45 protein-coding genes (2 of these 45 running past the window's edge) are annotated in these 57,671 nt (G+C 69.7%); 32 read left to right on the top strand and 13 right to left on the bottom strand.

The features are described from left to right. From OVA30_RS19115 to OVA30_RS19075, 9 genes are all read left to right on the top strand, one after another. Positions 1–586: the 3' portion of a glycosyltransferase family 4 protein gene (locus tag OVA30_RS19115; protein ID WP_268176402.1), read on the top strand. The gene continues 785 nt to the left of window position 1, outside the view; the window shows 586 of its 1,371 coding nt (coding positions 786–1,371); the start codon falls outside the window, past its left edge; the stop codon is at positions 584–586. Positions 587–634: 48 nt separating this feature from the next. Beyond that, positions 635–958, top strand: coding sequence for a rhodanese-like domain-containing protein (locus OVA30_RS19110; RefSeq protein ID WP_268176401.1), 324 nt, complete (start codon positions 635–637; stop codon positions 956–958). Positions 959–1,077: 119 nt separating this feature from the next. Continuing rightward, a complete protein-coding gene (locus tag OVA30_RS19105) occupies positions 1,078–2,223 on the top strand; it encodes an efflux RND transporter periplasmic adaptor subunit (protein WP_012255586.1) in 1,146 nt (381 codons plus the stop codon). A gap of 162 nt (positions 2,224–2,385) precedes the next feature. Continuing rightward, positions 2,386–5,595 carry an efflux RND transporter permease subunit gene (locus OVA30_RS19100; protein WP_056154981.1) on the top strand — a complete coding sequence of 1,070 codons (3,210 nt, stop codon included), beginning with the start codon at positions 2,386–2,388 and terminating at the stop codon, positions 5,593–5,595. A 166-nt stretch (positions 5,596–5,761) separates the two neighbouring features. Continuing rightward, the gene (locus OVA30_RS19095; protein WP_268176400.1) at positions 5,762–6,796 is read left to right on the top strand and encodes an SDR family oxidoreductase; all 1,035 of its coding nucleotides are present in this window, start codon (positions 5,762–5,764) and stop codon (positions 6,794–6,796) included. Positions 6,797–6,979: 183 nt separating this feature from the next. Beyond that, on the top strand, positions 6,980–7,852 hold the full coding sequence (locus OVA30_RS19090) for an MBL fold metallo-hydrolase (protein ID WP_268176399.1): 873 nt from the start codon (positions 6,980–6,982) through the stop codon (positions 7,850–7,852). Positions 7,853–8,285: 433 nt separating this feature from the next. Beyond that, on the top strand, positions 8,286–9,746 hold the full coding sequence (locus OVA30_RS19085; protein ID WP_268176398.1) for a methyl-accepting chemotaxis protein: 1,461 nt from the start codon (positions 8,286–8,288) through the stop codon (positions 9,744–9,746). Between the two features lie 131 nt (positions 9,747–9,877). Further along, positions 9,878–10,084 (top strand): hypothetical protein, encoded by a 207-nt coding sequence (locus OVA30_RS19080; RefSeq protein WP_041929122.1) that lies wholly within the window; start codon positions 9,878–9,880, stop codon positions 10,082–10,084. A 94-nt stretch (positions 10,085–10,178) separates the two neighbouring features. Beyond that, positions 10,179–10,823, top strand: a complete 645-nt coding sequence (locus tag OVA30_RS19075; protein WP_003600157.1) for a DedA family protein — start codon at positions 10,179–10,181, stop codon at positions 10,821–10,823. 300 nt (positions 10,824–11,123) lie between these two features. On the opposite strand, the gene OVA30_RS19070 is transcribed toward OVA30_RS19075, so the two are convergent. From OVA30_RS19070 to OVA30_RS19055, 4 genes are all read right to left on the bottom strand, one after another. Next, positions 11,124–13,949 (bottom strand): bifunctional transaldolase/phosoglucose isomerase, encoded by a 2,826-nt coding sequence (locus tag OVA30_RS19070; RefSeq protein WP_268176397.1) that lies wholly within the window; start codon positions 13,947–13,949, stop codon positions 11,124–11,126. Positions 13,950–14,148: 199 nt separating this feature from the next. Continuing rightward, complete coding sequence (gene tkt / locus OVA30_RS19065; protein ID WP_012255580.1) at positions 14,149–16,224, bottom strand: transketolase; 2,076 nt, start codon at positions 16,222–16,224, stop codon at positions 14,149–14,151. Between the two features lie 50 nt (positions 16,225–16,274). After that, a complete protein-coding gene (locus OVA30_RS19060) occupies positions 16,275–18,134 on the bottom strand; it encodes a glycoside hydrolase family 15 protein (protein WP_268176395.1) in 1,860 nt (619 codons plus the stop codon). A gap of 221 nt (positions 18,135–18,355) precedes the next feature. Beyond that, complete coding sequence (locus OVA30_RS19055; protein ID WP_268176393.1) at positions 18,356–18,976, bottom strand: hypothetical protein; 621 nt, start codon at positions 18,974–18,976, stop codon at positions 18,356–18,358. A gap of 252 nt (positions 18,977–19,228) precedes the next feature. Here OVA30_RS19055 and OVA30_RS19050 point away from each other — a divergent pair, with 252 nt between their 5' ends. From OVA30_RS19050 to OVA30_RS19015, 8 genes are all read left to right on the top strand, one after another. Further along, positions 19,229–19,816, top strand: coding sequence for an ANTAR domain-containing response regulator (locus OVA30_RS19050; RefSeq protein WP_003603356.1), 588 nt, complete (start codon positions 19,229–19,231; stop codon positions 19,814–19,816). Further along, positions 19,813–20,829, top strand: a complete 1,017-nt coding sequence (locus OVA30_RS19045; protein WP_268176391.1) for a CmpA/NrtA family ABC transporter substrate-binding protein — start codon at positions 19,813–19,815, stop codon at positions 20,827–20,829. Before OVA30_RS19050 ends, OVA30_RS19045 begins: the two co-directional genes overlap by 4 nt. Positions 20,830–21,160: 331 nt before the next feature. Then, complete coding sequence (locus tag OVA30_RS19040) at positions 21,161–22,453, top strand: CmpA/NrtA family ABC transporter substrate-binding protein (RefSeq protein ID WP_056155010.1); 1,293 nt, start codon at positions 21,161–21,163, stop codon at positions 22,451–22,453. Continuing rightward, complete coding sequence (ntrB, locus tag OVA30_RS19035) at positions 22,453–23,310, top strand: nitrate ABC transporter permease (RefSeq protein ID WP_003603353.1); 858 nt, start codon at positions 22,453–22,455, stop codon at positions 23,308–23,310. The genes OVA30_RS19040 and ntrB overlap by 1 nt, the downstream gene beginning before the upstream one ends. Before the next feature lie 12 nt (positions 23,311–23,322). Beyond that, a complete protein-coding gene (locus OVA30_RS19030; protein ID WP_003603352.1) occupies positions 23,323–24,117 on the top strand; it encodes an ABC transporter ATP-binding protein in 795 nt (264 codons plus the stop codon). A 25-nt stretch (positions 24,118–24,142) separates the two neighbouring features. Beyond that, positions 24,143–25,363 (top strand): NAD(P)/FAD-dependent oxidoreductase, encoded by a 1,221-nt coding sequence (locus tag OVA30_RS19025; protein WP_268176389.1) that lies wholly within the window; start codon positions 24,143–24,145, stop codon positions 25,361–25,363. 11 nt (positions 25,364–25,374) lie between these two features. Next, entirely contained in the window at positions 25,375–27,165 is a 1,791-nt protein-coding gene (locus OVA30_RS19020; RefSeq protein ID WP_003603348.1) for a NirA family protein, read from the top strand. Next, positions 27,162–28,766 (top strand): sulfite reductase subunit alpha, encoded by a 1,605-nt coding sequence (locus OVA30_RS19015; RefSeq protein WP_015824566.1) that lies wholly within the window; start codon positions 27,162–27,164, stop codon positions 28,764–28,766. Before OVA30_RS19020 ends, OVA30_RS19015 begins: the two co-directional genes overlap by 4 nt. Positions 28,767–28,796: 30 nt before the next feature. Here OVA30_RS19015 and OVA30_RS19010 read toward each other — a convergent pair whose 3' ends face one another. Then, entirely contained in the window at positions 28,797–29,702 is a 906-nt protein-coding gene (locus OVA30_RS19010; protein ID WP_268176388.1) for a LysR family transcriptional regulator, read from the bottom strand. A 144-nt stretch (positions 29,703–29,846) separates the two neighbouring features. Between OVA30_RS19010 and OVA30_RS19005 the strand changes: the two genes are divergently transcribed. Further along, complete coding sequence (locus OVA30_RS19005) at positions 29,847–30,473, top strand: glutathione S-transferase family protein (RefSeq protein ID WP_268176387.1); 627 nt, start codon at positions 29,847–29,849, stop codon at positions 30,471–30,473. Continuing rightward, entirely contained in the window at positions 30,470–31,390 is a 921-nt protein-coding gene (locus OVA30_RS19000) for a pyridoxamine 5'-phosphate oxidase family protein (RefSeq protein ID WP_268176386.1), read from the top strand. Before OVA30_RS19005 ends, OVA30_RS19000 begins: the two co-directional genes overlap by 4 nt. Positions 31,391–31,397: 7 nt before the next feature. On the opposite strand, the gene OVA30_RS18995 is transcribed toward OVA30_RS19000, so the two are convergent. Further along, on the bottom strand, positions 31,398–32,111 hold the full coding sequence (locus OVA30_RS18995; protein WP_268176385.1) for a hypothetical protein: 714 nt from the start codon (positions 32,109–32,111) through the stop codon (positions 31,398–31,400). Between the two features lie 234 nt (positions 32,112–32,345). On the opposite strand from OVA30_RS18995, the gene OVA30_RS18990 reads away from it, so the two are divergent. From OVA30_RS18990 to OVA30_RS18975, 4 genes are all read left to right on the top strand, one after another. After that, a complete protein-coding gene (locus tag OVA30_RS18990; protein ID WP_268176384.1) occupies positions 32,346–32,678 on the top strand; it encodes a hypothetical protein in 333 nt (110 codons plus the stop codon). 273 nt (positions 32,679–32,951) lie between these two features. Further along, on the top strand, positions 32,952–35,066 hold the full coding sequence (locus tag OVA30_RS18985) for an ABC transporter ATP-binding protein/permease (RefSeq protein WP_268176382.1): 2,115 nt from the start codon (positions 32,952–32,954) through the stop codon (positions 35,064–35,066). 83 nt (positions 35,067–35,149) lie between these two features. Beyond that, positions 35,150–35,401, top strand: coding sequence for a DUF4926 domain-containing protein (locus OVA30_RS18980; RefSeq protein ID WP_012255565.1), 252 nt, complete (start codon positions 35,150–35,152; stop codon positions 35,399–35,401). Then, complete coding sequence (locus tag OVA30_RS18975) at positions 35,398–35,748, top strand: DUF6883 domain-containing protein (protein ID WP_268176380.1); 351 nt, start codon at positions 35,398–35,400, stop codon at positions 35,746–35,748. The genes OVA30_RS18980 and OVA30_RS18975 overlap by 4 nt, the downstream gene beginning before the upstream one ends. Positions 35,749–35,818: 70 nt before the next feature. Here the strand turns inward: OVA30_RS18975 and OVA30_RS18970 are convergent, their stop codons facing one another. The 4 genes from OVA30_RS18970 to OVA30_RS18955 form a co-directional block, all read right to left on the bottom strand. After that, complete coding sequence (locus OVA30_RS18970; RefSeq protein ID WP_268176379.1) at positions 35,819–36,625, bottom strand: fructosamine kinase family protein; 807 nt, start codon at positions 36,623–36,625, stop codon at positions 35,819–35,821. After that, the gene (locus OVA30_RS18965; protein ID WP_268176377.1) at positions 36,622–37,101 is read right to left on the bottom strand and encodes a low molecular weight protein-tyrosine-phosphatase; all 480 of its coding nucleotides are present in this window, start codon (positions 37,099–37,101) and stop codon (positions 36,622–36,624) included. The genes OVA30_RS18970 and OVA30_RS18965 overlap by 4 nt, the downstream gene beginning before the upstream one ends. Further along, positions 37,098–38,936 carry an aminopeptidase P family protein gene (locus tag OVA30_RS18960; protein ID WP_268176376.1) on the bottom strand — a complete coding sequence of 613 codons (1,839 nt, stop codon included), beginning with the start codon at positions 38,934–38,936 and terminating at the stop codon, positions 37,098–37,100. Before OVA30_RS18960 ends, OVA30_RS18965 begins: the two co-directional genes overlap by 4 nt. Positions 38,937–39,138: 202 nt before the next feature. Continuing rightward, positions 39,139–40,056 (bottom strand): 50S ribosomal protein L11 methyltransferase, encoded by a 918-nt coding sequence (locus OVA30_RS18955; protein WP_003601829.1) that lies wholly within the window; start codon positions 40,054–40,056, stop codon positions 39,139–39,141. A 324-nt stretch (positions 40,057–40,380) separates the two neighbouring features. Between OVA30_RS18955 and OVA30_RS18950 the strand changes: the two genes are divergently transcribed. From OVA30_RS18950 to modA, 3 genes are all read left to right on the top strand, one after another. Beyond that, on the top strand, positions 40,381–40,581 hold the full coding sequence (locus OVA30_RS18950) for a hypothetical protein (protein WP_003601830.1): 201 nt from the start codon (positions 40,381–40,383) through the stop codon (positions 40,579–40,581). Between the two features lie 92 nt (positions 40,582–40,673). Next, positions 40,674–40,844: a hypothetical protein gene (locus tag OVA30_RS18945; protein ID WP_012255559.1), complete on the top strand. Its 171-nt coding sequence runs from the start codon at positions 40,674–40,676 to the stop codon at positions 40,842–40,844. 169 nt (positions 40,845–41,013) lie between these two features. Continuing rightward, the gene (gene modA / locus OVA30_RS18940; protein WP_056155049.1) at positions 41,014–41,823 is read left to right on the top strand and encodes a molybdate ABC transporter substrate-binding protein; all 810 of its coding nucleotides are present in this window, start codon (positions 41,014–41,016) and stop codon (positions 41,821–41,823) included. A 52-nt stretch (positions 41,824–41,875) separates the two neighbouring features. Here the strand turns inward: modA and OVA30_RS18935 are convergent, their stop codons facing one another. Beyond that, positions 41,876–42,415, bottom strand: a complete 540-nt coding sequence (locus OVA30_RS18935; protein ID WP_268176374.1) for a hypothetical protein — start codon at positions 42,413–42,415, stop codon at positions 41,876–41,878. Between the two features lie 254 nt (positions 42,416–42,669). On the opposite strand from OVA30_RS18935, the gene argC reads away from it, so the two are divergent. The 3 genes from argC to OVA30_RS18920 all read left to right on the top strand — a co-directional run bounded on the left by argC (position 42,670) and on the right by OVA30_RS18920 (position 45,672). Next, entirely contained in the window at positions 42,670–43,614 is a 945-nt protein-coding gene (gene argC, locus OVA30_RS18930; protein ID WP_253398445.1) for an N-acetyl-gamma-glutamyl-phosphate reductase, read from the top strand. Between the two features lie 935 nt (positions 43,615–44,549). Further along, entirely contained in the window at positions 44,550–45,080 is a 531-nt protein-coding gene (locus OVA30_RS18925) for a MucR family transcriptional regulator (RefSeq protein WP_268176373.1), read from the top strand. Between the two features lie 316 nt (positions 45,081–45,396). After that, on the top strand, positions 45,397–45,672 hold the full coding sequence (locus tag OVA30_RS18920) for a hypothetical protein (RefSeq protein WP_015824552.1): 276 nt from the start codon (positions 45,397–45,399) through the stop codon (positions 45,670–45,672). A 65-nt stretch (positions 45,673–45,737) separates the two neighbouring features. Here the strand turns inward: OVA30_RS18920 and OVA30_RS18915 are convergent, their stop codons facing one another. Then, complete coding sequence (locus OVA30_RS18915) at positions 45,738–46,844, bottom strand: NUDIX hydrolase (protein WP_003601845.1); 1,107 nt, start codon at positions 46,842–46,844, stop codon at positions 45,738–45,740. Positions 46,845–46,969: 125 nt separating this feature from the next. Between OVA30_RS18915 and thiE the strand changes: the two genes are divergently transcribed. The 3 genes from thiE to OVA30_RS18900 all read left to right on the top strand — a co-directional run bounded on the left by thiE (position 46,970) and on the right by OVA30_RS18900 (position 49,354). Further along, positions 46,970–47,695 carry a thiamine phosphate synthase gene (gene thiE, locus OVA30_RS18910; protein WP_268176372.1) on the top strand — a complete coding sequence of 242 codons (726 nt, stop codon included), beginning with the start codon at positions 46,970–46,972 and terminating at the stop codon, positions 47,693–47,695. A 46-nt stretch (positions 47,696–47,741) separates the two neighbouring features. Next, positions 47,742–48,548 carry a bifunctional hydroxymethylpyrimidine kinase/phosphomethylpyrimidine kinase gene (gene thiD, locus OVA30_RS18905; protein ID WP_268176371.1) on the top strand — a complete coding sequence of 269 codons (807 nt, stop codon included), beginning with the start codon at positions 47,742–47,744 and terminating at the stop codon, positions 48,546–48,548. 176 nt (positions 48,549–48,724) lie between these two features. Beyond that, positions 48,725–49,354 (top strand): helix-turn-helix domain-containing protein, encoded by a 630-nt coding sequence (locus OVA30_RS18900; RefSeq protein WP_003601851.1) that lies wholly within the window; start codon positions 48,725–48,727, stop codon positions 49,352–49,354. Positions 49,355–49,508: 154 nt separating this feature from the next. Here OVA30_RS18900 and OVA30_RS18895 read toward each other — a convergent pair whose 3' ends face one another. Further along, positions 49,509–57,671 carry the 3' portion of a hypothetical protein gene (locus OVA30_RS18895; RefSeq protein WP_268176370.1) on the bottom strand. 243 nt of this gene lie beyond the right edge of the window, so only the last 8,163 of its 8,406 coding nucleotides appear in the window; its start codon lies off the right edge, out of view — the gene reads right to left on this strand; the stop codon is at positions 49,509–49,511.

Genomic DNA, 57,671 nt, shown 5'->3' with positions numbered 1-57,671 from the left:
CGGCACCATCGAGCCGCGCAAGAACCACCTGCTGCTGCTCAACCTCTGGCGCGATCTCGCCGAGCGCAGCGGCGCCGAGACCGGTGCGGCGATCCCGCGGCTCGTCCTGATCGGCCGGCGCGGCTGGGAGATCGAGAACGTCGCCGACATGCTCGACCGCTGCGAGGCCATCCGCCCGCATGTGAGCGAGGTGGTCGGCCTGTCCACCCACGGCCTCGCGCGGTTGATGCGGGGCGCCACCGCCCTGCTGATGCCCTCCTTCATCGAAGGCTACGGCCTGCCGGTGGTCGAGGCCGCCGCCAGCGGCCTTCCGGTCGTCGCCTCCGACATCCCCGTCCACCGGGAGATTGGCGGCGGTTTCGCCCATTTCCTCGATCCGCTCGACGGACCGGGCTGGACGGCGGCGGTGCGGGCCTTGAGCGAACCGGGCTCCCGGTTGCGGACGGAGCTGGCGGGGCGGCTCGCGGCCTACGAACCGCCGAGCTGGACCGCGCATTTCGAGCGGGTCGATGCCGCACTCGCCGGCCTGCCCGCCGCTGTTGCGCCGCACGGGCGAGAAGACTTAAGAAATCCCCGCTCGATGTGACCCGCCCCCTTCCGCGGCGGCTCCCTCCCCTTGGAAAGATCGGTTGCGATGAAGGTGGTCGACCTCGACCGCGAGACGGTCAAGCAGGGCTTGGCGGACGGCTCGCTGCTGCTCATCGATGTGCGCGAGGATCATGAATTCGTCCGCGGGCGCATTCCCGGCTCCGTCTCGCATCCGCTCTCGAGCTTCGACCCTGAAGCCTTGAAGGCGCTGATCGCGGCGGACGGGCGCCGGCCGGTCTTCTCCTGCGCCTCGGGCGTGCGCTCAGTCCATGCAATCGCCGCGGCGCAGCAATCCGGCCTCGATGTGAGCGAGCATTACGCGGGGGCCTTCAAGGATTGGTACGCCGCCGGAGAACCGGTTGAATCCTAGATTCGGCACGCCTGCGTTGCAAAGCGTCGAACCGTTCCTTGCGTGACGGACCGTCATGTGCGGGAGCGCACGCCCCACTCGAGGTTGCGGGGACTAGGCCGCGCCATGCAGGGAACCGAATGATGCGTAGCCTCAGGCCTCTTCTTCTCGCCACACCGCTGATCGCCTCCGCGCTGCTGGGTGCCGGGCCGGCCGGCGCGCAGATGCCGGGCGCGCCGCCGCCCGGCGTGACCGTCGCCAAGCCGGTGGTGCGGGAGATCGTCGAGCAGGACCAGTATACCGGCCGGTTCGACCCGATCGAATTCGTCGAGGTGCGCGCCCGCGTGACCGGCTACCTCGACAAGATCATGTTCCAGGACGGCGCGAACGTGAAGAAGGGCGAAGTGCTCTTCATCATCGACCGCCGCCCCTACAAGGCGGCTCTGGAGCAGGCCCAGGCCGCGCTCACCTCGGCCAAGGCGCGGCTCTCCTTCACCCAGACGGATCTGGAGCGTGCCCAGGTGCTGTCGCGCGGCGGCAACATCTCCGAGCAGGTCACCGACCAGCGCCGCCAGGCCTCGCAGACCGCCCAGGCCGACGTGGACAGCGCGGAAGCGGCGCTTCGCAACGCGCAGCTCAACTACGACTTCACGGAAGTGAAATCGCCGATCAACGGGCGGATCAGCCAGCGTCTCGTCACCGAGGGCAACATCGTCAGCACCGACCAGACGATCCTGGCTCGGATCGTCTCGCTCGATCCGGTCTATTTCGGCTTCACCGTCGATGAGCGTTCGTTCCTGAAATACCAGGGCTCGCTCGGCATCGGCATGGGCCAGATGCAGCGCGGCAAGGGCGCCCCGGTGCAGATCGCCCTGTCCGGCGAGGAGAAGCCGACCCGCAAGGGCACGCTCGACTTCGTCGACAACCGTGTCGACAACCAGACCGGCACGATGCTCCTGCGCGCCACCGTCGAGAACCCGGACAACTTCATCAAGCCGGGCCTGTTCGGCATCGTCGCGATGCCCGCGACCAAGCCGTTCCAGGGCATCCTGATCCCCGACGAGGCGGTCTCCGCCAACCAGGACAAGCGCATCGTCTACGTGCTCGGCGATGGCGACAAGGTCTCGGCCAGGACCGTGAAGCTCGGGCCGATCGTCGACGGCTACCGCGTGGTCCGCGACGGCCTGAAGGGCGACGAACTCGTGGTGGTCAACGGCGTCGCCAAGGTCCGCCCGGGCGCGCAGGTGAAGCCCGAGACGGTCGAGCTGCCGCCGTCGAAGAAGTGACGTCGCGGTGATGCGGCACCGTCGCGGGGGCGAGGCGGGACGCGGACAGTAAAGATTTTCGAGCGCCGACGCTCCCGGACCGACCGGGGATGCCGGCCTGGACGCAGACGGCAAGCCGCACGGGTCGCGCCAGCGCGCACCGGCCGGCGAGAGGTTTGAACGATGCGTTTCGCCCATTTCTTCGTCGACCGGCCGATCTTCGCCTCGGTCACGTCGATCATCTTCCTGATCGTCGGCTTCGTCGCCTACGAGAAGCTGCCGGTCTCGCAATATCCCGAGATCGTGCCGCCGACCGTGACCGTGCGCGCGAGCTTCCCCGGCGCCAACGCCGAGACGGTGGCCGCCACGATCGCGACGCCGCTGGAGCAGGAGATCAACGGCGTCGACAACATGCTCTACATGACGTCGTTGTCGACCAACGACGGCGCGATGCTGCTGACCGTGACCTTCAAGGTCGGCACCAACCTCGATATCGCCAACGTGCTCGTCCAGAACCGGCTCTCGGTGGCGCAGCCGCGCCTGCCGCCGGACGTGCGCAACCTCGGCGTCACCGTGCGCAAGGCCTCGCCCGACCTGATGCTGGTCGTGCACCTGCTCTCGCCCAAGCGCACCTACGACCAGAACTATCTGGCCAACTACATCTACCTCAACATCCGCGACGAGCTGCTGCGCCTCGACGGCGTCGGCGACATCTCGATCTTCGGCGGCAACGAGTATGCCGAGCGGGTCTGGATCGATCCGCAGAAGATGGCCGCCTACGGCCTGACCACCACCGACGTGACGAGCGCGCTGCAGGAGCAGAACGTGCAGGTCGCGGCCGGCCAGCTCAACGGCCCGCCCGCCGCGCCGGGCGCCGCCTTCCAGCTCGTGGTGCAGTCGCAAGGGCGCTTCCAGTCGCCGGAGCAGTTCGCCGACGTCATCGTCAAGGCGAATGACGGGCGCCTCGTGCGCGTGCGCGACATCGCCCGCGTCGAGATGGGCCAGAAGGACTACACGACGAACTCCTTCCTCAACGACACCCCCGCGGTCGGCATCGGCGCCTTCCAGCGGCCGGGCACCAACGCGCTCGAGGCCGCGGAATCGGTCAAGGCGACGATGGAGCAGTTGAAGAAGAACTTCCCGCCGGACGTCGAGTACCGCATCGCCTACAACCCGACGGAGTTCATCGAGGAATCGATCCACGAGGTCTACAAGACCCTGTTCGAGGCGGTCCTCCTCGTCGTCATCGTCGTGCTCGTCTTCCTCCAGAGCTGGCGCACGGCGCTGATCCCGGTGATCGCGATTCCGGTGTCGCTGGTCGGCACCTTCGCGGTGATGTCGGCGCTGGGCTTCTCGCTCAACAACCTCACCCTGTTCGGTCTCGTGCTCGCCATCGGCATCGTGGTCGACGACGCGATCGTCGTGGTGGAGAACGTCGAGCGCAACATGGCCGAGGGGCTCTCGGCCGGCGAGGCGGCCCACAAGACCATGGACGAGGTGGGCGGGGCGGTCATCGCCATCGCCCTCGTGCTCGCGGCGGTGTTCATCCCGACCGCCTTCATCCCCGGCATCTCGGGCCAGTTCTACAAGCAGTTCGCGCTCACCATCGCGGCCTCGACCATCATCTCGGCCTTCAACTCGCTCACCCTGTCGCCGGCGCTCTGCAAGCTGCTGCTGAAGCCGCACCACGAGCACAAGCCGCCGAAATTCTTCCTCACCCGCTTCCTCAACTGGCTGGCGCACCTGTTCAACCGCGGCTTCGACGCACTGTCGAACGGCTACGCCCACTCGATCCGCTTCCTGACGGGGACGGGCATCGGCGTGATCGCCATGCTGATCCTCTATGCCGGCGTGATCGCGGGCACGCTGCACCTCGCCCGGACGACGCCCACGGGCTTCATCCCGGACCAGGATCAGGGCTACCTCATCGGCGTCGTGCAGTTGCCCGCGGGCTCCTCGCTCGACCGCACCACCGATGCGGTGAACCGGGCCGCCAAGATCGCCCGCGGCGTCGACGGCATCACCAACACCGTCATCATCGCGGGCTTCGACGGCGCGACCTTCACCAACACCACCAACGCGGCGGTGATGTTCCTCACCCTCAAGGGTGCCAAGGAACGGGCCGCGCAGGGCCGGAGCGCGGCCGTCATCACCGGTGACGTGCTGAAGGCGACGGCGGGCATCCAGGAAGCGCGCATCATCGTCATCCCGCCGCCGCCGGTGCGCGGCCTCGGCCAGGGCGGCGGCTTCAAGATGCAGATCGAGAGCCGCCAATCCTCCGAGATCGGCCCGCTGCTCGCGGCCGCCGGCGAGGTGATCGGGCAGGCCAACCAGAGCAAGGATGTGACGCGGGTCTTCACGACCTTCGGCAACGACACGCCGCAGCTCTACCTCGACATCGACCGCACCATCGCGCGCATGCTCAACGTGCCGCTCGCCAACGTCTTCTCGACCGTGCAGACGGCTTTGGGCGGCGCTTACGTCAACGACTTCAACACCTTGGGCCGCATCTATCAGGTGCGCGTGCAGGGTGACGCGGTCTACCGCATGTCGCGCCGCGACATCGAGCAGCTCAAGGTGCGCTCCTCGACCGGTGCGCTGGTGCCGATGGGCACGCTCGCCTCCATCCGCGACATCGCCGGCCCGCAGATCGTGCAGCGGTTCAACCTGTACTACTCGGTGCCGCTGCAGGGCGTGGCGCAGCCCGGCGTCTCGACCGGCCAGGCGCTCGACACCATGGAGGAGATCGCCAAGCGGGCCCTGCCCGAGGGCTATTCCTACGACTGGACCGAGATCGCCTTCCAGCAGAAGGCGGCGGGCGACACGGCGATCTACGTCTTCGCGCTGGGCGTGCTCCTGGTCTTCCTCGTGCTCGCGGCGCAGTACGAATCCTGGGCGCTGCCGCTGGCGATCCTGCTGGTGGTGCCGACAGGCGTGCTCGCCGCCCTGTTCGGGGTGCAGTTGCGAGGGCAGGACAACAATATTCTGACCCAGATCGGACTGATCGTGCTCATCGGTCTGGCCGCCAAGAACGCGATCCTGATCGTGGAATTCGCCCACGACATCGAGAACAGCGAGAACAAGGGCCCGGTGGATGCCGCAGTCCAGGCCTGCCGCCTGCGCCTGCGCCCGATCCTGATGACGGCCTTCGCCTTCATCCTCGGCGTGCTTCCGCTGGTGATCGCCACGGGCCCCGGCGCCGAGATGCGCCAGGCGCTCGGCACGGCGGTGTTCTTCGGGATGATCGGCGCGACCTTCTTCGGCCTGTTCCTCACCCCGGTCTTCTACGTGGTGATCCGCAAGGCGGTGATCTGGATCGGAAGGAAGCGCGGCAAGGACACGCATGGCGGCGACGGGCATGGCGCGCCGCACGGAGCCCCGGCCCACGGCTGAGCCTCCCCGCGCAAGCGCCGAACATCGTGAAGGCCCGCCCATCTCCGGATCGGCGGGCCTTCTCGTATCTAAAGGTCCAGGCTCGCATCGTCGCAGCGTCGCCTGCGCCGCAACTCCGCCCGCACAGCGCGCATTGACGGGCAGGATGAGCGCAGGAGGATGCGGTTTGGCAGGGCAGGGACGAACAGGTGCTGCGCGGGTTGCCGTGGTGACGGGCGGAAGCGCCGGGATCGGCCTCGCCACGGCCCAGCTTTTCGCGCAACGCGGCTGGTCGGTGGCGATCCTGGCACGCGGTGCCGAGCGTCTCGCCGAGGCCGAGGCGCTGCTCGCCCGCGAGGGTGGGCGCGTGCTGGCGATCCCGGCCGATGTGGCCGACGCCGCGGCTGTCGAGGCGGCGGCCGACCGGATCGAGCAGGAGCTCGGGCCGATCCGGGCCTGGATCAACAACGCCATGACGACGATCGTCAGCCCGGCCGACCAGGTCACGCCGGAGGAGTACCGCACCGTCACCGGGGCGACCTATCTCGGCACCGTCCACGGCACGCTGTCGGCCCTACGTCGCATGAAGCCGCGCGACCGCGGCGTGATCGTGCAGGTCTCCTCCGGGCTGGCGATCCGTGCGGCTCCGCTCCAGGCACCCTATTGCGCGGCGAAGTTCGCGATCAGCGGCTTCACCGATTCGCTGCGCGCCGAACTGATCCACGAGAACAGCAAGATTGCGCTCAGCGTGGTCTATCTGCCGGCGGTCAACACACCGCAATTCGGCTGGACCCGCACCCGGACCGGCCACGGGCAGCGCGCGCCCGATCCCGTCTTCGATCCGCGCTTGTGCGCCGAGGCGATCCACCACGCGGCCGAGCGACCGACCCGCGAGGTCTGGGTCGGACGGACCTCGGTGCTGATGGCGGCGGCCCAGGCCCTCCTGCCGTCCTACGCCGACCGCAAGGCGGCGCAGAGTTGGGACGACATGGTGGAAGACGAGGCGGTCCCGGATCGGCGCGGCAACCTCGACGCACCGGCGCCGGGCGCGGCGCGCATCGACGGCGCCATGAGCGAGCGGGCCAAGACGACCCGCTCCGAGTTCTGGACCAGCCGGGAGCGCGATGCCCTCGTGCTCGGTGCCATGGGCGCCGCCCTGCTCGGAACCGCCCTGGCGGCGCGCGCTCTGCGCCGGCCGCTGCGTCTGCTCGGGCGGCTCTGAGCGAAAGCGCATCCGACGAAGGGGTCACCGGTTCGTCGAGAGAATGCACGTCAAAACAAAGGCCTAGGGCGCCGGCCTGATGCAGTCAGGTCGGATACGGCCCTAGCCCTTTCTTCACCCGCAGCGGACGGATAGGACCGTCCGATCTCCGGCCCGCCCGCGGGCACCCATGAGGACTTGCCCGTGCCCGGTTACCTGCCCTTCGCCGGCGCCCTGAAGCTGCCCGCCTATACCTGCGACAATTGCGGGTTCTGGCAGCGCCACTTCGAGGCGCCGCCGCATTGCCCGATGTGTCTCGACGCCCGCCACGTCGTGCCGCAGGACGGCTGGCGCTTCCGCACCACGCGCGAGGCGCAAGACGCCTTTCCCTGCCACTGGGAAGAGCTGGAGCCCGGAATCTGGCGCTTCTGGAACGACCCGGTTTCCGGCATCGGCCCGAGCGCCTACCTGATCCGGACCGAGAACGGGAATATGGGCTTCGAGGCCTGCCCCGTCTTCAGCGAGGCGGCGCTCGACCAGATCGAGCGGCTCGGCGGGATGCAGGTGCTCTCGGCCTCGCACCCGCATTCCTACGGGGCGCTGGTGCAGCTTCAGGACCGCTTCGACCCGGAACTGTGTCTGCCGGCGGCCGACTTCACCTGGAGCGCCGCACTTCAGGTCTCCTGGCCCTACGACGACTTCCTCGAACCCCTTCCCGGATTGGAACTGCACCGCACCGCCGGCCATTTCGACGGCCACGCCGTGCTGTTCGACCGCAAGCGCAAGATCTGTTTCTGCGGCGACGCGCTCAAGTTCGAGCTCGACCCGAACGACTTCCGCAAGGCGCTGACGATCTCGGCCCACAAGGCCTTCGTGCGCGGCGTGCCGCTCACGGTGAACGAGCTGCGCCGCTACCGCGACGTGTTCGAACGCCTCGATTTCATCCAGACCTGGACCCCGTTCGAGCCCGCCGCCAATGTCGGCCGGGCCGAGGTCGTGGCGCTGATCGATGCGATGCTCGGCAGCCGGCCCCACGCCGCACCGGTGCCCCTGGACCATCTCCGCCGCAGCACCTGAGCGCCGCTCACGACACCACTCGCAGGCCGGGCCGGACGGAAGACACGCGTCCCATCCGGTTCGCAGGGGAGGGCGAGCGGTCTGAAGGCCGCTCCCTTCCGGCTATCTGCGAAGAGGCAGCGAAGCCGACCGATCGTCGAACCCAGGCGGACGGGCGAGGAGACACTGCCAGCGCAATGGCAAGTTTATATCATATGTTACTAGCATAGTTGCGGTCTGTGCGACGCATGTCGAAACAAGATTGCAGCCTACAGACGATTGCAACGCTCTACACCAGAGATTTTAATCCATAATTTACCCAGAAAATGAACATTCGTCATAAGGGGCGGATGAAAGACATCGAGCGAAATCGCCGAGATCCGCCCTCGATCAATGACGACATCGCTCTGGCGACGTGGCTGCCGGAGAAAGATTGCGTCACGGGGGTTCTGTGATGTTCCGTAAGCCCAAGCAAAGTGACGCCCAAGCGAAGCTCGATGCACTCGATCGATCGCTCGCGACCATTGAGTTCGCGATGGATGGGACGGTTCTCGACGCGAACCGGAACTTTCTCGACGCGATCGGGTACGAGCTCGAGGAGATCAAGGGCCGGCATCACCGCATCTTCGTCGAGGCCGCCTATGCCGAGAGCGCCGATTATCGCGCCTTCTGGGAGACGCTGCGCGGCGGCAAGTACGCCTCGGGCGAGTTCCCCCGTCTCGGCAAGTCCGGACGCAAGATCTGGCTGGAAGCCACCTACAACCCGGTGCTCGGGGCGGACGGTAAGCCGGAGCGGGTGATGAAGTTCGCGACCGACATCACCGCCAAGAAGAACGAGACGAGCCGGCTGCTGACGATGATCGACGGCATGCCCGTCGCCGTCATGACGGTGGACCCGAAGGACCAGTTCAAGATCAACTATCTGAACAAGACCTCGGTGACGACGCTCTCCACCATCGAGGAGCATCTGCCGATCAAGGTCTCGGAGATGATGGGTCGCTCCTTCGACGTCTTCCACAAGCACCCGCAGCATCAGCGGACGATGCTGGCCGACAGCAGCCGCCTGCCGCACCGGGCCAAGATCCGGGTCGGCCCCGAGACCCTCGATCTGCGCGTCTCGGCGATCCACGGGCCTGAGGGCGAGTATGTCGGCCCGATGGTGACGTGGTCGGTGATCACAGCCCAGGTTCAGATGTCGGCGGACGTCTCGCGGGTGGTCGAGGCGGTGCGGTCGGCGGTGGAGCGGATGGGGTCCTCGGCGGAGGAACTGTCGCGCTCGGCCGAGGATGCCCGGCAGCGCGCGGCCTCGGTGGCGGCGGGCTCGGCGCAGATGACGGCCTCGATCCAGGAGATTTCGGGGCAGGTCGGCAGCGTGTCCGAGCGCGCCCAGCGGATCGCGGCTCAGGCCGAGACGACCGATCTGACGGTGCGCCAGCTCGCCGAGAACGCGCGCAAGGTCGACGCGGTGGTGGCGATGATCCGCTCGATCGCCGATCAGACCAACCTGCTCGCCCTCAACGCCACCATCGAAGCGGCCCGCGCAGGCGCGGCCGGCCGCGGCTTCGCCGTGGTCGCCGCCGAAGTGAAGGCGCTGGCCGAGCAGACGGCGAAGGCGACCGGCGAGATTTCCGGACAGATCGCCGCGATCCAGAGCGCCACCGGCGAGGCGGTCGAAGCCATCGGTACGATCACCGCGGCGGTGACGGACCTGTCGGGGCTCACCCTCGCCATGGCAAGCGCGGTCGAGGAGCAGGCGGCCTCGACGCACGAGATGTCCGGCAACATCGTCGGCGTGTCCTCGGCGGCGGACGCCACCGGCAGCCATGTCGACTCGGTCCGCACCATCGCCGAGGATCTCGCGACGCATTCCGCCGGTCTGGGCGCCAGCGTCGAGAAGTTCCTCAAGGCAAGCTGAGGCTCGGCCGCGGACGGGAAGAACCACGCGAGGCCGATGTGCCGCATGTCACGACAATCGGTCGTGCCATGCAACCGGCCGCCGCCGAAGGGCTTATCACCACTTCCGCCCTTCGGCGGTCCGAGCCCGTCATGATCGACAGCACACGCCTCCTCCCGCCCGGCTTCGGCCTTTCGACGGATCCCGTCCTGTTCGGCGTGTCGGAGGGGCTCGCACGGCTGCTGCCGTTGCCGGACGACGACTTCGCCGCCCTTTGCCAGACCGGCACGGGCGGGGAGGGCGCCGTCCTCACGCTCGCCTCGGTCGAGCCCTCGGCGGAGGCGGACCCGGCGGGCTGAAGCGGAGGGGCAAGGGGGGAGAAGGACCGCCCTGCTGCGGCCACGTTCCTGGCCAGACTGCGCCGCGCAACGATCCGCGGAGACGCCCTCTTTCATGTCCTTCCTTCAGGGACTTCCGATCGCCGACCTCATCGCCCATTACGGCTACCTCGCCGTCTTCGTCGTCGTCGCGCTGGAGAGCGCGGGCGTGCCGATGCCGGGCGAGACCATCCTGATCTCGTCCGCCGTCTATGCCGGCAGCACCGGCAGCCTCAACGTCGTCCTCATCGTCGCCGCGGCGGCCGCGGCCGCGATCCTCGGCGACAATGTCGGCTACTGGGTCGGGCGCCGCTGGGGCATGCCGCTGCTGCTGCGCTACGGCCACCTCATCGCCCTCGACCACGGCCGGCTGAAGCTCGGGCAGTACCTGTTCCGGGAGCATGGCGGGAAGATCGTGTTTTTCGGCCGCTTCACCGCGATGCTGCGCGCCTACGCGGCGGTGCTGGCCGGTGTGAACCGGCTCGATGCGCGCCGCTTCATGCTGTTCAACGGCCTCGGCGGCGTCGCCTGGGCCGGGATCATGGGCTTCGGCGCCTATGCCTGCGGCCGCTCGATCGAGCACATCGTCGGCCCCGTCGGCCTCGCGCTGCTGGCCTTCGTGGTCTTCGGTGGACTGGCGCTCTGGCTGTTCATGAAGCGCCACGAGGAGCGGCTGCTGCTGAAGGCGGAAGCCGCGATCCCCGGCCCGCTGACGCACTGATCTTTTTCGAAGACAGACCACGACGGCAATCGATGCGAGCCCCTCGCCCCGCACGCGGGGAGAGGGCTTCGGCGACCACAGAACTCGGGTGTTCCCGAGTCCTGATCCAAGGTGCTGAAGTTGGGCAGGCCCGACTTGGGTCGTCGCCGAAGCGAGGCGGCAGCCGAAGGTGAGGAGGCATGGACGGACATGCTCCGTCCTGAACCGCCCCTCACCATCGCTTCGGCTAAGCCTCCGCTTCCCGCAGGCACGACAGAGCGCCTGCGGGCCTCTCCCCGCGTGCGGGGAGAGGGGGAAGCCTTATCCGGCGACCGCTGCCTTGATCGCCGCGGCGACGCGCTTCACGCCGCCGAAGACATCACCGCCCTTGAGGTGGATTCTCAGCGCCCGGCGCTTGCGCTCGGACAGCACGGCGAAATCGCCCCGCGCCTGCGCCGCGATCACCGTCTTGAACCCGAGCTTGCGCCCGGGGATCTGCAGATCGGCCGAGGGGTCCGCCGTGATCTGGAGGAACACGCCGGAAGCGGGACCGCCCTTGTAGGCCTGCCCGGTCGAGTGGAGGAAGCGCGGGCCGAATTCCAGGCAGGTCGCGACCTGCCGGGCGTCGCGCACCGTCAGCCGGGCCTCCTGCAACGCCGCGTGATGCGCCTCGTTGCGCTCCACATAGGCGAGCACGGCGACGTAGTCGCACGGCTTCACCCGCGCCAGATGCGCGGCCACCATCGCCTCGAAGCCCTCGCCGGGGCGCAGGGCCTCCGCATTGGCCGCATCGGCGTAGAGCGCGACCGTCTCGTCCTCGAAGATCGGCGTCTCGGCCGGCAGGGCGCCGGTTTCCTCGGCGCTGGCGAACAGCTTCTTCGTCTCGATCTTGCTCGCCTCGACGTCAGGCTGGTCGAACGGGTTGATGCCGAGCACCGCCCCGGCCACGGCGGTGGCGATCTCGAAGCGGAAGAATTCCTGCGGGAGCTGTTCCACCTTGTCGAGATCGATGCGCACCACCGGCTGCGCCTCGCTCTCCAGGATTTTCACCGCCTCGTCCTGGCGCGCATCGGCCTGGCTAGTCAGGCGCAGATACACGAACAGGCGGTCCTCGCCGTAGACGGCCGGTACGCCGACCGGCTCGCCCTCAACGGGGATGATGCCGACGCCTTCCTTGCCGGTCGACTCGGCGATGAGCTGCTCGGCCCAGGTGCCGAAGGTGCCGATGCCGGGGGAGGCGATGATCGTGATCTTGTCGCGCCCGAAATCCTTGGCCGCGACACCCATCGCCGCACCGAGGCGCACGCCGGGATTCACAGCGGGCGGCACCGCCGGCCCGCAGGAGCGGACCATCATCCGGGCGCTGTCGAGGAATTCGCGGATCTCGACACCGGCCGCCGCCGCGGGAACGAGGCCGAATGCCGAGAGCACGGAGTAGCGCCCGCCGATCTGCGGCACGCCCAGAAAGATCTTGCGGAAGTTGTCGTCCTTGGCCGCCCTCTCCATCGCCGAGCCGGGATCGGTCACGGCGACGAAATGCCGGCCGGCCTTGTCGGTGCCGACGACCTCCTTCATCCGGCCGAGGAAGTAGTCGCGGAACACGTTGGGCTCGAGGGTCGAGCCGGACTTCGAGGCGACGATGAAGAGGGTCGTCTCCAGGTTAACCGCGGCCTCGACGGCGCGGACCTCGTCCGGGTCGGTCGAGTCGAGGATGCGCAGCTTCGGGAAGCCCTCGCGATGGCCGTAGGTGGCGGAGATCACCTCCGGGCCGAGGCTGGAGCCGCCCATGCCGAGCACCACCGCGTCGGTGAAGCCCTCGGCACGGACCTCTTCGGCAAAGCTCTCGTAGAGATCGACCCGCTCCAGCTCGTCCTCGACGATGCGCAGCCAGCCGAGCCACTTGCTCTCGTCGCGGCCGGTCCAGACCGTGGCATCGTGCGCCCAGAGCCGGCGGATCGCGCCGCTCGCGCGCCAGGACTCGACCGCCTTGTCGGTCGCCGCCTGGAGCGGCTCGTCGAACTTGAAGGTCTGCGCGTCGAGCCGGTGGTCGAGCAACGCCGCCCGCTTGCCCGCGACCGCGCCGAGCAGAGCGTCGGCGGCATCGACGAAGAGCTGCACGCCCTCCTCGACGAGCTGGCGCGCCACCGCCTCGATGTCGATGCCGGCCTCGGCCAACCGTGCCATCACGGTCTCGGCCTCGCCGATATTCTCCTCCAGCGTCGCGCGCACCCGGCCGTGGTCGCGGAACGCGTCCATGGTGGCCGGCGGCATGGTGTTGACGGTGTTCTTGCCGATCAGCTCCTCGACGTAGAGCACGTCGGAATAGGCCTTGTTCTTGGTGCCCGTGGAGGCCCAGAGCAGGCGCTGCGCCTTCGCCCCCTTAGCCTCCAGCGCCGCCCATTTCGGCCCGGCGAAGATGCGCTTGTAGCGCTGGTAGGCGAGCTTGGCGTTGGCGATCGCCACCTTGCCCTTGAGATCCTCGTAGCCGCCGACCTCATCCAGCTTCTTGTCAACGAGGCTGTCGATGCGGCTGATGAAGAAGCTCGCCACGCTCGCGACCTTCGAGACGTCGCCGCCCTTGGCACCGAACTCGGTCAGCCCGTCGATGAAGGCGTTGGCGACCTCCTCGTAAACGCTCTGCGAGAACAGCAGCGTGATGTTGACCGAGATGCCCTCCGCCGTGAGCTGGCGGATCGCCGGCAGGCCGGCGGGGGTGGCCGGCACCTTGACCATGAGGTTGTCGCGCCCGACCGCCGCGTGCAGGCGGCGGGCCTCGTTCAGGGTCTCCTCGGTGTCGAGGGCGAGGTAGGGGGAAACTTCGAGGCTGACATAGCCGTCGGCGCCGTCGCTGGTGTCGTAGACCCAGCGCAGGACGTCGGCCGCCGCCTGGATGTCTGCAATGGCGAGCCCCTCGTAGAGATCGATGACGCGGGCATCGCCCTGGCTCAGCACGGCCTTGAGGCTGTCGTCGTACTCGGCCGAGTGGCCGATCGCCTTCTCGAAAATGGCCGGGTTGGAGGTGACGCCGCGCAGGTCGTCCTTCTCCACCAGCGCTTGGAGTTCGCCCTTGGCGATGAAGCCGCGGGCCACGAAATCGAGCCAGACCGCCTGCTCGTGCTCGGCGAAGAGGGCGTTCAGCGCGTTCATCTCTAGCGTCCTCGCGTAATTCTTGTGCGTCCCCGTGCCCAGTAGATAGGGCGGTCGCGGGCGCCTTAACCCTCCCCCCTCTGCGGGGGAGGGTGCCCTGCGGATGCAGGGCGGGAGAGGGGCCGGCTCAGATCTTTCCGGAGCCGGCGCTCCCCTCACCCGACCCGCTTCAGGGGCAAGGGTTCAACGTCTGCGCGCCCTACTTCTTGTGCTTGGCCGCCTGCGCGCGAGCCGCTTCGATCACCTTCTCGGCGGTGAAGCCGAACTTGCCGAGCAGATCCTTGATCGGAGCCGAGGCGCCGAAGGTATGCATGCCGACGATCGAGCCCGAGGAGCCGGCGTAGCGGTCCCAGCCGATCACGCTGCCCTGCTCCACCGCCACGCGCGCCAGAACCTCCGGCGGCAGGACGCTGTTGCGGTAGGCCTCGTCCTGGCGCTCGAACAGCTCCCAGGACGGCATCGAGACGACGCGCGCCTTCACGCCCTCGCCCTTCAGGGTCTCGTAGGCACCGACGCAGAGCTGCACCTCGGAGCCCGTGCCGATCAGGATCACGTCCGGCGTGCCCTCGCTATCGGCGAGCACGTAGGCGCCCTTCGCGGTGCCCGAGGCGGGGGCGTATTTCGAGCGGTCGAAGGTCGGCAGCGGCTGGCGCGACAGGGCCAGCACCGCCGGCTGATTTTTCAGCGAGAAGATCACCCGGTAGGCCTCGGCCACCTCGTTGGCGTCGGCCGGGCGCAGGGTCAGGAGGCCGGGGATGCAGCGCAGCGAGAGGATCTGCTCCACCGGCTGGTGGGTCGGCCCGTCCTCGCCCACGCCGATCGAGTCGTGGGTGAAGATATGGAAGACCGGCAGCTCCATCAGCGAGGCGAGCCGGATCGGCGGGCGCATGTAGTCGGCGAAGACGAGGAAGGTCGCGCCGTAGGCGCGCAGGCCCACGAGCCCGAGCCCGTTCACGATCGAGCCCATGGCGTGCTCGCGCACGCCGAAATGGATGTTGCGCCCGCCCGGCTCGAACGGGGTCAGCGAGCCCGCGCCCTCGAAAGTGAGGTTCGACTTGTTGGAGGGCGCCAGATCGGCCGAGCCGCCGAGCAGGAACGGTACGTGCTGGGCGATGGCGTTGAGCACCTTGCCCGAGGATTCGCGCGTCGCGAGCCCCTTGGCGTCAGCCTCGAAGACCGGGATGTCGCGGTCCCAGCCCTCCGGCAGACGGCCTTCGAGGAAGGCCGACAGTTCCTCGGCATGCTCCGCATCCGCCGCCTTGGCGGCCTCGAAGAAGCCCTGCCACTGACTGTAGAGCGCGGCACCGCGCTTGCCGATGCCGTCGGCGAAGGTGTCGTAGACGCCATCGGGCACCAGGAACTCGGAATCCTCTGGCCAGCCATAGGCGCGCTTGGCGCCCTTCACCTCGTCGGGGCCGAGCGCGTCGGAATGGGCCTTCGACGTATTCTGCTTGGTCGGCGCGCCGTAGCCGATGATCGAGTTGACGATGATCAGGGTCGGGCGGTCGCTCGATTGCAGGAAGGTCTCGAGCGCCGAGGCGATGGCGTGGGTGTCGTTGGCATCGGCCACTCGCAGCACCTGCCAGCCATAGGCGAGGAAGCGCGCGGCGACCTCTTCCGAGAAGGCCAGCTCGGTGTGGCCCTCGATGGTGATGGTGTTGTTGTCGTAGATCCAGCAGAGGTTCGACAGGCGCAGGTGCCCGGCGATCGAGGCGGCCTCCTGGCTGACGCCCTCCATCAGGTCGCCGTCCGAGCAGATGGCGTAGACGTTGTAGTCGAACAGCGGCAGGTCGGGCCGGTTCAGGCGCTCGCCCTTGAAGCGGCCGCCCATCGCCATGCCGACGGAATTCGCCACGCCCTGGCCCAGCGGCCCGGTGGTGGTCTCGACGCCGGTGGTGAAATGGTATTCCGGGTGGCCCGGCGTGCGGCTGTCGAGCTGCCGGAATTTCTTGATGTCGTCCAGCGAGATGGCGGGGGAATTGCCGCCGTCCTTCTCGGCCACGCGGGCCAAGTGCAGCAGCCCGTAGAGCAGCATCGAGGCGTGACCCGCCGAGAGCACGAAGCGGTCGCGGTTCGGCCAATGCGGATGGGCCGGATCGTAGCGCAGATACCGGTTCCACAGGGTGTAGGCGACCGGCGCCAGCGCCATCGGCGCGCCGGCATGTCCGGAATTGGCCTTCTGCACCGCGTCGATCGCGAGCGTCCGGATCGTGTCGATCGCGAGCTTGTCGCCCTGGCTCAGGGCCGCCTTCGGGCTCGTGTCTGCACCGCTCATGGAGATACCGTCTTTCTCGCTTCCATCGCCCGCCGTCTGACGGAGTGCGACTACTGCGCTGCGATGGATTCGCCTACCCTCGACTCGGATACGTCCGCGCCGCTGCCCCGTTCCTTCGCAGGACCGGTCGCGCGGCTGTAATTGAGGATCGTGTTGACGAGCGCAACATGCGTGAACGCCTGAGGGAAGTTCCCCACCAGCCGTTTCGCGTGCACGTCGTACTCTTCGGAGACCAATCCGAGGTCGGTGCAGACACCGATCAGGCGCTCGATCAGCTCGCGGGCCTCGTCGCAGCGGCCGAGGCCGATCAGATTGTCGGCGTACCAGAAGCTGCAGGGCAGGAAGGCACCCTCGTTGCCGGGCAGGCCGTCGGTGGTCTGGCCTTCGGTCTCGTAGCGCAGGATGAACCCCTCACGCATCAGATGCGATTCGACCGCCGCCACCGTGCCGATGACGCGGGGATCGTCCTGGGGCAGGAAGCCCATATGCGCGATCAGCAAGAGGCTCGCATCGAGCGCCTTGCTTCCGTAGGATTGGACGAAGCTGTTCAGCTCCGGGTCGAACCCCTTGGCACAGACCTCGGCGTGGATCTCGTCGCGGATCGCCTTCCAGTGCGCGACCGGCGCTTCGACGGTGTGCGGATCGTCGTCGCCCATCAGCTCGACGCTGCGGATCGCCCGGTCGAAGGCCACCCAGGCCATCACCTTGGAATGGACGAAGTGGCGCCGCCCGCCGCGCACCTCCCAGATGCCCTCATCGGGCTGGCGCCACGCCGTCTCGAGGTGCTTGATGATCGCTTGGCCGACGCGCAGGCCGTCCTTGTTCTGCCCCATGCCGCGGGCACGGGCCTGGAACAGGGCGTCGAACAACTCCCCGTAGACGTCGAGCTGGAACTGGGCGATCGCCGCGTTGCCGACGCGCACGGGCCGCGAACCCTCGTAGCCGGGCAGCCAGTCGAGTTCGATCTCCGGCAGCAGCCGCTCGCCGGCGATGCCGTAGAGGATGTGCGCCTGCTCCGGGTTGCCGGCCACCGCCCGGGTCAGCCAGTCGCGCCAGGCGCGGGCCTCCTCGATGTAGCCTGAATCCATCAGCGCCAGCAGCGTGAAGGTGGAGTCGCGCAGCCAGCAGAAGCGGTAGTCCCAGTTGCGCACCCCGCCGAGTTCTTCCGGCAGCGACGTGGTGGGCGCGGCGACGATACCCCCGGTCGGTTGATAGATCAGCGCCTTCAGCGTCAGCAGCGAGCGGCGCAGGATGGCGTCCCAAGGTGTCTGGAGCGTGCAGCGGCTCGACCATTCGCGCCAGAAGCGGTTGGTGTCGTCGAGCCAGCGGCGCGGCTCGATCGGTGCAGGATCGTCCTCGTGCGAGGCGCCGTAGCTCAGCACGAAGCGGACCGCGTCGCCCTTGTAGACCGTGAATTCCGAGACCGTGGTCTGGTGGGCGGAGCCGCGCATCGGCGCGTTGGTGCGCAGGACCACCTTGTGCGGCCCGGAGATGGCGCGCAGATCCCCGAGTTCGCTGCGCGACACCCACGGGACTGCCGAGCCGTAATCGAAGCGCACGGCCAGCTCCATCCGCATCGCCATCCGGCCGCGCACGCCCTCGACGAGGCGGATCACGTGGCTGCCGTCGCCGACGGGCATGAAGTCGGTGACGCGGACCTCGCCCTCATGGGTCTTGTGCGTGGTCTCCAGCACCAGCGAGCCGCCGCGGTAGCGCCAGGAATGCTGTGCCCCCTCCGCAGCCGGAGCGAGCATCCAGAAGCCGTGCTCCTCCGTTCCGAGAAGGCTCGCGAACAGGGCCGAGGCATCGAAGCGCGGCATGCACAGCCAGTCGATGCTGCCGTCGCGGCCGACCAGGGCCGCGGTGCGCCCGTCGCCGATCAGGGCGTAATCCTCGATCCGTCCCGCCATCCCGGTCTCCGTCGCCGTACCCTGAGCCGAACGACGCGGGGGAAACGCGGACTTCGGCCTTACTCACAGAGCATCACGCGCGAAAAAGCCGCCGCGTCGGCGACGCGGTGGACGTGATCGCGGTTCTGCTCCGCGCGAAGTGGCGCAGCGGCCGCGCTTCGCAAGGTTTCGGGGCTAACGATTGTGAAGACCGCGCGCTTGGCGGCGCGGCGCGCTCCGTCTCAGCGCAGATCCGAGACGAGGCTGACGACCGAGCTGCTCAGGTTCGAGACGCTGGTCGTGACCTTGGCCGCCGCGCCGGAGCCGGCCGTACGGGCCGCATCCCAGACCGCGTCGACGGCGGCGAAGGGGAGGGCGCCTGCGGGCAGGACGCGATCGCTCTCGTCCTCCACACGCGCCATGGCGGCCGGCGCAGGAATGACCGGCTCGGACGCGGCTTTCGCCGGGCTCGCGGGCTGCGTCGTCGCCATCCGGCTCGCGGTGGCGCGGCGGCGCTCGGTTCGGGTGGCGAGGCGCGGGGGGCGGGCCTGAGGCGGCGCGGCCTCGTTTGCGGCGACGAGGGGCACGAGGCGGGCGAAGGCCTCGCTGGCCGGACCCGCCTCGACATCGGCGAGCAGGGCCTTGCCCGGATCGAACACCGTGAAGCCGGGCGCCGCAGCCATGGCCGGCACGGGCCGCGCCGATTCGACCGGCGGCATCGTCGGCCCCTTGGCCGGCTCGCGGCAGACGAGCGACAGCAGGGCGGCGGCCACGGCGAGGCCGAGGGTCGGCAGCAGGGGGGGAAGCACGGCGCGAGGGGTCGCGGACACGTCCGGCTTTCGCAGCGGATCGACGACGCGCATGAACCGGCCCCTCCTGATAGATTCGCGAGCGGCTTGAGTGTGCGCCCCGGTTTGCGGCAGAAGCGGGGCCGGCCGATGTCGGTTTGTAACTGTCGTTATGGACCAGGCGGGCATACGGCTTGCCTGCGATGCGTCCGCCCCTCACGAGGCAGGTGCTTGCGCACGTGCCTCCATGTAGACGGACCGCCTTCTTTACCCCGTGCCTTCCTCGCCTATGCCTTCCTCGAACGGATCGAACCACTCCGGCCCTCGATGACCGAGACCAGCCTCACCGTCGCCGTGATCGATCCGAGCCGCGCCCGCGCCGCGATCCTGGAGGAGGGCCTTCGCGCCTCCGGCGTCGGCAACGTCGTCGTGCTTGCGGACGGGCCGGACCTCCAGGCGCGGGTGGCGAGCCTGAAGCCCGACGTGATCGTGGTCCATCTGGAGAGCCCAAGCCGGGACGTGCTGGAGCAGATGTCGGGCTTGTCCCGGCAGGCCGAGCGGCCGGTGGCGATGTTCGTGGACCGCTCGGACCAGACCATGATGCAGGCGGCGGTCGATGCGGGCATCTCGGCCTATGTGGTGGACGGGCTGCGCTCGGAACGGATCCGGCCGATCCTCGACATCGCGATCCTGCGTTTCAATGCCTTCGCCCGGCTCCAGCGCGAACTCGACGAGGCCCGCTCGGAACTTGCCGACCGCAAACTGATCGAGCGCGCCAAGGGCATCCTGATGACGCGCAAGGGCATGAGCGAGGACGAGGCCTACAAGCTCCTGCGGCGGCAGGCGATGAACGAGAAGCGCAAGATCGTCGACATCGCCCGCGCCATCGTCACCGCGGCGGATCTGCTCGGATGAGGATCAGACTCGGATACGTCCCCCTCACCGACGCCGCCCCCGTGATTGCGGCGGCGGAACTGGGCTTCGCCCGCGCCGAGGGGCTCGAGATCGAGCTCGCGCGCGAGCCCTCCTGGGCGACCCTGCGCGACCGGCTGGCGCTCGGCCATCTCGACGCCGCGCACATGCTCGGGCCGCTCGCCATCGCCAGCGCGCTCGGGCTCTCGGGGCCGGAGGCCCGTCTGAGCGTGCCGATGGCGCTCGGCCTCAACGGCAACGCCGTGACCGTCTCGAACGCGCTCTGGGCGGCGATGGCCCCGGAGAGCGACGGGCTCGGTGACGTGGCCGCGGCTTTCTCGGCGGTCGCCCGCGCGCGAGCCGGGGAGGGGCGTCCGCTCGTCATCGGCACCGTGCATCCCTTCTCCAGCCATTCCTACCAGCTCCGCCTGTTCGCCGGCTTGAGCGGGCTCGACCTCGACGCGACGGTGCGTCTGGTCGTGGTGCCGCCGCCGGAGACGGTGGATGCACTTCGGCGCGGGCGCATCGACGGCTTCTGCGTCGGCGCCCCCTGGAACAGCGTCGCGGTCGCCGCCGGCCTCGGCCGGATCGCGGCACTCGGCTGCGAGATCGCGCCCGACTGCCCGGAGAAGGTGCTGGCGCTGCCCGCGGAGGGGGCCGACTTCACGGCACCTTTGGTCAGGGCCGTTCACCGCGCCGGACTTTGGTGCGCCGCCCCCGAGAACCACGAGGCCCTGAGCCGTCTGCTCGCCGAACGGGCAGAACTCGACGCGGATGCCGCGCTTCTCGCGCGCACGCTCAGTGGCGCGCTGATCGTGGATCGGGACGGAACCGAGCGAGCGAACCCGGCCTATCTGCGCCTCGACGCGGCGACCCACCGGCCGGACCCGGAGCATGCGCGGTGGCTGGTGGCGCAGATGGCCGCCTGCGGGCAGGTGGCGTCCGCCGACGCCTCGGCGGACCGGGCGGCGGCGCTCTACCGGCCCGACCTCTTCGCCGCGGCCATCGGCGGCTGATCACTTTTTCAGCCGCGTTGGACGGGCTCGGGCTGCAAAGCGCAGCAGCAGCAGCCCATTTTTTGTGCACCGCATGAAATCATTGGGCCGCTGAGCGCGGGCAGCGCAGCAAACCCGTGATGCCGGCGCTCCGAGAGGGGCGGCACGCTCTTCCGCGCAATTGGCACGGCTCCTGCAGAGATGTTCGCACGGGCTCGTCAACGACGACGCGCCCCAAACGTCAGCAAGGCCGCTGATCCGGACTGCCCGCACGCGACGAAGGTCGATCGCGCAGGCGATCCCGGACGGCGGCCTTTTCCATGTGCAGACAGCGCACCGGAGCGAAGAGCGGATGAGCATCGATCACGGCAACACGACCCGCCGCGGCGTCCTCAAGGGGGCGGCGGCTGCCCTCGCCCTCGCGGGTGCGGCTCGTGCCGCCTTGCCGGCCGGTGCCTTCGCGCAGGGCGCGGGGCCGGAGGTGAAGGGCGCCAAGCTCGGCTTCATCGCGCTCACCGATGCGGCGCCGCTCTTTGTCGCCAAAGAGAAGGGCATCTTCGCCAAGTACGGCCTGCCCGAGACCGAGGTGCTGAAACAGGCAAGCTGGGGCACGACCCGCGACAACCTCGTGCTCGGCTCCGAGGGCAACGGCATCGACGGCGCCCACATCCTTAGCCCGATGCCCTACCTGATCTCCGCCGGCCGGGTGACGCAGAACAACGTGCCGGTGCCGATGTACATCATGGCCCGGCTCAACCTGAACGGTCAGTGCATCTCGATCGCCAAGGAGCATATCGACCACAAGATCGGGCTCGACACCAAGCCGTTCAAAGCCGCGCTGGAAGCCAAGAAGGCGTCGGGCAAGGCGGTGAAGGCCGCCATGACCTTCCCCGGCGGCACCCACGACCTCTGGATCCGCTACTGGCTCGCCGCCGGCGGCATCGACCCCGACAAGGACATCGAGACCATCGTCGTGCCGCCGCCCCAGATGGTGGCGAACATGAAGGTCGGCACGATGGACTGCTTCTGCGTCTGCGAGCCGTGGAACGAGCAGCTCATCCACCAGGGCATCGGCTACACCGCCATCACCACGGGCGAACTCTGGAAGGACCACCCGGAGAAGGCCTTCGCCATGCGCGCGGCCTGGGTCGACAAGTACCCCAACGCCGCCAAGGCCCTGCTGATGGCGGTGATGGAGGCCCAGCAATGGTGCGACAAGCCCGAGAACCGCGACGAGATGGCGGCGATCGTGGCCAAGCGCCAGTGGATCAACGTGCCGGTCGCCGACGTCGTCGACCGCATGAAGGGCAAGTTCGACTACGGCACCGGCCGGGTCGTCGAGAACAGCCCGCACATCATGAAGTTCTGGGGCGACAACGCCTCGTATCCGTACCAGTCGCACGACCTCTGGTTCCTCACCGAGGACATCCGCTGGGGCAAGTTCGACGCCCAAACCGACACCAAGGCGCTGATCGCCAAGGTCAACCGTGAGGATCTCTGGCGCGAGGCCGCCAAGGCGCTCGGCGTCGCGGCGATCCCGACCTCCACCTCGCGCGGCGTCGAGACGCTGTTCGACGGCAAGGTCTTCGATCCGGAAAACCCTGCCGCCTACCTCAACAGCCTCGGCATCAAGAAGGTCGCGTGATGGCTACCGGAGCAACGCTCACCGCAACCCGCGAGCGCGCCGCCAAGGCCCGCACGCCCTTCATCACCCTGGCCGGCCTGCGCGGCGTCGCCGCCCGCGTCCTGCCGCCGCTCGTCGTCCTGGCGGGCTTCCTGCTCCTGTGGGAGGTGCTGTGCTCCTCCCCCACCGCCGGCCTGCCGCCGCCCTCGCGGGTGGTGACGGAAGCCTGGGACATCATCATCGATCCGTTCTACGACAACGGCGGCACCGACAAGGGCCTGTTCTGGCATATCGCCGCGAGCCTGAAGCGCGTGGCGCTGGGCTTCTCGCTGGCGGTGGTGGCGGGCGTGATGCTCGGCACGCTGGTCGGCCAGTCCGACTGGGCGATGCGCGGGCTCGACCCGATCTTCCAGATCCTGCGCACGATCCCGCCGCTGGCCTGGCTCCCGCTCTCGCTGGCCGCCTTCCGCGACGGCCAACCGAGCGCGATCTTCGTGATCTTCATCACCTCGATCTGGCCGATCATCATCAACACCGCGGTCGGCATCCGCAACATTCCGCAAGACTACCGGAACGTCGCCGCGGTCATCCGGCTGAACCCGATCGAGTTCTTCGTGAAGATCATGCTGCCCTCGGCGGCCCCCTACATCTTCACCGGTCTTCGCATCGGCGTTGGCCTGTCCTGGCTCGCCATCGTTGCGGCCGAAATGCTGATCGGCGGCGTCGGGATCGGCTTCTTCATCTGGGATGCGTGGAACTCGTCGCACATCTCCGAGATCATCGTCGCCCTCGTCTATGTCGGGCTCATCGGCTTCGTCCTCGACCGGATGGTCGCCGGGCTCGGCGTGCTCGTGACCCGCGGCACCAGCGCAGCGTGAGGGATTAAGAACATGGCACATCTCTCCCTCTCCCAGGTCGGCATCACGTTTCATCGTGGCGGCAAGGCTTCGGAAGTGCTGCGCGACGTGAACCTCGACATCGCCAAGGGCGAGTTCGTCTCGATCATCGGGCATTCCGGCTGCGGCAAGTCGACGGTGCTCAACATCGTCGCCGGCCTGCTCAAGGCCTCGACCGGCGGCGTGCTGCTCGACGGGCGCGAGGTGAACGCCCCCGGCCCCGACCGCGCGGTGGTGTTCCAGAACCACTCGCTGCTGCCCTGGCTCACCGTGCGCGAGAACGTGGCGCTCGCCGTCGACAAGGTCTCGAAGGGCAAGAAGACCCGCGCCGAGCGCACCCAGTGGATCGAGCACAACCTCGCGCTCGTGAACATGGTGCACGCCGCCGACAAGCGCCCGAACGAGATCTCGGGCGGCATGAAGCAGCGCGTCGGCATCGCCCGCGCGCTCGCGATGGAGCCGACGGTGCTGCTCATGGACGAGCCGTTTGGCGCGCTCGACGCGCTGACCCGTGCCCACCTTCAGGACCAGACCATGGAGATCCAGCAGCGGCTGAAGAACACCGTCATCATGATCACCCACGACGTGGACGAGGCGGTGCTGCTCTCCGACCGCATCGTGATGATGACGAACGGGCCGTCGGCGACCATCGGCGAGATCCTGCCCGTGCCGCTGGCGCGGCCCCGCCGCCGGCTCGACCTCGTGGAGGACGCGACCTACGTCCACGCCCGCGCCGCGGTGCTGGAATTCCTCTACGCCCGCCACGCCAAGCCTGCTCTCGCTGCCTGAGTTCGTGAAGGGGAATCACGGGTTCATGAGCGTGAAGGACAGACTCGTCGTCGTCGGCAACGGCATGGCCTCGCTCCGCTTCCTCGAGCGGCTGACGGAGCGCGCGCCGGGCCGCTACGACGTGACGGTGGTCGGCGCCGAGCCGGTGGCGGCCTATAACCGGGTGCTGCTCTCCTCGCTGCTCGGCGGCGAGGTGGACGAGGCGGCCTGCGGCTTCCGTCCGCTCTCCTGGTACGAGGAGCACGGCATCCGCCTCGTCACCGGCGCACCGGTGACGGAGATCGACCGGGCGAACCGCATCGCGCTCGTCGGCTCCGCCCATGTGCTGCCCTACGACAAGCTGGTGCTGGCGGTGGGCTCGCTGCCGATCCGGCTGCCGCTGCCCGGCATCGACCTGCCCGGCGTCCTCACCTTCCGCGATTTCGCCGATGTGGCGGCGATCCGGAAAGCCGCCGTCGAGCATGCCAAGGCGGTGGTGATCGGCGGCGGGCTTCTGGGCCTGGAGGCCGCGGTCGGGCTCGCCCGGCTCGGGGTCGACACCACGCTGATCCACGTCATGGACCGGGTGATGGAGCGCCAGCTCGACCACGCGGCCGCCCGCCTCGTGCGCACGGCGATGGAAGCGCGCGGCGTCAAGGTGATGCTGTCCGCCGACACCGCCGCGATCGAGGGCGACGGACGCGTCGAGCGCCTGCGGATGAAGGACGGCAGCGTGATCCCGGCCGATCTCGTGGTGATGTCGGTCGGCATCCGCGCCTCGACCGCCCTGGCACAGTCCTGCGGGCTCGCCTGCGGGCGCGGCATCACGGTGGACGACCGGATGACCACCTCCGATCCGGCGATCCATGCGCTCGGCGAATGCGCCGAGCACAGGGGCGTCGTTTACGGCCTCGTCGAGCCCGCCTACGAGCAGGCCGAGGTGCTGTCGCGGGCGCTTCTCGGCGAGGCGGCGGCCTATCCCGGCACGTCCCTTGCCACCAGCCTCAAGGTGTCGGGCCTGCCGGTCTTCTCGGCCGGATTGGTCGATACGCCCGAGGGTGCCGAGGCGGTCGTGATGCACGATGCCGCCGCCGGCCTCTACCGCAAGCTGATCATCGCCGAAAACCGCCTCGCGGGGGCGGTCTTCGTCGGCGATATCGCGGAGCAGGCGCGCTGCAAGGAGCTGATCCGCTCCGGCGCGCCGCTCTCCCCTGACGACCGGGACGACTTGATGTTCGGCCCGGCCCCGAAAACCCTCGCAGCGTGAGTGAGGCAGCGATGGCAGACGAATTCAACGCCGAGCAGAAGCGCTACCTGGAGGGCTTCGCCTCCGGCATCGCCGCGGCCCGCATGACCGGCGGCCTCGCCGCGGGCCAAGCCCCGGCGAGCGCGCCGGCCGAGCCCACGGGCCCGGACGCGATCCACATCAAGGCGCAGATCCGCACCGTGAAGGAGGGCGGCAAGCTCTGCGACCAGGAGAAGTGGAAGCGCGCCGAGAACCCGTTCGACGGCCATAACCGGCTGAAGGCGGAGGCCGCCACGGGCAAGGCTCCGAAGCCCGAGGACAATTTCCGCTGGCGCTACCACGGCATGTTCTGGGTCGCGCCGACCCAGACCTCCTACATGTGCCGGATCCGGGTTCCGAACGGCATCCTGCACCACTGGCAGTTCGCCGGCCTCGCCGACCTCGCGGATGCCCATGGCGGCGCCTACAGCCACGTCACCACCCGGGCGGGCCTGCAGGTGCGCGAGATCGCGCCCGAGCACGCCCAGCCCTTCCTCGACGGGCTGATCGATCTCGGCCTGACTGCGCAGGGCGCGGGCGCCGACAACATCCGCAACGTCACCGGCTCGCCCGCCGCCGGCATCGACGCGCAGGAACTGCTGGACACCCGCCCGCTCACCAAGTCCTGGCACAACTGGATCCTGAACGACCGCTCGCTCTACGGCCTGCCGCGCAAGTTCAACGTCTCCTTCGACGGCGGCGGCGTGATGCCGGCGCTCGAAGAGACGAATGACATCGGCTTCCAGGCGATCCAGGTGCTGGAGGGCGCCCCGGTCGCGCCGGGCGTCTGGATGCGCCTCGTGCTCGGCGGCATCTCGGGCCACAAGGATCTGGCCCGCGACACCGGAATCGTCCTCCGGCCCGAGGACTGCAACCTCGTGGCCGACGCGATCATCCGGGTCTTCATCGAGAACGGCGACCGGACCAACCGCAACAAGGCCCGGATGAAGTACGTCCTCGATGCCTGGGGCTTCGACAAGTACATCGCCGCCGTCGAGGAGAAGCTCGGGCGCAAGCTCGACCGGGTCGACGCCGCCCATGTCGCCCCGCGCCGGCCGACCGACCGCTTCAGCCATGTCGGCGTCCATGCCCAGGTCCAGCCCGGACTGAACTGGGTCGGCGTGGTGCTCCCCGTCGGCAAGATGACCACCGACCAGATGCGCGGGCTGGCGAAGATCGCCGCGGAATGCGGCGACGGCCAGATCCGCATGACGGTCTGGCAGAACTTCATCTTCTCCGGCGTGCCGGACGCGAAGGTGGCCGAGGTCGAGGAACGGGTGCTCGCGCTCGGGCTCACGGTGAAGGCCGCCGGCATCCGCTCGGGCCTCGTCGCCTGCACCGGCTCGCGCGGCTGCAAGTTCGCCGCCTCCGACACCAAGGGCCACGCGATGATCATCGCCGACCATGTCGAGCGGACCGTGCCGAACCTCGACGTGCCGGTGAACGTACACCTCACCGGCTGCCACCATTCCTGCGCCCAGCACTACATCGGCGATATCGGCCTGATCGGCGCCAAGGTCGTCGTTTCGGAGGAGGGCGACACCGTCGAGGGCTACGATGTCGTGGTCGGCGGCGGCTTTGCCGAGAATCCGAAGATCGGCACCGAGATCTGGAAGGCGGTGAAGGCCGAGGACGCGCCCTCGCGCGTCGAGGCCCTGCTCAACGCCTATCTCGCCCGCCGCCAGGGCCCGGAGGAGAGCTTCCAGGCCTTCACCGCGCGCACCGGCCCCGAAGCCCTGCGCGACGCCGCCGAAGAACAACCTGCCCTCAAGGCCGCCGCATGACCCAGCACGTCGCGCCCCCGCTCGTTCTCATCCCCGAGAGCGCCCCCTTCAACGCCGACCAGCGCTCCTGGCTGTCCGGCTACTTCGCTGCGCTCCTCGGACCCGCCGTGGAAGGTGCCACCGCGCTCGCCCCCGGCGAGGCGCCGTCCACGGGCCCGAAGCTGGCCGACAACGACGACGCGCCCTGGCACGACCCGTCGATGCCGATCAACGACCGCATGGCGATCGCCAAGGACCGCTCCGAGCCGCAGAAGCTGATGGCCGCCATGGCCCAGCAGGATTGCGGACAGTGCGGCTATAACTGCGCCGACTACGCCAACGCGATCTTCCTCAAGAGCGAGGAGCGGCTGAACCTTTGCCAGCCCGGCGGCAAAGAAACGCTCCGGATGCTCAAGAAGCTGGACGAGGAGTTCGGCGCCGCGGGGGGCACGGCCGCACCGAAGGCGGAGGCGGGCGACGCTCCGAAGAAGGAGCCGGAACTCGGGCCGCTGGGCTATTGCCGGGAGAACCCGGTGGAGGCGACCTTCCTCTCCCGCACGCGCCTCAACGCGCCGGGCGGCGAGAAGGAGACCTGGCATATCGAGATCGACCTGCGGGACACGCCGATCACCTACGAGGCGGGCGATTCCCTCGGCCTGTTCCCCGCCAACGCCCCGGCGCTGGTGGATGCAGTGATCGCCGAACTCGGCACGCGGCCCGAGCGGATGATCGCGGGCAAGACCCTGCGCGACCGGCTGCTGACCGAGTATTCCCTGGGTGCCGCACCGGACAACCTCTACCAGCTCCTCTCGCTCCTGACCTCGGGTGCCGCCCGGAAGAAGGCGCAGGCGCTGGCGGCCGGCGAGGATCCGGACGGCGATGCGCAGCATCTCGACGTGCTCGGCGCGCTCCACAAATTCCCCGGTGCGCGCCCCGACGCCGAGGTCTTCCTCGAGGCGCTCGACGAGTTGCAGCCGCGGCTCTACTCGATCTCCTCCTCGCCGAAGATGGATGAGGGCCGGGTTTCGCTCACCGTCGATGCGGTGCGCTACAACCACCGCTCGCGCCTGCGCCTCGGCGTCGCCTCCACGCATCTGGGCGAGCGCCTTCCGGAACAGACGAAGGTCAGGATCTACCTGCAGAAGGCGCACGGCTTCGGCCTGCCGGCGGATGCGGCCAAGGACGTGATCATGTGCGGCCCCGGCACCGGCGTCGCCCCGTTCCGCTCCTTCCTGCGTGAGCGCGCGGCGACGAAGGCCCCCGGCCGCAACTGGCTGTTCTACGGCCACCAGCGGCAGGCGACCGACTTCTTCTACAAGGACGAGCTGAACGGCCTGAAGGAAGACAAGGTGCTGACCCGCCTCTCGCTGGCTTGGTCGCGCGACGGCACGGAAAAGACCTACGTGCAGGACCGGATGCGCGAGAATGGCGCCGAGCTGTGGAAATGGCTGGAGGGCGGCGCTCATTTCTACGTCTGCGGCGATGCCAAGCGCATGGCCAAGGACGTGGAGCGGGCGATCATCGACGTCGCCGCCCAGTTCGGCGGCAAGAACCCCGATGAGGCCGTGGCCTACCTCGCCGCCCTGAAGAAGAGCGGGCGCTATCAGGCCGACGTGTACTGAGGGGGAGGGGGTTTTCCCCCTCCCACCGCCTCAGGCCGCCGGGTTGACCCGCGGATCGGCGCGCAGCCGCGCCGCGGCGAGATCGACGAAGGCGCGGGTCTTGGCCGGCGCCCGCCGTCCCTCGGGGCTGACGACGTGGATCGGAACCGGCGCCTCCTCGTCATCCGTGAGCAGGATGCGCAGGCGCCCTTCCGCCACCGCCGACGCGACCTGATAGGACAGCAGACGCGCGATCCCCCATCCATCGAGGGCCGCCGCCAGCGCCGCATCGACCGTGTTGCAGACGAGCCGGGCATGGACGCTCACCGTGGTGCGCCCCTCGGGTCCGAACCGCCATTCCGGCAGGGTACCGGGGTTTGACGCGCCGATCACCGCGTGATCGCGCAGGTCGCGCGGTGTTTCGGGCACGCCGTGCCGCTCCAGATAGCTCGGTGCAGCGCAGACGACCCGGCGCACGCTGCCGACGCGGGTCGCCGTGAGCCCGGAATCGGCCAGATGCCCGATCCGCACGCCGACATCGATGCCCTCCTCGATCAGGTTGACGATCCGGTCGAGGAACAGCGCGCGGACCGCCACCGCCGGGTGGCACGCGAGATAGTCGGTCACCACCGGCAGCACGTAGAGCCGCCCGAACTGCACCGGGGCCGTCAGCGTCAGGACACCGGTCGGCGTCGCGGTCGAGCCTGCGGCGGTGGCCTCCGCTTCCGCGATCTCAGCGAGAAGCCGGCGGCAATCCTCCAGATAGCGCCCGCCGGCCTCGGTGAGCTTCACCGAGCGCGTGGTGCGGATGAACAGCCGCGCCCCAATGACCGCTTCGAGGGCCGCCACGGCGCGCGTGACCGCGGCCGGACTCATGGACAGCGCGCGGGCCGCCCCGGCAAAACCGCCGCTCTCGGCAACCCGCACGAACACCCGCATTCCTTGCAGCCGGTCCATCGCGCGCCCTCCCTGTCTGGGGCAGAGTGGCGATTATTCCGTTCCGCGCAACAGTCGCTTGCCGACAATGCCGGTTCACCTCGCGGCGAAGAAAGAGTGTGATCCGCCCCACGGCCGATCCCGCGGCCGGGAGGAGACGACGCCGTGAAGCTCTACAGCCTGACGCTCTCGGGCCATGCCCACCGGGCACGCCTGTTCCTGTCGCTGCTCGGCCAGCCCTATGAAACCGTCGAGGTCGATTTCGCCGGGGGGCAGAACCGCTCGCCGGATTTCCTCGCGATCAACCCGTTCGGGCAGGTTCCCGTCCTCGACGATGACGGGACGATCGTGCCGGATTCCAACGCCATCCTCGTCTACCTCGCGAAGAAGCTCGGACGCAGCGATTGGCTGCCCGAGGATGCGGCCGGAGCCGCGCGGGTGCAGCGTTGGCTCTCCGTCGCGGCCGGGCCGATCGCCTTCGGCCCCTGCGCCGCCCGCCTCGTCACGCTGTTCGGCGCCAGCTTCGATGCGGGGGAGGTGATCGCCCGCGCCCACAGGATTCTGGCGTTGATCGATGGGGAACTGTCGTCCCGCGACTGGCTCGCCGCCGACCGTCCGACCATCGCCGACGTGGCGCTCTACAGCTACATCGCCGCCGCGCCTGAGGGGAACGTCGATCTCGCGGCTTACGAAAACGTCCGCGCCTGGCTCGCCCGCATCGAGGCGCTGCCCGGCTTCGTGTCACTCCCGGCCTCGCCGGTCGGCCTGAACGCGACGGGAGCCTCCGCATGAACGAGCAAGCCGCAGCCTCCCCCTGGCACCGGGGCGAGGTGGCGATCCAAGAGAGTGTCGGCATGGCCGGCCGGATGGCCGAACTCGGCCCGCGGGTGATCCGCGATCACCTGACCGAGCAGCACCGGGCGTTCTTTCCGCTCCTGCCCTTCGGCGTCCTCGGAAGCGTGGATGGGGAGGGCCGCCCCTGGGCGACCTTGCGGGAGGGCGAACCGGGGTTCCTGCACACGCCGGACCCGTTTCGGCTCCGGGTGGACGGGCGCCGCGAGCCGGACGATCCCGCCGAGGCGGGACTGGAGGACGGCGACGGCTTGGCCCTGCTCGGCATCGAACTCGCCACGCGCCGCCGCAACCGCCTGAACGGAACCGTCGAGCGCGCGGGACCGGAGGGCTTCGCGATCCGCGTCGAGCAGAGTTTCGGGAATTGCCCGCAATACATCCATAGCCGGCATGAAGGCCCCCGCGCCGGAGAGCCGGCGACCCGGCCCCGCCCCGTCCTGTCGGACGGGCTCGATCCGGCGGCGCGGAGGCTCGTCGCGGCGGCCGACACCTTCTTCGTGGCGAGCTTCGTCGAGGATGCGGGGGGCCGGCGGCAGGTCGATGTCTCGCACCGGGGAGGGCGGCCCGGCTTCGTGCGGGTCGGCGCCGATGGCAGCCTCACGGTGCCCGACTATTCCGGCAACCGCTTCTTCAACACGCTGGGCAATCTGCTGGCGAATCCGCGCGCTGGGCTCGTCTTTCCGGATTTCGCGACCGGCGCTCTGCTGCAGATGAGCGGACGCACCGAAATCGTGCTCGATCCGAACGAGGACGAACGGATCGACGGCGCCGAGCGCCTGTGGCGGTTCGTGCCGGAGCGGGTCGTGTTCCGGCCTCGCGCGCTGGGGCTGCGCTTCGTCGAGCACAGGGCGGCGTAGCGAAGCCTCAGTCGGATTTCCGCCCGCAGCGGATGTAGCTCGCCTGGCCTTTGCCGCTCGTCCAGGTGAGCCGGTCATGCTCGACGAGGAGGCGGACCTGTGAGGTCCAGCGGCGGCCGCGCTCGCTGCAATCGGCGGCCATGGTCCAGGCGCTGCCCTCGCGGCGGTTGTTGCGGAAGCGGCAGGTGGTGCGCCCGGCCTTGGCCCCGTCCTCGGTGATCGTCGCGGGCAGGAAACCGCGGCGGCGCTGGCGCTGGCCGCAAGCCACCGGAGTCGGCCCCCAGATGCCGACGAAGGCGGCACGCTCCACCAGCGGCGCGGCGGGCCGCGGCTCGGCGGGGGGGACCACCGTCTCCAGCGGCGGTGCGGGCGCGGCGACCGTAAGCACCCGCGGCGGGTTGGCGGCGGGCGTCGCCGGCCGCTCCGGCTCGGGCAACCGCACCTCCGGGACGTCGATGCTGTCGGTCGACGCGAATCGAGTCTGACCGGCGGGCGCCGCCACGGACCCGTCATCGGTGAGCACGATCAGGGTGTAAGCGAACAGGGCGCCCCAGCCCGCGGCCAGGATCACCGGGATCGCGAGACGCCGCGATAGAACCGCGGACGTCACCTCCCGTGCCCCCTCACCGGTCCCGCCGGCCTCCTGCGCGCCGTCAGCCGTCATCGGCTCTGCCGCCGCCCCTCTCACCGCCTCTTCGGCCTGTGCTCCCGATATCAGCATTCTCGCGTCCGAGACGATGTTTCAGAGAACGGCGCCATGCGGCCGGCCGCGTCTTCGACCTGGGCCGCCCGCAACACAGGGCGCTTTTCCTAAAACGACTCAAGGCCATCGTGGCCCACATTCCGCGATAGACGCCGGGAATGCGGCAGAGGCACGGCAACCCCTTCCCGCAGCAAGCGGAACCTGCCATGGTCAAGCTTGGCGGCCGCGACGGCCGTCGACCGTACCCGTGTAATGAAACCTGTCACCCTCGCCGTTCTCGGCTCGGCACTGGCGCCTCTTCTCTCGTCGCCCTTTGCCCTCGCTCCCGCCATGGCCCAGCTGCGCACGCAGACGGCGGCGCGCCCGACCTGCGTGGAAGCGATGGCGCTGGTGAAGGCGGAAGGCGCGGCGACGCTCAGCTTCGGCGGGCGCCCGCCCGAGCGCTTCGTGCGCGACCGCAGCTTCTGCGAACTCACGGAAATCGCCGAGTTGCGCTTCGTCCCGACCCGCGACAACCCGCAATGCCCGATCGGCTATCGCTGCCGCGAGCCGGATTACGGCGATTGGAACTGGGACGCGAATTGAGGGCCGAGAGGTGCGGGGCGCAGTCCCGGCAAACGTCTCAAAAGTCGTCGAAAAACTTGTCTACGGTGTCGCACCCGGCGGCGTCCGGCGCTGGCGGCCGGCAGCCCCATCCCGCGACATGACCGAAATTTCACGTGACAGGCGTGGCTGCGCGCCACGTTCTCGCCACGACGGATAGCCAGGGCCGCCGCATTCGGCGATTGAACCCGTCCGTCGGCGCGCCATCCGATCCAAGGGTGGACAGGGCCGGTGCAGCGAGAAGGAACGACCCGCGTGGCCGCATTGAAGAGCAGGCTCGGCATCCAGGCCGTGCTGACGGCGCTCGTCGCCCTCCTGCTGCTGGCCATGCCGGGGATTCCGAGCCCACCGCTCTACGTCTCGCTCGCGGGCTTCGCGATGGCGGGCATCCTCATCGCCTCGAACAGCCTCTCGGCCTACCTGAAGATTTTCATCTCGGTCTACGGCGTCGGCTACCTGCTGCTGGCGGGCGCCAAGACCCTGGCGGCGATGGGCGCCCTGCCGGGCGTCGTCGCGGCGCTGCTGCCGCCGGATTTCGCCGCAACCGGCTCCGTGGTGTTCGCCGCGATCGTGCTCGCCGTCTCGCACTGGAAGCCGATCCGCGACATCACCCTGATCGCCGATCCCTATTTCGCCAGCCACGACGCCCCGAGCCGGGAGATCGGCATGTTCCGCCGGTTCGGCCGCACCGAGGGCCAGATCGGCCGCAACCTCGTGGCGCTGTCGATCTTCGTCAGCTTCGCGGACGTGGCGCTGACTCTGCGGTTCAACTTCTTCTACCGCGACATGTACAACGCGCTGCAGGAGTTCGACGCGCCGAGCTTCTGGTATCAGCTCGGCTGGATCTTCGTGCCGCTGGCGATCCTCAACGTCGTGATCGGCATGTTCGACATCTACGTCGATGCCGGATTGCAGCTCCGCTGGCGCACCTGGCTCACCCACAATCTCTACGAGCGCTGGCTCGGGGAGGGCACGCATTACCGCATCCCCTTCGTCGACGAGCACGCCGACAACCCGGACCAGCGCATCCAGTCGGACGTCAACAACTTCATCGCCCAGACCACGACCCTCTCGACCCGGCTGCTCTCGCAGGCGGCGCAGCTCGTCTCCTTCATCGTCATCCTGTGGACGCTCTCGCGCGACTTCGTGCTGCCGTTCACCGACGCCGTGATCCCGGGCTTCCTCGTGTGGCTGGTGATCGCCTACGCCGTGGTCGGCACCTGGCTCACGCATCTCATCGGTAAGCCGCTCATCGGCCTCGACTACCGGCAGGAACAGGTCGAGGCGGATTTCCGCTTCGCCCTGGCGCGCAACCGTATCTATTCCGAGCAGATCGCCCTGCTGCGCGGCGAGCGGGCCGAGGCGTCCCGCCTCGCCACCCTGTTCCACGCCATCGTCGACAACTACGTCGGCATCATCTTCCGGCGCATCAAGTTGATCGCCTTCACCTTCAGCTACCGCCAGATGAGCGCGATCTTCCCGCTCGTCATCGCCGCGCCGTCCTTCTTTGCCAAGAAGATCACCCTCGGCGCCCTGCAGCAGACCTCGAACGCGTTCAGCAACGTCCAGAACTCGCTGAACTTCTTCATCAATTCCTACACCATCCTCGCCGCCTACAAGGCGAACACCATCCGTCTTGGCTCGTTCAAGCGGGCGATGACCCAGGCTGAGGCTCTGGCCGGCGCCGGCTACGGCCTCGCCAACGGCAACGAAACCGCCGGCGGCGTGACCGCCCGCGACCTGACGCTGGCGCTGCCCGATGGCCGCGAGATCGTGCATGCGGGCGCGCTCGAACTGCCGAAGGGCGGAGCGACCCTGGTCACCGGCCCCTCGGGCTCGGGCAAGTCGACCCTGTTCCGGGCGATCGCCGGGATCTGGCCGTTCGGCAAGGGCCGGGTCGACGTGCCGGCCGGACAGTCGGCGCTGGTTCTGCCGCAGCGGCCCTATCTCCCGCTCGGCTCCTTACGCGGCGCGGTGGCCTATCCGAACCCGATCGACCGGTTCTCCGACGAAGAGATGCGCGACGCACTCAAGGCCGCCCAGCTTCCCCAACTCGCGGACAAGCTCGACGAGGTCGATAGCTGGGACCGGCGCCTGTCGGGCGGCGAGCAGCAGCGCCTCGCCATCGCGCGGGCAATCCTGGCCAAGCCCGACTGGCTGTTCCTCGACGAATCGACCGCCGCCCTCGACGAGGAAACCGAGGCCGCGATCTACCGGACGCTGCGCGCGACGATGCCCGGCACGACCATCGTCTCGATCGGCCACCGCTCGACCCTGCACAAGCACCACGATCGCCGCGTCGAGATGAAGCCGACGGAGGGTGGCCGCTTCGAGCCGCGTCTATCGGCGATGCCGGCTCCGGCGGAGTAGGGGCGGGCTTCGTCGGGCTCGACTGGGACGCATACGACCCGTCTCCGTTGACGGATGCTCGCAGGCGTCCCAATCTTCCGCTCATGTCCGTCGAGGTTGTTTATCAGTGGTCTGAAGATTGCCCCGGGGCCGCGCTCCGGGAGCTCGATGATGTCCGCGTCTTGACCGACGTGGTGACGATGGACGGAGATACCATCCCGGCCGGGACCGAAGGCACCGTGGTCGCGGTCTGGCGCGGCGGCGAGGCCTACGAGGTCGAGTTTCCCGAGCCGATGGGGGCTCTCGCGACGGTCGGGGCGAGCAACGTGGCCTTTGCTGGACGACCCGTTCCTTGAGCGCCTTCGGCGGGTACGGCCCGCTGCGGGTGCCGAGCGACAAGATCGTCAAATACCTTCTGAACGTGGATCACCCGAAAGGCGGCCCCATGGCACGCTTCTTTCTCAGTTTCGGGTTCGACCCCGATCGCCCCGGCATCATGGCCGATGCGCTGCTCGGCCACTTCATCCTGAATCCGGGAACCCTGGTGCCGGCGACACAGGGCGCCCTTGAGCGCATGGTGATCGAGGGGCCGCTGATGTCGCCTGATGACCGCAACCCGCAGGTCCGCAGCGTTTGGCAGCGAGAGGACGACGGAACGGCATGGCGCCTGATTACGGCCGTGCCGCGCGCGATGATGCGTTGAGGGCAGGAGCGATCTTTCGGCAGTGGAGGCTTGGCCATGCGCCGTCAGCAGCCGCCGGGCGAAAGATGCGTCAGACCCCGGCCGCCTCCAAAAAACCTTCGACCATGCCCCGGTAGCCGGCGCCGAACAGGCGCCAATGCACCAGGGCCGGCCAGAGCTTGTAGATCGGCGCGCGCTCCGCCGCGCCGGGCTCGGGGGCTCCGTAGGCCGCACGGAAGCCGGGACCGGGGCGGCCGAACAGGCTCAGCATCGCCAGATCGACCTCGGCATGGCCGTGATAGCAGGCCGGATCGATCAGCCCCGACACCCGGTCGCCCGCAGAGAGTACGTTGCCGCTCCAAAGGTCGCCGTGGAGCAGGGCCGGGCGGGGCCGCTTCGGAAGGCGGTTGCCAAGGTCGTCCGCCAGCCGCTCGATCCGCCGGACGAGCGGGATAGGAAGGTGCTCGGCATGGCAAAGCAGGCGGCGCCTGCCCCAGAAGGCCGACCAATCGTCGTCCCAGGCATTCTCGATGGCGACGGCGCCGAACGCGTAATCGGCGTGCCAGCCGTAGCGCTCGCCCTCGGCGGCGTGCAGGCAGGCGACGACCCGGCCGAGATCGGCGTCGGTGCCCGGCCCCGAACCGGTATCGGGTAGGCATTCGAGGACGAGCACCGTCTCGTCCGCGGCCAGCACGGCGGGCGCCGGGGCGCCGGTCGCGGCGATGGCTGCGAGCATCCGAGCCTCTTCCCGCGGCGCCGGCCCGGTCTTCGCCACGGCCTCGCGCCCATCCCCCAGCCTCAGGCGGACGCATTGGGACAGGTCGCCGCCCGCCATCGGCCGGGCTTCGGCAAGGGGGACACCGAGCAGGTCCGCCGCGTGCCGGGCGAGGCCGTTCATTCCGCTTCCGCGATCCGGCGGGCGAGGGCTCGGGCGCCTGCGGTCACATCGGCCCAAGTCGTGTCGAAGCCCTCCTGCGCGCCGTAATAGGGGTCGGCCACGGGCTCTCCCGCCCGGCCCGGCACGTGATCAAGGAGCAGGCTCAGCGCGGCCCGCGACCCCTCCGGCCGCAAGGCCCGCAGCCGCGCGAGGTTGGCGAGATCCAGGGCGACGACGTGATCGAAGCGCTCGAAATCGGCCGGCGCGACCTGACGTCCGCGATAGCCCGCGATATCGACGCCGTTCGCCCGGGCCACCGCGATCGCGCGAGGGTCCGGCGGTTCGCCGACGTGCCAATCGCCGGTCCCGGCGGAATCGACCGTGACGTCGAGCCCGATCCGTTCAGCCTCCTGCCGGAAGGCGGCCTCGGCCAGCGGCGAACGGCAGATGTTGCCCAGGCACACGAACAGGATTGCGGGGTGGGAAGGCGCGGTCACGCCGTAGCCTCTCCAAGCGGCCGCGTCGCCGCCTCCAGCCAGTCCCGCGTCGGCCCGTCGAGATCCGGCGACAGAGCCTCACGCACTCGCGCGTGGTAGGCGTCGAGCCAGGCCGCGTCGTGCGCACCGAGCACGGCCGGATCGATCAGCCGCCGGTCGATCGGGGCCAGCGTCAGGGTTTCGAAGCCGAGCATCCTCCGGTCGCCGCCGGGGATCGTCCGCGCCTCGACAAGGATCAGGTTCTCGATGCGGATGCCGTAGGCATGGCTCCGATAATAGCCCGGCTCGTTCGAGAGGATCATGCCGGGCTTCAACGCCACCGTGCCGGTCTTGGCGATGCGCTGCGGACCCTCGTGGACCGAGAGGAAGGCGCCGACGCCGTGGCCGGTGCCGTGGTCGTAATCGAGCCCGGCTTCCCACAGGCTCATCCGGGCGAAGGCATCGATCTGCGCGCCTGTCGTCCCCTCGGGAAATACCGCGCGGGCGATGGCGATGTGGCCCTTCAACACGCGGGTGAAGCGGTCGCGCATCGCGTCCGTGGGCGTGCCGATGGCGACGGTGCGGGTGATGTCGGTGGTGCCGTCGGCGTATTGCGCGCCGGAATCGATCAGGAAGAGTTCGCCGGGCTGCGCCGTGCGGTCGGTGGCGCGGGTGACGCGGTAATGGACGATGGCACCGTTCGGGCCCGAGCCGGAAATGGTCGGGAAGGAAACGTCGCGCAGCAGGCCGCCTTCTCTGCGGAAATCCTCCAGTGCCTCGACGGCGGCGATCTCGCTCACCCCCTCGGGCGCGGTCCGGTCGAGCCAGGCGAGGAAGCGCGTCACGGCAAGCCCGTCGCGGTGGTGGGCGGCGCGGGTGCCGGCGATCTCGGCCGGGTTCTTGACCGCCTTCATCGCGGTGACCGGATCGGCGCCGACATCCGCGACGCCGCCGGCGGCCTCGATGCGATCCTTGAGGGCCGCCGCCGCCGTCGCCGCATCGATCCGCACGCGGGCGGCGCCGGTGCACAGGCCGGCGAGATCCGCGTCGAAGGCGCTGCGCGGGCGAAGGTCGGCCAGCGGTTCGAGGGCGGCGCGCAGGTCGGCGTCGATCTGCGGCGAGGTGAGGTAGAGCGCGGCCCGCCCCTCGCGGGGCACCAGCGCATAGCCGAGCGCCAGGGGCGTGTGCGCGATGTCGGACCCACGCAGGTTGAAGGTCCAGGCGAGGTTGTGGGGATCGGAGATCACCAGGGTGTCGATCCCGCCTTCCGCCAGCGCGGCGTGGATGCGACCGAGCTTCTCGCTGCGCGTCTCGCCCGCAAGATCATCGGGATGGGCGGCGACACGGCCCGCCGGCGGCCGGGGCCGCCCGGCCCAGACCGCGTCCACGAGATTGTCGGTCACGGCGCGCAGGGATGCCCCCGCCTTGATGGCGGCGCGCTCCAGGCGGGCCACGCCGTCGGGCGTATGAAGCCAGGGATCGTAGGCGAGGGTTTGGCCGGGCTTCAGGTGGGCGCCGAGCCAAGCCTCCGGCGTCGTCTCGGCAAGGGGCACGACGGCGATGATCCCGGTATCGACCTGCTCCGGCGCCTGGAGGGTGTAGCGGCCATCGACGAACAGGGCCGCCTCGTCGGCCAGGATCACCGCGAGACCGGCCGACCCGGTGAAGCCGGTGAGCCAAGCGAGCCGCTCGGCGTTGGCCGGCACGTATTCCGACTGATGCTCGTCGGCCCGGGGTACAACGAACCCATCGGCGCGGATCTCGCGGAGCGCCGCGCGCAGGGCTTCGATCCGCTCAGGCCCCTTGGCGTGGCTCGGATCGTCGAAGGTCTGGAAGCGGGGCAGGGGCGTCGTCATGGCGGAAACCTACCGCGTCGGATGCCCGCGCGACACCCTCCAGGGCCATCCTCGAAAGCGATCGCCCTGGTTCTTTGCCGGCCTCAATCGCCGGCGACCGCCTCCGCGGGCAGTCTCGGTTCCTTGGGCTCTCGCTCCGCGCGGCGCTCTTCGCGCCGGCAAGCCGCTCACGCGGCTTCGAAGCGATGGCCCTGCACCCGCCTTAGCGTGGGCGCGCCGCCGCCCCGCCGCGGCGCAGCACCAGCGTTGCCCAGCCCTCGATCACGCCGGAGCGGGCGAGATGGAAGCCGCGGTGGCGGTAGGTCGAGAGCACGCCCGGCACGTCGCGCTCGATCAGGCCGGAGAGGATCAGCACGCCGTCATCGGCGACCACGGCGGTCAGCGAGGGCGCGAGCCGCTTGAGCGGGCGGGCGAGGATGTTGGCGAACACCACGTCGAAGCCGCGCGGACGGTTCGCCAGGGCGTGGCGCACGCCCGGCGCATGGTAGAAGCGCATGAATGGCCCGAGGCCGTTGAGGCGGGCATTCCCGCGAGCGGTCGACACCGCTTCCGGGTCGAGGTCGCCGGCCACCACCGGCGTGCGCAGCACCTTGGCGGCGGCAAAGCCCAGGATGCCGGTGCCGGTGCCGACATCGAGGACATGGGCCGGGCGCCGCCGCTTCAGTTCGTCCACCAAAGCCCGCAGGCAGCCGAGCGTGGTGCCGTGATGGCCGGTGCCGAAGGCAAGCGCCGCCTCGATCTCGATGGCGAGGTCGTTCCCCCGCACCTGATGACGGTCATGGCCGCCATGGACGAGGAAGCGGCCCGCCCGCACCGGCTTCAGCCCCTCGAGCGAGGCGCGTACCCAATCCTGCTGGTCGATGGTCTCGAAAACCGCCGCGTCGGCCTGCTCGCCGACCATCGGGCGGATCAGGTCGCGGATCATCTCCGCGTCGGGCTCCTCGGAGAAATAGGCTTCCAACCGCCACGCGCCGGTCTCTTCGACCTCGAAGGCGGCCACCGCCGTCTCCATGGGGTCGAACATCTCGCCCAGCAGTTCGGTCATGGCGCGAGCGGAGGGCTCGTCCGTGATCAGGCGCAGGACGTGCGTGGGTCGGTGCGGCGGCAGACCTTCGAGCATGGGGCGCCCTCTACCATCCGCGCGCGCCAAGGGCCACGGGCTTCACGACCCCTTCGACGCGCTGTTCATGAGCAATCGAGCGGGACCACGTACCCACAACAGCACAAGCAAGACAAAAGATGCTTAATCCACAGGCATGATGTTTAATTCTTAGCCGAAAGCGCCGGAACCGGATCGGCGAGGCGGCGTTCTCACCGTCCGAAGCGTCTCGCGCATGCGCCTTGTCGGCCCCGATGGCCGGCGGGGCCATGCCCGGTGGCCGGGCGTTGCGCGAGGCGTTTTTCCGTCTCGTTCATCAGGCGCTTGTCGAGTTCTCATCGCGTCATGACACCCAGATCCGTCCGCTTTCGCTCCCCCGTCGTCGTCAGGCGCGAGCCGCGCCCCGACCGCCGCCGCGCCACGAACGCCGACATCCTCGCATCGGACACGCTCGACTCCCCGCTGCCGGGCTCGCTGCTCGTGCTGCTGAGCCGGCTCCATCGCGCCGAGACCAAGCCGGCGCAGGGGACCGAGCCCACCGCCTGAGGCGAGGGGAACTCCGGCCGGGCCCGACCACTTCCTGTCCCGCATCTCCCGGCCCGAACCCGTCCGGGCCCACATCGAGAAAGGATCGGTCGATGGCCGTGGTATCGAGCAAGATCTTCGAAGAGGGCAAAGCCGCCAAAGCGATGGGTAGGCCCGATTCGGCCAACCCCTACGAGGCGGGCTCGCAGGAGAGCCTGGATTGGCTCGAAGGCTTCACCGCCGACGAGCCCGAGCCCTCGGCGGCCGGTCCGTCCGACGACTGAATCGGGAGAGGGGACCTCCGCGATCCCCGGCCGATGACAGGGGTATTCCCGACGCGTTAAACGCGGATGGTGTGCGTGCCGGGCGCTCGTCCGGCACCGTGACGGCTCGACCGAGCCGGCGCCGGGCCCGCCGCATCGATGGCGGCTCGGCACGACCTTGGGAGCCGTCATGATATCGTCCCGTCTCGTCCGGACCCGCCGCGCCGTGATGGCCGGCCTGCTGCTCGCATTCACCGCCGCCCCCCTCGCCGCGCGCGCTGCGGACGAACCTGTCGTGGTGTTTGCCGCCGCCAGCCTCAAGAACGCGCTGGACGAAGCCGCCGCCGCCTGGACGAAGGAGACCGGCGGCACGACGCGGATCTCCTATGCCGGCTCCAATGCGCTGGCCAAGCAGATCGAGGCCGGCGCGCCGGCCGACCTCTTCATCTCCGCCGACCTTGCCTGGATGGACTATGCCGAGACGAACGGCACGATCCGCGCGGACAGCCGCGTCAACCTCCTGCGCAATGCCATCGTCCTCGTGGCGGCCAAGGGGTCGGGCCTGCGGGTCACGCTCGAGCCCGGCACCGATCTTTCCGCCCCGCTGGCCGGTGGACGGCTCGCCCTAGGCAATGTCGAGGCGGTGCCCGCGGGCAAGTACGGCAGGGCCGCCCTCGAAAAGCTCGGCGCCTGGGACCGGGTGAAGGGCCAGCTCGCGCAGACAGAGAACGTGCGAGCGGCCTTGCTGCTCGTCTCCCGCGGCGAGGCCCCCCTCGGCATCGTCTACGCGACGGATGCGGCGAGCGATCCGGGCGTCGAGGTCGTGGCGACCTTCCCCGCCGACAGCCACCCGCCGATCGTCTACCCGGCCGCGCTGACCAAGGATTCGGTCCGCGCGGATCGAGCAGCGTCCTTCCTCGGCTTTTTGCGCAGCCCGGCGGCGCGCCCGCTTTTCGAGCGTCAGGGCTTCGTCGTGGTCGGCGCCGAGAAGCGCTCCTGAACAGGGCGGGGAGGATCTCGCCCCTCCCGCGCCCATCACCGTTCTGGGACGATCAAGGGGTCAGGGCGCGCTCCAGCTCGCCCTTGGTCATCTTCGAGCGGCCGGGAATCTCCTGCTTGCGCGCCCGCTGCATGAGTTCGGACTTCGTCGCGCCGGCGGTGCCGCCCTTGTCCGAGGTCTTGCCGGCCTTGCCGCCGGTCTTGCGGGCCGAGGCCGCCTTCTCCGCCACATCCGCGGGCTGCTTCGAGTGCCGCTTGCCCTTGGCGGAATCGGCCCGCTTCTTCGCGGTCGAGCGGCTGTATTCCTTATCGGACAGTTTTTCCCGCGCCTTCTTGGGCAGGTAGCGCTCGCCGGTCTTGCCGCTTTCCTTTCCCGACTTGGTGTCCCACTCCTCGTCGGTCCATTGCTTCAGGTGGTTGTCGTCGGACTTCTTGCCGGCGTAGCCACCGCCCTCCTTCTTGTATTCGCTGGTTGCCATCTGCGCCTTGCGGGCGGACCATTGGCCGGGCTTGCCGCCCTTGGAGGATTCGGTGATCTCCTCTTTCACCTTCTCCCAAAGCTCCGGATCGGTCTTCTTCGCCGTGCCTGACATCGGTTTCGCCTCCTGAGCGACATTTGGCTGTCAACAGGAGGCGTCATCGTGAGTTCCGGCCGCACCGTTCCCATCCACGGGAGGATGGGCGCGGCCGCGCGCGGCGACCGAGGGGCGTTGACAGGGGAAGACGAAGCTTCCACCTCCGCGCCACCGAAGACGCATCTGATCGAGCGTGCCCGACGCGACCGGGAAGGCTCGGTACACCCTGTGTCAGACCGGCCCGGATCGGGGCCGAGCTTAAGGAATCTGCGATGTCCGACGGCCTCAGCGCCCCGAAGGTGTTCATCGACGGAGAGGTCGGCACCACCGGCCTCGGCATCCGCGAGCGCCTGGAGCGCGAGGGCCGGGTGCGCCTCGTCAGTATTCCGCTGGAGAGCCGCAAGGATGCGGGGGTGAAGCGGGCGATCCTCCAAGAGGTCGACCTCGCCGTGCTCTGCCTGCCCGACGACGCCTCCCGCGAGACCGCGGCGCTCGCCGACAGCTTGCCCGGAGGCGGCCCGAAGCTGCTCGATGCCAGCACCGCCCACCGTATCGCGCCGGGCTGGGCCTACGGATTTGCCGAGATGACGCCGGATCAGGCCGAGGTGATCCGCGCCGCGCGCCGGGTCGCCAATCCCGGCTGCTACCCGACCGGGGCGATCGCGCTGCTGCGCCCGCTGGTGGAGCGCGGCCTGATCCCGTCGGATCATCCCGTCAGCATCAATGCGGTGAGCGGCTATAGCGGCGGCGGCCGCAGCATGATCGAGAGCTACGAGCGCGGGGAGGGCGCACCGTTCCAGCTCTACGGGCTCGGCTTCGGTCACAAACACCTGCCGGAAATCGAAGCCTATAGCCGGCTCACCCGGCGGCCGATCTTCATCCCCTCCGTCGGAAACTTCCGGCAGGGCATGCTGGTCAGTATCCCGCTGCATCTCGGCGCCCTGCCCGGCAGCCCGAAGCCGGGCGACCTCGAGGATGCGCTGGCCGATTGGTACGCGGGCACCCCGCTGGTGACGGTCGTGCGCGGTGCGGAGGAGGGCGCCCACCGCGAACGTCTCGAACCGGAGGCCCTCAACGACACCGACCGGCTCGAATTGCGGGTGTTCGGCTCCGACAGCCACGGCCAAGCCGTGCTGGTCGGCCGTCTCGACAACCTCGGCAAGGGCGCATCGGGCGCGGCGGTGCAGAATCTCGGGCTCATGCTCGGGCTCGACTGACGACAGAGCCGCTTCGGCCTAGATACGCTCTCGACATCTGCTCGATGTAAACCCGGCACGCGCCGTCCGCGCGTGCCGGGACGGCGCCTGTAAGGCGATCCCCGACCGGATGGCCGACGAACGCCCCGCGAAAACCGGCTGCCGCCCCTCGGAGCCGGGACGACATCCATCACCCGCGTGGTTCATCGCGTAAGAGCTTGGCCGGAACGAGCAACGCGACCGTGCCGCACATGAGAAGACAGCCGCTCTCCAAATGGATCGACAGGGTCTCGCGCCCGTCATCCGCGATGAGCCAGACACGTCACCTCGCAAATATTGTCAGGTGGGCGTAGAGCCACGCGCCCGCCGAATCGAGCGCACATCATCCGCCAATCCACAGGGCGGGCCTTCGGCTGTCATCCGTCTTTTGACAATCGGCCCTCCGGGACTGGACAGTGAAGGCGGCGCCGCGTCGGTCGAGAACTGGCGCAAGACGCTCTCGCGCGCCGGATATTTCGGGGCGGACCGATTCAACACCCGGCAATCCACAGAAAATACGTAATTCTGCGGCAGGACGTCGCAACCAGGGCGTGTCTTCCGCTCCGCGACCGGCGCGATCACGTCAAGCCGGCAACTTTGGCATGCCGACGGGGAAATCCGGCAACCATCTGGGATCACAACTCCTTGAAACGTCGACAGTTTCCGACGTGTGTTCAAGAGCGTTCTATCATTTGAAATATTTCGTTGAGATCGTCAGCGTCACCCTTAAGGTGGGCCTAATCCTTTTTTTCCGAAGGCCGCGATCGGCGTTTTTTCCATTCGATTTGGATAGAAACACACGCTACGCTCAGTTCTCTTCGACCTGACTGCGCTCGAATTTATACGCGATGTCTTGCTCTAGCACGGTCCTGAGCTTACCGTATTCCAGCTAAAGCCCCCTCATAGAAGATTGCGCCATGGACACCAGTGAACAGGACGCGGAGACAGCCCGCCTCGTTACCCTCACGGCCGATGTCGTGTCTGCTTATGTCAGCAACAATCACGTACAGAGCGCCGAGTTGCCGAAGCTTCTCGGGGAAGTGCATGAGGCGATTCGCTCGGTCAGCTTGAGCGGCCGTCCCACCGCCGAAACCGGGCCGCCCAAGGCGACGCCGCAGGATATCCGCAAGTCGATCAGCCACGACTTTCTGGTCAGCTTCGAGGACGGCAAGCCCTACAAGACGCTGCGCCGCCATCTCACCCTGCGCGGCCTCTCGCCGGAACAGTATCGGGCGAAATGGGGCCTCCCTAACGATTACCCCATGACCTCGGCGAGCTACTCGGAGCAGCGCTCCGAACTGGCGCGTGCGCTGGGCCTGGGTCAGCAGCGCCGCCGGATCGCCGAGCCGGAAGCGGAAGTCGAGGCGGCGCCCGAGCCGGTGGCCGCCGAGCCGGAACCCGCTGCGGAGAAGAAGCGCCGCGCTCCGCGCCGCAAGAAGGACGCTTGAGCCCAAGCGCAGCTTCGCTTGAGCGCAGATCCACTTGGTCAACGCGGGCTCGGCGGTGCCGGGCCCGCGTGCCGTTCGATCGCCCAGCGCCTCGACGGCTTGCCGATCTCAGAGCGCGCGCGCTGGCGCTTGGCTCCGTCAGAACCGCGCCTGCGCGTTCAGAACCAGCACTGAGCGGGTTTGAAGAGACCGCAGGTCCGTCGAACGATCTCGCTAAACGCTTAATCCGCAGGCAGCCCCGGCGACTGCCCTGCGTTCAGATCGCTTGATCGACTGCTGCTGAGCCGGCAAACGCTCAATTGGAGGGCATTTGCCGATGATTTGGGCACACACACGGATCACGACTGATAAGATCCGTTCGGTCGAACTCCTGTTTCTCGAACAGGCCGTCTCCTTCGACCATACGCGGCAGATGCTTCTCATCAGCGTGGTCGAGGACGGGTCGATGGTTCGTCTCTGGGTCTGCGTCCCGGAGATCGAGATGCTGACGTCTTATTACGGGTTCAGCCTGTGCACCCGGGCAGACCTGCCCCTGGCACCGACCCTCGTTGCCGGCTGCCCCGAACAATTCGGTCGCATCTTCCAGGGATAGCCCATCCGCCCGCCCGATGAATTCCGGCCTTCATTCCGGGAGGAGGGGGTCCGGTGTCCTGAGCGTCACACCGTACGACGCGTCGGGGTGAGCCGAACGCCGGGGGCGGGGCGCTCCAGCAGAACCTCCCGGCGGAAGCGCACCAGCCGGGCCGGGCGCCCGGCATTGCCACTGGTGAGCGTCTCGGTCTCCTCGACGAGGCCCTGTTGCGCCACGAGGCGGCGGAAGTTCTGCTTGTGCAGCCGGATGCCCGAGAGCGCCTCGACCGTGCGTTGAAGCTGAAGCAGGGTGAAGGCCGGCGGCATCAACTCGAACACCACCGGGCGATACTTGATCTTGCCGCGCAGGCGGCCGATCGCCGTGGCGAGCACCCGGCGATGGTCATGGGCCATCGGCTGGCCGGTAATTGCGAGGTCGTCGGGCACCGCGGCGCCGTTCTGGCCGTTGGCCTCCGGGATCAACCCGGCTTCGAACAGCAATTCGTAGCGCTCCAGAACCCGCTCCTCGTTCCAGGCGCCGCCGATCCCGAAACTCAGCCCGACCCGGTCCTCGCGCATGCGCCGGAGCTTCGGATCGGAGGCGGCGGCGACCCAGGCCATCAGGCGCGGCTCGATCTCGGCGAGCGCCGGAGGCCGGCCCTCGCGGAAATCCTCCCACGGCAGGTAGCGGTACCAGTTGCGCCATGCGGCTTCCGCAAGGCCCGCCGGGCGCAGCTCGCGCACCAGGGCGAGATAGGCCACCGAGAGCAGGTGCACGTCGTGCTGGCCGCCCTCGCGGTCGCGGTCGCCGAAGGTGTAGAGCTGCTCGACATAACCAAGGCGCTGATGCGTCTGCTGCTCGACCCAGGCGCGAAGGCCCCGCTCCAGGGTGGCGTGCTCCGGCACCAACGGCCCGGCGGGCAGGGCGCTCTCGCGACCCTCGGCTTGTCCCTCGACCTGCACGGTGAGCGCGCGCGGCTCGCCATCCGTCGCCGCGACGATGACGGCAACGAGCCCCACCGACGAAGCGCTGGCGGCGCGCGTCCCCTTGTCCGCCGCGGCGGCGGTCACACCCAGTTCGGCCGTGCTCATGCGTTCGTCGGCCTTCAGCCCCTCTTCGTGGGCATCCCCTCGGCGGTGGAAGCGGTTCCGGCCCGCATTCCGGTCTTGCCGGATTGGCCCCGGCACCGTCAACGGAGCCTCCGGCCTCATCCAGGGCAATCGCCCGAACGCGATTGCCCTTGTTCTTTGTTGGCCTCAGTCGCCGCGGCAGGCCGATCCTGCTAGATCAAAAGGCGAATTCATCGAAGGGAGCGGGTATGGGCAGCGGAACAGGGCTCGGTTTGTCCCGGCCGTCGGCGGGCGTCGCCGTGGACCTGCGCCTCTACGGCATCCTCGATGTCGGCGTGTTGGGGGGCGATGCCACCGCGCTTGCCACCCTGGCAGCGGAGGCGGTGGCCGGGGGCGCCACCCTGCTCCAGTACCGCGACAAGGATCTGACCGACGCCCGCGCGGCCCTCGCACGGATCCGGGCGATCCATGCGGCCCTCGCCGGCCGCGCGCCGCTCCTCGTCAACGACCGGGTCGATCTCGCGCTGGCTGCCGGCGTCGAGGGCGTGCATCTCGGCCAGTCGGATCTGCACCCCGAAGACGCGCGCCGCCTGCTCGGCCCGCGCGCCATCATCGGGCTCACGGTAAAGACCGGGGCGCAGGCCGACGAACTCTACCGGCTTCCGATCGACTACGCCTGCATCGGCGGCGTGTTCGCCACCACCAGCAAGGACAACCCCGACCCGCCGGTCGGGCTCGACGGGTTGCAGCGGATCGTGTTCCGCGCCCGGCTCGCCCGCGGCCAGTCCCTGCCGCTGGGCGCGATCGCCGGGATCGACGCCAGCAACACCGCCTCCGTCATCCGGGCCGGTGCCGACGGGGTGGCGCTGATCGGCGCCCTGTTCAAGGGCGGTGCCACCGAGGCCAAGGCGCGGGATCTGCTTGCACGGGTCGATGAGGCGCTGGGCAAGCGCGGGAGCACGGGCACGCGCTAAGGCCGGAAGAAGCGGACCATCAAAAAATAAACGAGGGAAGACGCCCATGACCGCCATCGCCCTGACCATCGCCGGCTCGGATTCGAGCGGGGGCGCCGGCATCCAGGCCGACCTCAAGACCTTCGCCGCCCTGCGCGTCTACGGCGCCAGCGTCATCACGGCGCTTACGGCCCAGAACACCCGCGGGGTGCAGGCGATCCACGATGTGCCCGCCGATTTCGTGGCCGCGCAGATCGACTCGGTGTTCTCCGATCTCGCGGTGGGGGCGGTGAAGATCGGCATGCTCTCGCGGCCCGAGACCATCCGGGCGGTGGCCGAGGGTCTGCGGCGGCACGCGCCCGGTATCCCGGTGGTGCTCGACCCGGTGATGGTGGCTACCAGCGGCGACCGGCTGATCTCGCAGGAAGCCGTCGAGATCCTGCGCAGCGAGTTGATGCCGCTCGCCACCATCATCACCCCCAACCTGCCCGAAGCCGCGACCCTGCTCGACGAGGGGGAAGCGGGACACGAGAACGAGGCGGTGGCGCAGGGGCGGCGGCTGCTGGCGCGCGGCGCGCGGGCGGTGCTGATCAAGGGTGGCCACGGCGAGGGCAGCGAGAGCGCCGATCACCTGATCGCCGCGGACGGAACCCTGCGCCGGTTCGCGGCCCCGCGCATCGAGACCCGCAACAGCCACGGCACCGGCTGCACCCTCTCGGCAGCGGTGGCGGCGGGGCTCGCCCGCAGCCAGGGCCTCACCGAGGCGGTGGGGGCCGCCAAGACCTACGTAACGGGGGCGATCCGCGCGGCGGACACGGTGCCGGTCGGCCATGGCCACGGCCCGCTCCACCACTTTTTCGCGCTCTGGCGATAGGCGCCGGGCTCCGCGAAATCAGCCCCTTTCCGCCTTTTGCGTTTGACAGATCAAACGCTCGTTCGGATAACGGAACGCCTTTCGGTGTCCCGCACACGATTTCGTGATCCGATCCGCCCGCGAGGGTGTTTCCGGCGCGCGAAGATTTTGTCGGGCACTTTCAGCGGACCGACGTGATGCAGGACATAGCGGCAAGCCTCGAGCGTGGACGGCCGAAGGATCTCGTCAGCGGCGCCCAGGTGCTTTCGGGCCAGCTCGGCAAGACGATCCAGCGTCTGCGCAAGGCCTACAACCTCTCCCTCTCCGAACTCGCCGAGCAATCGGGCGTGGCGAAGTCGATCATCAGCCAGATCGAGCGCAACGAAACCAATCCGACGCTGGCAACGATCTGGCGGTTGAGCCAGGCGCTCGACGTATCGATCGAGCGGGTTCTCGCCACCTCCGACGAAGAACCCTTCATCGAGCGCTTCTCGCGCGCCGACACTCCGCGGCTCGTCTCCGACGACGGCAAGGTGCGGCTGGCCATCATCGGCTGGATCAAGACCGTCGAGTGGCTGCAATGGTACGACGTCACCGCCGATGCCGGCGGGGTGCTCGAATCCGACGCGCACCAGCGCGGCTCGGTCGAGTCGCTGTCGGTGCTGGAGGGCAGCTTCGAGGTGGATGTGGCCGGCGAGGTGCAGCGGGCGAATGCCGGCGAGACCCTGCGCTACCGCTGCGACCGCCCCCACAGCATCCGCTGCCTCGGCGACGCGCCCGGCCGCGCGACCATGGTCGTCATCATGAAGGCCGCCGTGATGGAGTGATCCGGCGCCAGCCGGCTCCCCCGGGGCAGCGACATCGCATGAAAAAGGCCCCCGTCGCTCGCCAGCGACGGGGGCCTTTTTCATGGGGCACCCTGGTCGATCAGGCCTTGAGGCGGGCTCGGTGACACCGATCCCGCCTCCTCCGACGTAAGCCTCAGGCCTCGTCGAACCGGCCGCTGGCATGGGCGAGCATGGTGTAGACCTTGCCCGTTTCCGAGGTGAGGTAGGCGTCCGCGCGCTTGGTGTCGCGGTCGTTCTTCGTCACCTCGCCGAGCAGCCGCTCGAACTCGCCGACATAGCGATCGACCGTGCGGCGGAACTCGGCATCCGCCCGGTAGCGGCGCTGGATCTGCTCGAAGGTCTGGCGCCCCTGGACCGTGTAGAGGCGGCCGTCGAACAGGTTGGTGTCGCCCTGGCGGTAGCGCTGCCAGAACTCGACCGAGGCCTGATGATCCACCATCCGGGCGATGTCGGTCGAGATCGCATCGAGCGAGATCCGTTCCACCGGACCTTTCGCCTCGGGCGCGGCGGCCGGAGCCGGGGCGGGGACCGCCTCGGCGCCGTCATCGTCGAGCGACGCGCGGGTCAGAAGATCGGACAGCCAGCCGCGGTTATCGCGGGTACCGGGCCGCCCCTGGACCGGGCCGGGGACAGCGGCCGGGCTCGCCGGACGCACGGGGGCCGATGCCGGCTGAGACCGGCCCGCTGCCGGGGCCGCCGTCGGGGATGTATTGCGGACCGGCGCCGGCGCGGAGACCGGTGCGGGTGCGGCCGCCGACACGGCGCGGCCGGCCTCGGCCGTGCGGCGCTGCTCGGCCCCGCGGGCCTGCGCCGCCGGCTGGGCGACATCGACCGAGCGGTTCGAGCGGGCCACCAGGGCGGAGAGCTCGTTCAGCGCGTCGATCTGTTCAGCCACGACGCGACGCATCTCACTCGTGGCATCCTGCGTCTCGCGGGGCAGGTCGAGAACGCCGCGCTGCAGGTCGGCGCGGGTGGCGTCGAGTTCGCGGCGGATCTCGGCGGCCATCGCATTCATCCGCGTGACCGAGTCGCCGAACTGGCCGGAGGCGGCGGCGAAGCTCTGCATCATCTTGGCGGACGCCTCCTCGATGGCGCTGCGCACCGCTTCCGCCGTGCGGGCGCTCTCGGCGTCCGCACCGCTGCGCAGGCGCTCGAAGTCGCCCGCCACGGCGGTCCCGGCCTCGCGGGCCACGCGGGCGACGCTCTCGCTGAGTTCACGGGCGCGGGTCTCGGCCGCACGCAGCGTCTCCTCGATCACGCTGCCGAAGCGGCCGGTCTGGGCCTCGATGGCCTGGCTGCGCTCTTCGAGGCGGGACAGCACCGCCTCGACCACGGCCTGCCGGCTCGACAGGCTCTCGGCGAGACGGCCTTCGACCGCTTCCAGATTGCCGGCGGCCGCTTCGAGCGCGCCGACATGGGTGCCGGTGCGCTCCACCAGCGCCTTGCCGCGGGCATCCAGGGTCTCGGCGAGGCTCGACGCCTGGGCGAGTGCTCCCTGCGAGGCTTCGCGGAGCGCCACGACCTGGCTCGAGACCCGGTCGGAGGCCTGCGCCGTGTCGGCGGCGACCCGGTCGAGGGCCGACTGGATCTGCTCGACGCGGGCTGCGAGCCCTTGCTCGATGGCACCGAGGTTCTCCGAGGCGCCGCCGACGAGGTCCTTCAGCCCGTCATTGGCGTTCTCGATCCGGGTGAGGAAGCCGGCGACGTCGCGGCGGACCCGCTCATGCGCCTGGGCGACGGTGTCGGCGGAGGCCGCCGCGCCCTCGTCCAGCGCGACGCGCAGGGCCTTGGCCGACTCGACGGTGCGGACGACGATGGCATCGGTGCGCTCGCGCAGGGCCTCGACCAGCGGTGCACCCTTGTCGGCGATGAGCCGGTCGAGGGCCTGCTCCCGCTCGGCCAGGGCGTCGGCCAGGGCCGCGGCCGGTCCATCGATCATGCGGGCCAGCGCGCCGTTGCGCTGATCCATCGTCTCGGCCAGCGCGTCGGCGCGGGCCTGGACCTCGGCCGCGTGACGGCGGGCGCGCTCCTCCAGCATCCGGCCCATCTGGGCGATGCCGTCGTCCACGAGTGCCGCGTAGGCGTTCTGACGCTCGTCGAAGGTCTCCGCCAGGGCGGCCTGCCGCTCGGCACGCTCGTCCAGGGCCGCGACCATCCGGGCGGTGCCGCCATCAATGAGCGCTGCGTAGGCCTCCTTCTGGCGGTCGAACGCCTCGGCCAACACCGCGTGGCGGCGGGCCCGTTCTTCCAGTGCGGCGACCATGCGGGCGGTGCCCTGCTCGATCAGGCTGGCATAGGCGTCCCGCTGCCCGTCGAAGGCCTCGGTGAGGGCGGCCTGCCGCTGGGCACGCTCGTCGAGAGCCGCGACCATCCGGGCGGTGCCCTCCTCGATCACGCTCGCATAGGCATCCCGCTGCCCGTCGAGGGTCTCGGCGAAGGCGGCCTGCCGCTGGGCACGCTCATCGAGAGCCGCAACCATCCGGCTCGTGCCCTCCTCGATCAGCACCGCGACGGCCCGCTGACGCTCCTCCACCGTCTCCGCCTGCGCGGCGTGGCGGCGCGCCCGCTCTTCGAGCGCGGCGACCATCCGGGCGGTGCCCTGCTCGATCACGCTCGCATAGGATTCCCGCTGGGCGTCGAAGGCCTCGGCGAACGCGGCCTGCTGCCGGGCGCGCTCGTCCAGCGTCGCCGCGATCCGGGCGGTGCCCTCTTCGATCAAGGCGGCGACGGCCTTCTGGCGCTCCTCGACCGTCTCGAACTGGGCCGCGTGCTGGCGTGCGCGCTCATCGAGCGTCGCGACCATGCGGGCCGTGCCCCCATCGATCTGCGCCGTGTAGGCGTCCTGACGCTCGTCGAAGGCGTCGGCCAGCGCGTTGGCGCGGTTCGCCACCACGGTGGCGAAGGCGCGCAGGCGGGCGTCGATGCGGGCGGTGAAGTCCTCGCTGCGGGCCTCGACGGTCTGCGACAGGGTGGCCGCCTGGTTCTCCACGAGCCGCGCGAACTCACCGCCGCGGCTCTCGACGAGCCCGTCGAGACTCCGCATCCGCTCGTCGAACACCGTCGCCAGCGCCTGGGTCTGGTTCTCGAGACGTCCGGTCAGCGCCGTCGAGCGCTCATCGACCAGGGCACCGAGGGTGGCGTGGATTTCGTCGAACAGGGCGCGCAGCTCCTGCGACCGCCTCTCGACGGTCTGCGCGACCTGCTGGCCGCGCCCGTCCACGATGTCGCCGAGAACGCCGAGGCGCTCGTCGAACAGGTGGGCGAGACCCCGCGTGCGGGCATCGACCTCGCCGGCCGCGCGGCCGATGCCGCCTTCCAGCGTCTCGACGAACAGGCGCGCGCCGTCGGTCAGCGCCGCCTGAAGCGGCAGGATGCGGCCCTGGAAGCCCTCGTCGAGGCGGCCGGCATGACCGTCGAGCAGCCCGCGGATCTCGGCCGTGCGGTGGTCGAGGATGTCCTGAACCGCGCGGGACCGCTCCTCCAGGGTCGTGCGCAGATCATCGCTGCGGGCATCGAGCATGGCGCGGATCTCGCCCGCGCGGCTGTCGAGCAGGTCCTGCACCGTGCGGGCTGGCTCCTCCAGGGCGGCGCGCAGGGCGCCGAGCCCGGTCTCGAACTCGCCGCGGACATGGCCGGCGCTGCCGTCCACGAGGCCGCGCAGCTCGCCGGTACGGCTGTCGAGGGTGTTGCGGATCTCGGCGCTGCGGGCATCGAGCAACTCGCGCACCATGCGGATGCGCTCTTCCAGCGTCGTATCGAGGCTGCCGAGGCTCGCCTCGAATGCGCCGCCCACCCGGCCGGAGACGTCTTCCATCAGGCCGCGCAGATCGTCGGTGCGGTGATCGAAGGTGTCGCGGATCTCAGCGCTGCGGGCGTCGAGCAGGTCGCGCACCGTGCGGACGCGCTCCGCCAGCGTCGTGTCGAGGGCCCCGAGGCTCGCCTCGAACTCGTTGCGCACCCGTCCGGCACCGCCCTCCATCAGGCCGCGCAGGTCGTCGGTGCGGTGATCGAAGGTGTCGCGAATCTCGGCGCTGCGGGCGTCGAGCAGGTCGCGCACCGTGCGCAGGCGCTCGTCCAGCACCGTCTCGAAGCTGCCGAGGCCGGCTTCGAGTTCGCCGCGCACGCGGCCGGCACTGCCTTCCATCAGGCCGCGCAGATCGTCCGCGCGGCTGTCGAGCAGGGTGCGGATCTCGCTCGCCTGGGTCTCGAAGGCGTGGCCAAGGCGGCCGGTGCCCTCGCCGAGCAGGCCGTCGACCTGTCCCATGAGGTCGCGCAGGGTCGCGAGCAAGGCGGTGCCGCGGCGGTCGAGCAGGGCACCGAGCGAAGCGCCACCCTGTTCCAGGGCCTGGGTGATGTCGGAGAGGCGTCCCTCCAGCCCCTCGACGGCCACGCGGCCGCGCTGGTCGAGGTCGGCCGCGAGCGCGCCGCCGCGCTCGTCGAACAGGTGGTTGAGGCTCTCGGCCCGCTCGTCGAACAGGCGAGCGATGGCCTCGACATGGCCACCCAGCGCCTCGACGGCGAGACCGCTGCGGCGCTCCAGCAGGGCGACGAGGTCGCGGATGCGGCCGGTCAGCTCGCCGTCGATGGTGCGGGTGCGGCTCTCGATCAGGCGCACCGCTTCGAGCGCCTGGATGCCGAAGGATTCGTCGAGGTGGCGGGTGCGCTCCTCCAGCGTGCCGCTGAGGGCATCGAGGCGCGCGACCACGCCGGTATCGAGGCGCTCGGCGCCCTCGTCGAGGCGGCGGGCGAGATCCTGGGTCGTGCGCTCGAGCCGCTCGGCGATCTCGGCCGCGCGGGCGGCGAGAACGTCGCCCACGGAACGGCCACGGTCGGCGATGTCCTGCGCGGAGCCTTCGATGCGCCGGTCGAGGGCGTCAGTGAGGATGCGGTTGCCCTCATCCAGCGTGCGGGCGATCTCGGAGCTGCGCAGCACCAGCGCCTCGTTGAGGGCGTTGGCGCGGGCACCCAGCCGCGTGTCGACATGGCCGACGAGGGCCGCGAAGCTCTCGCCGATCTCGGCGGCGCGACGAGCCGAGACGGATTCCATCTCGCCGATGCGGGCCTCGACGGTCTCGCTGGCAAGGCGCGCACGCTCGGCCAGGGAGTCGGCGAGCGCATTGCCCTGCACGGCGATGATCCGGTCGATCTCGGTGAGGCGCGAATCCAGGGTGTCGCCGAGCGTCTGCGCGTTGCCGGCGATCCGGTCGGCGAGGATGTCGCCGCGGGCGATGGTTTCCTGGAGGGCGGCGAGCCGGTTGCCGAGGGCCTCCTCCACCGCGCGGGTGCGGCTGTCGGCGGTCTCGACGAAGGCGGCGTGGCTCCGGTGCAGGGTGTCGCCGACCTGCGACACGTGGCCGGCAATGGCGAGCACGACCTCGCGGCTGGCGCCTTCGAGGCGGGCCTGGGCCTCGTCTGACTGGCTGGCGATGAGCGCGGCGGCGCCGCGGCCGTGGCGGCCGAAGCTGTCCTCCAGGGTTCCCAGACGGGTCTCCAGCTCGGTGCCGACGTCCTCTGCGGTGCGCGACAGCGCCTGCGTCGTGGCCTCGCCGCGGGCGGCAACCTCGTCGCCGAGCCGGCGCAGCGTCTCGCGCAGGGCCTCCAGGGCGCTCTCGGTGCGGCCGCCAACCTCGCCGCCGGCCTGTTCGGCCGCACGGGCGAGGGAAGCGGTGGCCTCGGCGCTGCGGGCCGACAGCTCGTCGCCCATTTGGGCCAGCGCGTCGCGCAGGCTGCGCAGCGACGCCTCGGTGCGGCTGTTGACCTCGCCGCCGGCCTGCTCGGCCGCGCGGGCCAGGGCCGCACTGGTCTCGGCGCCGCGGGCGGACAGCTCCTCGCCGATCCGGCCCAGCGTCTCACGCAGGCTCCGCAGCGATTCCTCGGTGCGCGCACCGACTTCGCCGCCGACCCGCTCGGCGGTCCGCGCCAGCGCGTCCGTCACCTCGGCGCTGCGGCCGTCGATCTCGTTCTGCACCTGCCGCAGCAGGTCGCGAAGACCCTGCGCCGACTGGTCGGCACGGCTGCCGATCTCGCCGCCGGCCTGAGCCGCCGCCAGCGACAGGGCGACGCTGGCCTCCGAGCCGCGCACGGAGATCTCGTCGGCCACCTGCCGCAGGAGATCCTGAAGCGCGTGCATCGACTGGTTGGTGCGGTTGTCGATCTCGCCACCGGCATGGGCGGCGGCGAGCGCCAGGGCGCCGGTCGCTTCGGCGCTGCGGGCCGACAGCTCGTCGGCCATCCGCTGGATCGCGGCGTGAAGGGCCTGCGACGCGCTCTCGCTGCGGCTGCCCAGCTCGCCCCCGACGCGGTCGGCAGCGGCCTGGAACCGGCCCACCACGTCGTCCGAACGGCTCTCGACGGCGGCGGCGGCCTCGTCGGCCGCGCGGCGCAGCGCCTCGGCGGCTTCGGCGAAGCGGGTGGTGACGGCGGCGCTCTGCGCCTGCGCGGCCCCCGAGGTCTCCTCGGCGACGTGCAGCATCCGCGCGGTCGATTCCACGGTGCGCTCGGCGAGCAGGCCGCTCATGGCTTCGGCGGCCTCGCGCAGACGGCGCTCCAGCGCTTCGACGCTCGCGCCGACGGACGCGGTCGCGGTCTCCGCGTTGCGGCGGATGCCGTCCTGGGCGGCGCCGGTGCGGGCATCGAGATCCTGGCCCAGACGGGCCACGGTCTCGCCCAGGCTCTCGGCGGTGCCGTTCGCATTCGCGGCGAAGGAGGCGCCGAGCCCGGCCAGAGCCTGCTCGACGGTGGCGGCGGCCTGCGCCGCCCGCTCGGTCATCAGGCCGACGACCCGTTCGCCCGCCGTGTCGAGGTTCGAGGCGAGCACCCCGCCCTGGACGGCGATGACATCATCGACGCGGGACGCCGCCGCCTCGATGCGGGCGGCGAGTTCGAGCCCGCGACCGTCCATGGTCTCGGCCGCGCGGGTGGCGGACGCCAGGAACGCGTCGCGAACCCGGTCGATACGGGTGGAGAAGTCGTCGGCGACGCTGCCGGCGGCAAGCGCCAGGGCGGCCTGCGCATCGCGCCCGCGGCCCTCGATCAGTTCGGAGACGCCGGTGCCGGCGGCCTCGATCTCGGTGCGCAGCGAGGCGCCGCGAACGGCGATGTCCTCGGAGATCGCCGCGCCGGTGGCGGCGAAGTTGCGGCTCAAGCCCTCGCCGGTCTCGGCGAAGCGGGCGGTGATCGCGCCGCCGGTCTGAGCGAAGCGCTCGGTGAGCTCGGTTCCGCGCGACAGGAAGGCCTCTTCCAGGCCCCTCGACGAGCGCTCGAAGGTCTCGCGCACGGCGCCGCCCTGCCGGTCCAGCGCCTCGATCAGGCCGGTGCCGGTCTCGGACAGGGATTGGGCGACGGCGCCCGCGTTGTCGGCCAGCGTGCGGGTGAGCGCCCCGCCGGTGCGCTCGAACGCCTGCGTCACCTCGTCGGCGCGCTGCTGCAGCGCGCTGGTGAGGGTGGTGCCGATCTCTTCCAGGCCGCCGCGCACGCCTTCGCTGGTGGCGGTGAGCTGGCGGACGAGGTCGTCGCCGCGGGTCGAGACGTTGCCGACCACCCGTTCGCCGACCTCGCCAAGCGCCTCGGTGATCGCGGTGCCGCGGGCATCGAGCGCCCCGGTCACGCGCTCGCCCGCGCCGTTGATGGCGGCGACGATGCGCTCGGCCGCGCCCTCCAGCTCGCTCGACAGGTTCTCGTGCGATCCGGCGATCGCCCCGCGCACCCGATCGGCGCTGCCGACGATGGACTCACGCTGGGCGATCAGCTCATCGACGAGGCTGCGGATGCGGATCTCGTTATCGGAATAGGCGCGCTCCAGGGTCGAGATTTCGCCGCGCACCAGCGTTTCGAGTTCGCCGGCGCGGGCGAGCGCCCGCTCCACGCCGTCGCCGACGGCGGCGACTTCGCGGCGCACCGTCTGCGACATGGTCAGCACCGCGTCGGTCGAGAAGCTCTCGGGCTCGGCCAGCCGGATCGCCACCTCGCCGACGGCGCGGGCGACGAGACGCATCTCGTGGGCGCGCACGGCCAGCATCGCCGTGATCAGGAACAGCACGATCGGCCCGGCGATGGCGGTGGCCACCACCGCCGCCTGAAGCGCGGTGAGCCCGGTGATGAACGTCTTCAGATCGCCGCCGGACTGGTTCCAGGCGAGCGCCACGAGGCCGTTGAGCCACAGGAACGAGGCGATGGCCGCGACGAGGTACGGCTTGCGCGAGGGCCGCACCCGGAGCGTCTGCTGCAGGATGCCGATATTCTGGCGATCGTCGTTGGCGACCAGCGAGCGGTCGGGCGGCAGAAGCCCGCCCTCGCG

It is taken from the genome of Methylorubrum sp. SL192 (assembly GCF_026672325.1).
In the GTDB taxonomy this organism is placed as follows: Bacteria; Pseudomonadota; Alphaproteobacteria; order Rhizobiales; family Beijerinckiaceae; genus Methylobacterium; species Methylobacterium extorquens.
The sequence above is the reverse complement of the archived record's forward strand: the minus strand, read 5'-3'. Positions and strand labels throughout refer to the sequence as shown.

Bases quoted from the DNA above. Each gene is read 5' to 3' on its own strand.
- OVA30_RS19110 (WP_268176401.1), top strand. From the start codon at position 635: ATGAAGGTGGTCGACCTCGACCGCGAGACGGTCAAGCAGGGCTTGGCG.
- OVA30_RS19105 (WP_012255586.1), top strand. From the start codon at position 1,078: ATGATGCGTAGCCTCAGGCCTCTTCTTCTCGCCACACCGCTGATCGCC.
- OVA30_RS19100 (WP_056154981.1), top strand. From the start codon at position 2,386: ATGCGTTTCGCCCATTTCTTCGTCGACCGGCCGATCTTCGCCTCGGTC.
- OVA30_RS19085 (WP_268176398.1), top strand. From the start codon at position 8,286: ATGTTCCGTAAGCCCAAGCAAAGTGACGCCCAAGCGAAGCTCGATGCA.
- OVA30_RS19080 (WP_041929122.1), top strand. From the start codon at position 9,878: ATGATCGACAGCACACGCCTCCTCCCGCCCGGCTTCGGCCTTTCGACG.
- OVA30_RS19075 (WP_003600157.1), top strand. From the start codon at position 10,179: ATGTCCTTCCTTCAGGGACTTCCGATCGCCGACCTCATCGCCCATTAC.
- OVA30_RS19070 (WP_268176397.1), bottom strand. From the start codon at position 13,949: ATGAACGCGCTGAACGCCCTCTTCGCCGAGCACGAGCAGGCGGTCTGG.
- tkt (WP_012255580.1), bottom strand. From the start codon at position 16,224: ATGAGCGGTGCAGACACGAGCCCGAAGGCGGCCCTGAGCCAGGGCGAC.
- OVA30_RS19060 (WP_268176395.1), bottom strand. From the start codon at position 18,134: ATGGCGGGACGGATCGAGGATTACGCCCTGATCGGCGACGGGCGCACC.
- OVA30_RS19055 (WP_268176393.1), bottom strand. From the start codon at position 18,976: ATGCGCGTCGTCGATCCGCTGCGAAAGCCGGACGTGTCCGCGACCCCT.
- OVA30_RS19050 (WP_003603356.1), top strand. From the start codon at position 19,229: ATGACCGAGACCAGCCTCACCGTCGCCGTGATCGATCCGAGCCGCGCC.
- OVA30_RS19045 (WP_268176391.1), top strand. From the start codon at position 19,813: ATGAGGATCAGACTCGGATACGTCCCCCTCACCGACGCCGCCCCCGTG.
- OVA30_RS19040 (WP_056155010.1), top strand. From the start codon at position 21,161: ATGAGCATCGATCACGGCAACACGACCCGCCGCGGCGTCCTCAAGGGG.
- ntrB (WP_003603353.1), top strand. From the start codon at position 22,453: ATGGCTACCGGAGCAACGCTCACCGCAACCCGCGAGCGCGCCGCCAAG.
- OVA30_RS19030 (WP_003603352.1), top strand. From the start codon at position 23,323: ATGGCACATCTCTCCCTCTCCCAGGTCGGCATCACGTTTCATCGTGGC.
- OVA30_RS19025 (WP_268176389.1), top strand. From the start codon at position 24,143: ATGAGCGTGAAGGACAGACTCGTCGTCGTCGGCAACGGCATGGCCTCG.
- OVA30_RS19020 (WP_003603348.1), top strand. From the start codon at position 25,375: ATGGCAGACGAATTCAACGCCGAGCAGAAGCGCTACCTGGAGGGCTTC.
- OVA30_RS19015 (WP_015824566.1), top strand. From the start codon at position 27,162: ATGACCCAGCACGTCGCGCCCCCGCTCGTTCTCATCCCCGAGAGCGCC.
- OVA30_RS19010 (WP_268176388.1), bottom strand. From the start codon at position 29,702: ATGGACCGGCTGCAAGGAATGCGGGTGTTCGTGCGGGTTGCCGAGAGC.
- OVA30_RS19000 (WP_268176386.1), top strand. From the start codon at position 30,470: ATGAACGAGCAAGCCGCAGCCTCCCCCTGGCACCGGGGCGAGGTGGCG.
- OVA30_RS18995 (WP_268176385.1), bottom strand. From the start codon at position 32,111: ATGCTGATATCGGGAGCACAGGCCGAAGAGGCGGTGAGAGGGGCGGCG.
- OVA30_RS18990 (WP_268176384.1), top strand. From the start codon at position 32,346: ATGAAACCTGTCACCCTCGCCGTTCTCGGCTCGGCACTGGCGCCTCTT.
- OVA30_RS18980 (WP_012255565.1), top strand. From the start codon at position 35,150: ATGTCCGTCGAGGTTGTTTATCAGTGGTCTGAAGATTGCCCCGGGGCC.
- OVA30_RS18970 (WP_268176379.1), bottom strand. From the start codon at position 36,625: ATGAACGGCCTCGCCCGGCACGCGGCGGACCTGCTCGGTGTCCCCCTT.
- OVA30_RS18960 (WP_268176376.1), bottom strand. From the start codon at position 38,936: ATGACGACGCCCCTGCCCCGCTTCCAGACCTTCGACGATCCGAGCCAC.
- OVA30_RS18955 (WP_003601829.1), bottom strand. From the start codon at position 40,056: ATGCTCGAAGGTCTGCCGCCGCACCGACCCACGCACGTCCTGCGCCTG.
- OVA30_RS18950 (WP_003601830.1), top strand. From the start codon at position 40,381: ATGACACCCAGATCCGTCCGCTTTCGCTCCCCCGTCGTCGTCAGGCGC.
- OVA30_RS18945 (WP_012255559.1), top strand. From the start codon at position 40,674: ATGGCCGTGGTATCGAGCAAGATCTTCGAAGAGGGCAAAGCCGCCAAA.
- modA (WP_056155049.1), top strand. From the start codon at position 41,014: ATGATATCGTCCCGTCTCGTCCGGACCCGCCGCGCCGTGATGGCCGGC.
- OVA30_RS18935 (WP_268176374.1), bottom strand. From the start codon at position 42,415: ATGTCAGGCACGGCGAAGAAGACCGATCCGGAGCTTTGGGAGAAGGTG.
- argC (WP_253398445.1), top strand. From the start codon at position 42,670: ATGTCCGACGGCCTCAGCGCCCCGAAGGTGTTCATCGACGGAGAGGTC.
- OVA30_RS18925 (WP_268176373.1), top strand. From the start codon at position 44,550: ATGGACACCAGTGAACAGGACGCGGAGACAGCCCGCCTCGTTACCCTC.
- OVA30_RS18920 (WP_015824552.1), top strand. From the start codon at position 45,397: ATGATTTGGGCACACACACGGATCACGACTGATAAGATCCGTTCGGTC.
- thiE (WP_268176372.1), top strand. From the start codon at position 46,970: ATGGGCAGCGGAACAGGGCTCGGTTTGTCCCGGCCGTCGGCGGGCGTC.
- thiD (WP_268176371.1), top strand. From the start codon at position 47,742: ATGACCGCCATCGCCCTGACCATCGCCGGCTCGGATTCGAGCGGGGGC.
- OVA30_RS18900 (WP_003601851.1), top strand. From the start codon at position 48,725: ATGCAGGACATAGCGGCAAGCCTCGAGCGTGGACGGCCGAAGGATCTC.